Source organism: Aquiflexum gelatinilyticum, from assembly GCF_024741135.1.
Taxonomy (GTDB): domain Bacteria; phylum Bacteroidota; class Bacteroidia; order Cytophagales; family Cyclobacteriaceae; genus Cognataquiflexum; species Cognataquiflexum gelatinilyticum.
On the sequence record NZ_JANSUY010000003.1, the window covers coordinates 173,015 to 230,685 of the forward strand.

Annotated in this window: 52 protein-coding genes and 1 other RNA gene (2 of these 53 running past the window's edge); 21 read left to right on the forward strand and 32 right to left on the reverse strand. The window is 38.6% G+C overall.

Going from position 1 to position 57,671, the window contains the following annotated elements:
- On the reverse strand, nucleotides 1-76 hold the 5' end (the start) of the coding sequence (locus NU887_RS06790; RefSeq protein WP_258422619.1) for an HAEPLYID family protein. It extends 806 nt beyond the left edge of the window; only the first 76 of its 882 coding nucleotides appear in the window; its start codon is at nucleotides 74-76; its stop codon lies off the left edge, out of view.
- Nucleotides 77-158: 82 nt separating this feature from the next.
- Entirely contained in the window at nucleotides 159-542 is a 384-nt protein-coding gene (locus tag NU887_RS06795) for a hypothetical protein (protein WP_258422620.1), read from the reverse strand.
- Nucleotides 543-666: 124 nt separating this feature from the next.
- Between NU887_RS06795 and NU887_RS06800 the strand changes: the two genes are divergently transcribed.
- A complete protein-coding gene (locus NU887_RS06800; RefSeq protein WP_258422621.1) occupies nucleotides 667-1,053 on the forward strand; it encodes a DUF983 domain-containing protein in 387 nt (128 codons plus the stop codon).
- A gap of 65 nt (nucleotides 1,054-1,118) precedes the next feature.
- Here the strand turns inward: NU887_RS06800 and NU887_RS06805 are convergent, their stop codons facing one another.
- Nucleotides 1,119-2,522: an alkaline phosphatase gene (locus tag NU887_RS06805; protein WP_258422622.1), complete on the reverse strand. Its 1,404-nt coding sequence runs from the start codon at nucleotides 2,520-2,522 to the stop codon at nucleotides 1,119-1,121.
- Nucleotides 2,523-2,732: 210 nt separating this feature from the next.
- Between NU887_RS06805 and NU887_RS06810 the strand changes: the two genes are divergently transcribed.
- Both NU887_RS06810 and NU887_RS06815 read left to right on the forward strand, forming a co-directional pair.
- Complete coding sequence (locus tag NU887_RS06810; RefSeq protein ID WP_258422623.1) at nucleotides 2,733-3,119, forward strand: DoxX family protein; 387 nt, start codon at nucleotides 2,733-2,735, stop codon at nucleotides 3,117-3,119.
- The gene (locus NU887_RS06815; RefSeq protein WP_258422624.1) at nucleotides 3,109-3,468 is read left to right on the forward strand and encodes a DUF2237 family protein; all 360 of its coding nucleotides are present in this window, start codon (nucleotides 3,109-3,111) and stop codon (nucleotides 3,466-3,468) included. Before NU887_RS06810 ends, NU887_RS06815 begins: the two co-directional genes overlap by 11 nt.
- Here NU887_RS06815 and NU887_RS06820 read toward each other — a convergent pair.
- The gene (locus NU887_RS06820; protein WP_258422625.1) at nucleotides 3,465-4,028 is read right to left on the reverse strand and encodes a hypothetical protein; all 564 of its coding nucleotides are present in this window, start codon (nucleotides 4,026-4,028) and stop codon (nucleotides 3,465-3,467) included. The two genes, NU887_RS06815 and NU887_RS06820, sit on opposite strands and share 4 nt — an antisense overlap.
- A 416-nt stretch (nucleotides 4,029-4,444) precedes the next feature.
- Here NU887_RS06820 and NU887_RS06825 point away from each other — a divergent pair, with 416 nt between their 5' ends.
- Complete coding sequence (locus tag NU887_RS06825; RefSeq protein ID WP_258422626.1) at nucleotides 4,445-4,954, forward strand: hypothetical protein; 510 nt, start codon at nucleotides 4,445-4,447, stop codon at nucleotides 4,952-4,954.
- Between the two features lie 27 nt (nucleotides 4,955-4,981).
- Here NU887_RS06825 and NU887_RS06830 read toward each other — a convergent pair whose 3' ends face one another.
- The 7 genes from NU887_RS06830 to NU887_RS06860 all read right to left on the reverse strand — a co-directional run bounded on the left by NU887_RS06830 (nucleotide 4,982) and on the right by NU887_RS06860 (nucleotide 16,384).
- Nucleotides 4,982-6,223 (reverse strand): glutamate-5-semialdehyde dehydrogenase, encoded by a 1,242-nt coding sequence (locus NU887_RS06830; RefSeq protein WP_258422627.1) that lies wholly within the window; start codon nucleotides 6,221-6,223, stop codon nucleotides 4,982-4,984.
- On the reverse strand, nucleotides 6,216-7,301 hold the full coding sequence (gene proB / locus NU887_RS06835; protein ID WP_258422628.1) for a glutamate 5-kinase: 1,086 nt from the start codon (nucleotides 7,299-7,301) through the stop codon (nucleotides 6,216-6,218). Before proB ends, NU887_RS06830 begins: the two co-directional genes overlap by 8 nt.
- A 140-nt stretch (nucleotides 7,302-7,441) precedes the next feature.
- On the reverse strand, nucleotides 7,442-12,496 hold the full coding sequence (locus NU887_RS06840) for a T9SS type A sorting domain-containing protein (protein WP_258422629.1): 5,055 nt from the start codon (nucleotides 12,494-12,496) through the stop codon (nucleotides 7,442-7,444).
- A gap of 376 nt (nucleotides 12,497-12,872) precedes the next feature.
- Nucleotides 12,873-13,883 carry a magnesium/cobalt transporter CorA gene (corA, locus tag NU887_RS06845; protein ID WP_258422630.1) on the reverse strand — a complete coding sequence of 337 codons (1,011 nt, stop codon included), beginning with the start codon at nucleotides 13,881-13,883 and terminating at the stop codon, nucleotides 12,873-12,875.
- A complete protein-coding gene (locus NU887_RS06850) occupies nucleotides 13,880-14,254 on the reverse strand; it encodes a response regulator (RefSeq protein ID WP_258422631.1) in 375 nt (124 codons plus the stop codon). The genes corA and NU887_RS06850 overlap by 4 nt, the downstream gene beginning before the upstream one ends.
- Before the next feature lie 179 nt (nucleotides 14,255-14,433).
- Complete coding sequence (gene groL / locus NU887_RS06855; protein WP_258422632.1) at nucleotides 14,434-16,062, reverse strand: chaperonin GroEL; 1,629 nt, start codon at nucleotides 16,060-16,062, stop codon at nucleotides 14,434-14,436.
- A 43-nt stretch (nucleotides 16,063-16,105) separates the two neighbouring features.
- Nucleotides 16,106-16,384, reverse strand: a complete 279-nt coding sequence (locus NU887_RS06860; protein ID WP_241125064.1) for a co-chaperone GroES — start codon at nucleotides 16,382-16,384, stop codon at nucleotides 16,106-16,108.
- A 217-nt stretch (nucleotides 16,385-16,601) separates the two neighbouring features.
- On the opposite strand from NU887_RS06860, the gene NU887_RS06865 reads away from it, so the two are divergent.
- Nucleotides 16,602-17,309, forward strand: a complete 708-nt coding sequence (locus NU887_RS06865) for a hypothetical protein (protein ID WP_258422633.1) — start codon at nucleotides 16,602-16,604, stop codon at nucleotides 17,307-17,309.
- A gap of 31 nt (nucleotides 17,310-17,340) precedes the next feature.
- Here the strand turns inward: NU887_RS06865 and secG are convergent, their stop codons facing one another.
- The 10 genes from secG to ffs form a co-directional block, all read right to left on the reverse strand.
- Nucleotides 17,341-17,706: a preprotein translocase subunit SecG gene (gene secG, locus NU887_RS06870; RefSeq protein ID WP_258422634.1), complete on the reverse strand. Its 366-nt coding sequence runs from the start codon at nucleotides 17,704-17,706 to the stop codon at nucleotides 17,341-17,343.
- Between the two features lie 10 nt (nucleotides 17,707-17,716).
- On the reverse strand, nucleotides 17,717-18,538 hold the full coding sequence (locus NU887_RS06875; RefSeq protein ID WP_258422635.1) for a hypothetical protein: 822 nt from the start codon (nucleotides 18,536-18,538) through the stop codon (nucleotides 17,717-17,719).
- Nucleotides 18,539-18,574: 36 nt separating this feature from the next.
- Complete coding sequence (gene lptE, locus NU887_RS06880; RefSeq protein ID WP_258422636.1) at nucleotides 18,575-19,120, reverse strand: LPS assembly lipoprotein LptE; 546 nt, start codon at nucleotides 19,118-19,120, stop codon at nucleotides 18,575-18,577.
- Nucleotides 19,107-20,396 (reverse strand): sigma-54 interaction domain-containing protein, encoded by a 1,290-nt coding sequence (locus NU887_RS06885; RefSeq protein WP_258422637.1) that lies wholly within the window; start codon nucleotides 20,394-20,396, stop codon nucleotides 19,107-19,109. Before NU887_RS06885 ends, lptE begins: the two co-directional genes overlap by 14 nt.
- 16 nt (nucleotides 20,397-20,412) lie before the next feature.
- Nucleotides 20,413-21,873 (reverse strand): tRNA (N6-isopentenyl adenosine(37)-C2)-methylthiotransferase MiaB, encoded by a 1,461-nt coding sequence (miaB, locus tag NU887_RS06890; RefSeq protein ID WP_258422638.1) that lies wholly within the window; start codon nucleotides 21,871-21,873, stop codon nucleotides 20,413-20,415.
- A 130-nt stretch (nucleotides 21,874-22,003) separates the two neighbouring features.
- On the reverse strand, nucleotides 22,004-23,413 hold the full coding sequence (locus NU887_RS06895) for a S41 family peptidase (protein WP_258422639.1): 1,410 nt from the start codon (nucleotides 23,411-23,413) through the stop codon (nucleotides 22,004-22,006).
- A gap of 106 nt (nucleotides 23,414-23,519) precedes the next feature.
- The gene (locus NU887_RS06900) at nucleotides 23,520-24,230 is read right to left on the reverse strand and encodes a cell division ATP-binding protein FtsE (RefSeq protein WP_258422640.1); all 711 of its coding nucleotides are present in this window, start codon (nucleotides 24,228-24,230) and stop codon (nucleotides 23,520-23,522) included.
- Nucleotides 24,230-24,433 carry a fructose-6-phosphate aldolase gene (locus NU887_RS06905; protein WP_258422641.1) on the reverse strand — a complete coding sequence of 68 codons (204 nt, stop codon included), beginning with the start codon at nucleotides 24,431-24,433 and terminating at the stop codon, nucleotides 24,230-24,232. The genes NU887_RS06900 and NU887_RS06905 overlap by 1 nt, the downstream gene beginning before the upstream one ends.
- A gap of 149 nt (nucleotides 24,434-24,582) precedes the next feature.
- On the reverse strand, nucleotides 24,583-25,242 hold the full coding sequence (gene fsa, locus NU887_RS06910; RefSeq protein ID WP_258422642.1) for a fructose-6-phosphate aldolase: 660 nt from the start codon (nucleotides 25,240-25,242) through the stop codon (nucleotides 24,583-24,585).
- A 138-nt stretch (nucleotides 25,243-25,380) separates the two neighbouring features.
- An RNA gene (gene ffs, locus NU887_RS06915) (signal recognition particle sRNA small type) lies at nucleotides 25,381-25,467 on the reverse strand.
- Between the two features lie 142 nt (nucleotides 25,468-25,609).
- On the opposite strand from ffs, the gene NU887_RS06920 reads away from it, so the two are divergent.
- The 13 genes from NU887_RS06920 to NU887_RS06980 all read left to right on the forward strand — a co-directional run bounded on the left by NU887_RS06920 (nucleotide 25,610) and on the right by NU887_RS06980 (nucleotide 41,231).
- Nucleotides 25,610-25,891: a hypothetical protein gene (locus NU887_RS06920; RefSeq protein ID WP_258422643.1), complete on the forward strand. Its 282-nt coding sequence runs from the start codon at nucleotides 25,610-25,612 to the stop codon at nucleotides 25,889-25,891.
- A 253-nt stretch (nucleotides 25,892-26,144) separates the two neighbouring features.
- Complete coding sequence (locus tag NU887_RS06925; protein ID WP_258422644.1) at nucleotides 26,145-26,963, forward strand: polysaccharide biosynthesis/export family protein; 819 nt, start codon at nucleotides 26,145-26,147, stop codon at nucleotides 26,961-26,963.
- On the forward strand, nucleotides 26,963-29,392 hold the full coding sequence (locus NU887_RS06930; protein ID WP_258422645.1) for a GumC family protein: 2,430 nt from the start codon (nucleotides 26,963-26,965) through the stop codon (nucleotides 29,390-29,392). The genes NU887_RS06925 and NU887_RS06930 overlap by 1 nt, the downstream gene beginning before the upstream one ends.
- A gap of 383 nt (nucleotides 29,393-29,775) precedes the next feature.
- Nucleotides 29,776-30,903, forward strand: coding sequence for a DegT/DnrJ/EryC1/StrS family aminotransferase (locus NU887_RS06935; protein WP_258422646.1), 1,128 nt, complete (start codon nucleotides 29,776-29,778; stop codon nucleotides 30,901-30,903).
- The gene (locus tag NU887_RS06940; RefSeq protein WP_258422647.1) at nucleotides 30,900-31,484 is read left to right on the forward strand and encodes an acyltransferase; all 585 of its coding nucleotides are present in this window, start codon (nucleotides 30,900-30,902) and stop codon (nucleotides 31,482-31,484) included. The genes NU887_RS06935 and NU887_RS06940 overlap by 4 nt, the downstream gene beginning before the upstream one ends.
- Nucleotides 31,481-32,443 (forward strand): Gfo/Idh/MocA family protein, encoded by a 963-nt coding sequence (locus NU887_RS06945; RefSeq protein WP_258422648.1) that lies wholly within the window; start codon nucleotides 31,481-31,483, stop codon nucleotides 32,441-32,443. Before NU887_RS06940 ends, NU887_RS06945 begins: the two co-directional genes overlap by 4 nt.
- Before the next feature lie 103 nt (nucleotides 32,444-32,546).
- Nucleotides 32,547-33,194: an acetyltransferase gene (locus NU887_RS06950; protein WP_258422649.1), complete on the forward strand. Its 648-nt coding sequence runs from the start codon at nucleotides 32,547-32,549 to the stop codon at nucleotides 33,192-33,194.
- Between the two features lie 131 nt (nucleotides 33,195-33,325).
- Nucleotides 33,326-34,579, forward strand: coding sequence for a lipopolysaccharide biosynthesis protein (locus tag NU887_RS06955; RefSeq protein ID WP_258422650.1), 1,254 nt, complete (start codon nucleotides 33,326-33,328; stop codon nucleotides 34,577-34,579).
- On the forward strand, nucleotides 34,576-35,880 hold the full coding sequence (locus NU887_RS06960) for an O-antigen ligase family protein (protein ID WP_258422651.1): 1,305 nt from the start codon (nucleotides 34,576-34,578) through the stop codon (nucleotides 35,878-35,880). The genes NU887_RS06955 and NU887_RS06960 overlap by 4 nt, the downstream gene beginning before the upstream one ends.
- A gap of 13 nt (nucleotides 35,881-35,893) precedes the next feature.
- Nucleotides 35,894-36,949 (forward strand): glycosyltransferase family protein, encoded by a 1,056-nt coding sequence (locus tag NU887_RS06965; protein WP_258422652.1) that lies wholly within the window; start codon nucleotides 35,894-35,896, stop codon nucleotides 36,947-36,949.
- Nucleotides 36,949-38,022, forward strand: coding sequence for a DUF354 domain-containing protein (locus NU887_RS06970; protein WP_258422653.1), 1,074 nt, complete (start codon nucleotides 36,949-36,951; stop codon nucleotides 38,020-38,022). The genes NU887_RS06965 and NU887_RS06970 overlap by 1 nt, the downstream gene beginning before the upstream one ends.
- Nucleotides 38,023-38,027: 5 nt before the next feature.
- Nucleotides 38,028-40,067: a hypothetical protein gene (locus NU887_RS06975; RefSeq protein ID WP_258422654.1), complete on the forward strand. Its 2,040-nt coding sequence runs from the start codon at nucleotides 38,028-38,030 to the stop codon at nucleotides 40,065-40,067.
- An 81-nt stretch (nucleotides 40,068-40,148) separates the two neighbouring features.
- Nucleotides 40,149-41,231: a sugar transferase gene (locus tag NU887_RS06980; protein WP_258422655.1), complete on the forward strand. Its 1,083-nt coding sequence runs from the start codon at nucleotides 40,149-40,151 to the stop codon at nucleotides 41,229-41,231.
- A 191-nt stretch (nucleotides 41,232-41,422) separates the two neighbouring features.
- On the opposite strand, the gene NU887_RS06985 is transcribed toward NU887_RS06980, so the two are convergent.
- The 10 genes from NU887_RS06985 to pdxA all read right to left on the reverse strand — a co-directional run bounded on the left by NU887_RS06985 (nucleotide 41,423) and on the right by pdxA (nucleotide 52,614).
- Nucleotides 41,423-42,478: a hypothetical protein gene (locus NU887_RS06985; protein WP_258422656.1), complete on the reverse strand. Its 1,056-nt coding sequence runs from the start codon at nucleotides 42,476-42,478 to the stop codon at nucleotides 41,423-41,425.
- A 155-nt stretch (nucleotides 42,479-42,633) separates the two neighbouring features.
- Nucleotides 42,634-45,267 carry a valine--tRNA ligase gene (locus tag NU887_RS06990; protein WP_258422657.1) on the reverse strand — a complete coding sequence of 878 codons (2,634 nt, stop codon included), beginning with the start codon at nucleotides 45,265-45,267 and terminating at the stop codon, nucleotides 42,634-42,636.
- 204 nt (nucleotides 45,268-45,471) lie between these two features.
- Nucleotides 45,472-46,512 (reverse strand): hypothetical protein, encoded by a 1,041-nt coding sequence (locus NU887_RS06995; protein ID WP_258422658.1) that lies wholly within the window; start codon nucleotides 46,510-46,512, stop codon nucleotides 45,472-45,474.
- Between the two features lie 303 nt (nucleotides 46,513-46,815).
- A complete protein-coding gene (gene accC / locus NU887_RS07000; RefSeq protein WP_258422659.1) occupies nucleotides 46,816-48,165 on the reverse strand; it encodes an acetyl-CoA carboxylase biotin carboxylase subunit in 1,350 nt (449 codons plus the stop codon).
- 27 nt (nucleotides 48,166-48,192) lie between these two features.
- Nucleotides 48,193-48,669, reverse strand: coding sequence for an acetyl-CoA carboxylase biotin carboxyl carrier protein (accB, locus tag NU887_RS07005; protein ID WP_258422660.1), 477 nt, complete (start codon nucleotides 48,667-48,669; stop codon nucleotides 48,193-48,195).
- A 105-nt stretch (nucleotides 48,670-48,774) separates the two neighbouring features.
- Nucleotides 48,775-49,338 carry an elongation factor P gene (efp, locus tag NU887_RS07010; protein ID WP_258422661.1) on the reverse strand — a complete coding sequence of 188 codons (564 nt, stop codon included), beginning with the start codon at nucleotides 49,336-49,338 and terminating at the stop codon, nucleotides 48,775-48,777.
- Nucleotides 49,339-49,366: 28 nt separating this feature from the next.
- Nucleotides 49,367-50,365 (reverse strand): beta-ketoacyl-ACP synthase III, encoded by a 999-nt coding sequence (locus NU887_RS07015; RefSeq protein ID WP_258422662.1) that lies wholly within the window; start codon nucleotides 50,363-50,365, stop codon nucleotides 49,367-49,369.
- Nucleotides 50,366-50,641: 276 nt separating this feature from the next.
- The gene (gene rpmF / locus NU887_RS07020) at nucleotides 50,642-50,833 is read right to left on the reverse strand and encodes a 50S ribosomal protein L32 (RefSeq protein ID WP_113922858.1); all 192 of its coding nucleotides are present in this window, start codon (nucleotides 50,831-50,833) and stop codon (nucleotides 50,642-50,644) included.
- A 17-nt stretch (nucleotides 50,834-50,850) separates the two neighbouring features.
- Complete coding sequence (locus NU887_RS07025; protein WP_258422663.1) at nucleotides 50,851-51,423, reverse strand: YceD family protein; 573 nt, start codon at nucleotides 51,421-51,423, stop codon at nucleotides 50,851-50,853.
- A gap of 162 nt (nucleotides 51,424-51,585) precedes the next feature.
- A complete protein-coding gene (pdxA, locus tag NU887_RS07030) occupies nucleotides 51,586-52,614 on the reverse strand; it encodes a 4-hydroxythreonine-4-phosphate dehydrogenase PdxA (RefSeq protein ID WP_258422664.1) in 1,029 nt (342 codons plus the stop codon).
- A 197-nt stretch (nucleotides 52,615-52,811) separates the two neighbouring features.
- On the opposite strand from pdxA, the gene rsmA reads away from it, so the two are divergent.
- The 3 genes from rsmA to NU887_RS07045 all read left to right on the forward strand — a co-directional run bounded on the left by rsmA (nucleotide 52,812) and on the right by NU887_RS07045 (nucleotide 56,954).
- Entirely contained in the window at nucleotides 52,812-53,594 is a 783-nt protein-coding gene (gene rsmA / locus NU887_RS07035) for a 16S rRNA (adenine(1518)-N(6)/adenine(1519)-N(6))-dimethyltransferase RsmA (RefSeq protein WP_258422665.1), read from the forward strand.
- Entirely contained in the window at nucleotides 53,582-54,949 is a 1,368-nt protein-coding gene (gene mgtE, locus NU887_RS07040) for a magnesium transporter (RefSeq protein WP_258422666.1), read from the forward strand. The genes rsmA and mgtE overlap by 13 nt, the downstream gene beginning before the upstream one ends.
- Before the next feature lie 97 nt (nucleotides 54,950-55,046).
- Entirely contained in the window at nucleotides 55,047-56,954 is a 1,908-nt protein-coding gene (locus NU887_RS07045) for a sialate O-acetylesterase (RefSeq protein WP_258422667.1), read from the forward strand.
- Between the two features lie 30 nt (nucleotides 56,955-56,984).
- Here the strand turns inward: NU887_RS07045 and NU887_RS07050 are convergent, their stop codons facing one another.
- A protein-coding gene (locus NU887_RS07050) for a DUF5723 family protein (RefSeq protein WP_258422668.1) crosses the window boundary here: on the reverse strand, nucleotides 56,985-57,671 show its 3' portion. The gene runs 675 nt beyond the window's last position; the window shows 687 of its 1,362 coding nt (coding positions 676-1,362); the start codon falls outside the window, past its right edge — the gene reads right to left on this strand; its stop codon occupies nucleotides 56,985-56,987.

A 57,671-nucleotide genomic window follows, 5' to 3' on the forward strand; every position in this document is an offset into this window, starting at 1 on the left:
CTGATTTGATTTCTTGGCTATATGAATATTGGACAGTCCAAAATAGGATTGCCACAATGAAATATTTTTTTTTCATTTTGAATATTTTTTTGATTGAGATCCTAATTTCCTCTTTTAAAAAAAATCAGGATTAGAAATTATTTAAAAACTGAATGTGTTTAAAAAAAAATGGATTTCGGTGGAGGGTTGAGTTTTTCAGCCGCTATGTCTTGGTATAAGTTTTTGAAATAACAAATACAGGATTTTTCATACCGGATTGACATTTTTGGAAAGTGGAATTTCCGGTTGGAAAAAAGGCTTTTTAGATCAAATATTTTCCTTTTGTCATCTGGTAATTCTGTATCCGGAACAGTGTCTTCATCCATTTCCAAAAAATATTCCAGTACTATTTCTGCGACAGAATCATATGGGTCGTCGTATTTAAGTAGGGTTTGGTCCAGGTTGGATAATTGGTAAAAGTTTGCAGTCAGGTTGATGAAATTAATCAACAACAAATAGGTAATTGTATTTGTGATTCCTTTTTTGATTGCACCCCTTGACATTTGGCAAAATTAAAAGAAATAAGTAAGTATTGGAAAATTTGGCCCCATTCGAATTAAGTGGGTGATTTTGATCACAGGTATTCCCTTTAGATTGGCTATATTCGCAGTCTTATAGCTAAGAATTATGAAAGAGAAAAGTCTCGGATCAGCCATCCTTCAGGGAAAATGTCCAAGATGCAGGGAAGGGAATATTTTTCCAACCTCAATATTCAGTTACGATAAATTGACGGAAGTTCGGCATAAATGTCCACATTGTGAGGCAGTGTTGACGCCTGAGCCTGATTTTTTTTATGGAGCCATGTATATCAGCTATGCTTTTTCTGTGGCTTTGGTAATCAATGTGTTGATTATTCTGAATTATTTCTTTGATGATCCCGAAATGTGGGTTTACGGTGTTACGGTGGTGGTTACCAACCTGATTCTGCTTCCTGTGATGCTGCGTTATTCTAAAGTTTTGTACCTATATGGGGTGGGGAAATTGAAATTTGATCCCAAATACACCAAAGCATAAAAGAAAAATACCATCCCGGTTTTTGCAATCAGGATGGTATTTCGTTTGGGTTGATGATTTTGTTTTTAGGCAAAAAGTGATTTTTCAACTCCACAAGCCTGAAGCATGAAGTTGTGAAGTTCGAAATTTTTGACATATCCGGCCAGAGTTTCTGAACCCGGCCCAAACATGGCTAATTCAGCAAAGTCTGCAGAATGGTTACTTCCTGCCCATTGTATAGAAGTATGGGGAGATTGCATAGAGGCTAAAGTCATAAATGGAAGATTTCGCGGGTTATACAATCCGTCTGCCCCCCTTTGGTAGCTTTTCAGGATTGTTTCAGCTTCTTCTGTTTTGAGGGTTATTTTTTGGTGGCTGACGATCAAATCAATCACTTGGGCAGGACTTGTCTCGGGGGTGATTTGGTTCAAAATCCATTCATTTGAGGCCTTGGATTCATAAAGCTTCTCAAAATTCCTGTTTGCTTGATTGCTATAGAATAGCCCCGGATTGCTGTTTCCATGGTCTGTGGTGATGATGACGAGTGTTTCTTTATCTTTAACCGCAAAATCCATGGCTACTGCGACAGCTTGATCAAAATCAACCTGATCATAGAGTAAGGCAGAGGCATCATTGCCATGGGCAGCCCAGTCTACTTTACCACCTTCCACTTGCATGACAAACCCCTTTTGATTTTTGCTCAGAACCTCAATGGCTTTCCTAGTCATTTCAGCCAGGGTAGGAATTTCGCTTTTAAGTTTGTCATTATTTTCTCTGTCAATGGCATATGGTAGGCCGTCATTGCTAAAAACTCCTAGGATTGGCTTACTTCCATCAGCCTTCATCATATCACTTTTGTTTCTTGCTACTTCAAAGCCGCTTTGCTTATAGGCTTCAAAAAGGTCCCTTTTGTCCTGCCTTCCTTCTGCAGAAAAAAATTCCGCCCCACCGCCCATCATCACATCAAATCTCAATTTGAGGTAATCTTCCGCTATTTCAGGCATGGCATTTCTGCTGCTGTTGTTGACACAAAATGAGGCAGGAGTTGCATGGGTGATCTGCACAGTTGTGACACATCCGACTGATTTGCCTAAAGACTTGAATTTTTGTAAAATGGGGATGGGCCTTTCGCCGTTTGGGCCGATGTTCAATGCTCCGTTTTTCACTCTCATACCCCCGCCCCAAGCTGATCCTGCTGCGGCCGAATCTGTGATGAATGAATTGGCGGAAGCAGTATCCATCAAAGCCCGTTTGACGGTGTTTTTTTCATAGAGATTTATCCAGTTGGAAGGGCGTCCTTCTTTATTTCTCAACAATAGGTCTGCCATATTGAGTGTGCCTGCACTCATCCCATCACTGACGAGGAAGATGATGTTTTTCGCCTGTCCCAATTTGGAATTGGAGATTGAGGTAAAAGAGGAGAAGGAAGAAAGCACACCTAATCCGATGGTAGTGAAGGCTCCGTTTTTGAAGAAATCCCGTCTGTTCATGTCTTTAAAATTTAGATGGCTAATTCATTTTTTGTTTAAAATCACGTTGAAAATTACCCATATTCTGGTTTTGAAATGGAAATTAAAAATTACCCTATCATTAACATTCAAATTTCTAATCCAATGGTCAATTAAAGGTTTTAATTTTGAAATTACCCTGTTAGATTTAGTTTGTTCGAATGGTCTTGATAATAAAGCTTAGCCAAATAAATGGTAAAAATATTCTTTAAATATCTGCTGGGGATATTCTTCATCTTTGCGGGGAGAAATCATTTCGCAAATCCTGAGTTCTATTTGCCTTTGATACCGGATTATTTGCCTTTCCTTGACTTGATTAACAGTGTTTCAGGAATTTTTGAAATGCTTCTGGGATTGGGAATCTTGTTTAAAAAATACTCCAAAATGGCAGCTTGGGGAATCATTGTTTTGCTTTTACTATTTATACCTTCCCATATCTATTTTATTCAAATAGGGGCTTGTGTAGAAAATGGGCTTTGTGTACCAAAATGGGTGGCGTGGATAAGACTTTTGCTGATTCATCCGATATTGATTTTTTGGGCTTATATTTTCACCAAAAATAAATCATATGGCAAATAATGTTTTTGGTGAACCTCTTTTGATTTGTAGTAATGATCCCAAAACAGGGTATTACCGTAATGGTTGCTGTGAAACAGGTCCCGATGACCTCGGTACCCATACTGTCTGTGCCCTAATGACCGAAGAATTTTTGATTTTCAGTTACAAAAGGGGAAACGATTTGATCACTCCCAGACCGGAGTATTCCTTTGGCGGACTAAAACCCGGAGATCAATGGTGTCTGTGTCTCAGCCGTTGGATTGAAGCCTACAAGGCAGGTGTAGCCCCTTTTGTGATTTTGGAAGCGACTCACGAAAAAACCCTTGATTTCATTTCATTGCCGGAATTGGTAAAGTATGCCAAAGTTTAATCAGGTTTGATAAAAGGGGAAATGGATTGTTTTTTGATTTGAGAACCATCAACAAAGAAAATTACCATTTCGGTTTTTAGCTGGCTGATTGTGGAAGGCTTATCCCTGAGATTTAAAGTCATATATTGCTTCATTCTCGAAAATTCCCTCAATCTATTGATACTGCTTCCATCGGGAAGTAAAAAGAGGTAAGAAACATCAGAGCCGATCTGAATACCATCATAATTTCCGGTGAGAATGATGGCTATGTTTGAAATGTCTTGAACATCATATTCCGGTTCGCAGACAGGGTTTCTCGGTGTTTCGGTTTGTCCATTGTTCCTTTGGATTTTTTCAAACCCAAATTCAATATGGAATTTAAAATCCTTAAAATCCACTGTATCTGTTTTTGTTGAATATTCCTTGTTAAGGTATGGACTGAAGAAAATCTGATTGATGCTATCGAGCTCAGCCAAATCAGGGTAGGGACATTCACTGTCAATCTGGTTATCATTTATACACGAAAAAATACCTCCCAAGAAGATGAACGACAATGTCACAATGATTAGTCGGGTTTTCATATTGATATTTGTCAATCTTAAACCAAAACAAAAGATCCGAATATGATAAGATTATGTCTCTAATTTAATCAATGAAGCGCATTTTTGTTTCCGATTAAACTAAAAATCAGAAATAGATTTGATGAGATAAAGGATTCAAAACCGTCTTGGGACAGGGATGGATTTTTGATTTTAATGAATACAGAAAAAGATTTATGGGTATAAGATTTTTTGGAAGTATTGAATTCGGGAAATACGTTGGTAGATATGGCAGCCAAACCAAATGGAAATACTTTACATTAATTTTTTATAACACCGGCAAAGGAATTCATTATAAAAGCGAAATTATAAGGGTGTTTTAAAGCGAAAGCGTAACTTTATATCTGTCAGGAAATAAGATGGATTCAAGTTTGATATCTCACTTAAACAAAAATGACATGGATAAATTTTTAACCTTACTGATGTTTTTTCTTATTGGGATTTTGCCACAAAATGCTTTTGGACAAGAGGAAAAAGAAGGAAGTAATCATGGCGTTTTTTTGGAATTGTTGGGTAACGGTATTTTCTATTCGGTAAATTATGATACCCGGTTTTCGAAAAAAGTGGATGGTTTGGGTGGGAAAGTCGGTTTTGGATATATTAGCATAGATGGAGGCCATTATTCCTCCTTTCCCTTTTTAGTCAATTACCTTTTGGGAAAAAATGGTCACTATTTTGAAATGGGAGCGGGGGCAAATTTTTTGGTAACGGATTTTGACAATGGGGCTGGTCTTTTTGACAACCCTGAAATCGCCAAATGGGAGGGTTGGTCAGGGGCCATAAGTTTGGGTTATAGATATCATCCTGTTGGTGGTGGTTTTTTATTTAGGGCAGGATTCACGCCCATGATCAAAAAAGGGGAGTTTAATCCATTTTGGCCACAGGTCTCTTTTGGTTATGCTTTTTGAATTTCATTTCAAAAAATTAAGGACATTTTAATTTCGAATCTGTCCATCACCTTTGATGACCCATTTGTAGCTTGTCAGTTCATTAAGGGCCATGGGACCCCGCGCATGGAGTTTTTGGGTACTGATACCGATTTCCGCCCCGAGTCCAAACTGGTTTCCATCTGTAAATGCTGTGGATGCATTGGCATAAACTGCAGCAGCATCAACGGATTTTAGAAAGTAAGCTATGTTTTTTTGATCCTCCGAAATGATGGCTTCGCTATGTTTGGAGGAATATTGGGAGATATGTTCCAAAGCACCTTCTAGTGTCGAAACAGTTTTGATTGACATTTGAAGAGATAAAAACTCTGTGCCAAAATGTGTGGTATTGGCCTTCACGATCAGTGGATGTGGCTTCAAAAAATGGAAAGATGTCTCATCGGCATATATTTTGACTCCATGTTGCAATAGATTTTCGATCAATTCCTGTAAATCAGGCAATCTTTTTTCATGGATTATCAGACAATCAAGACTGTTGCAGACACTTGGCCGTCTGGTTTTAGCATTGAAAATGATGGCTTTTCCTTTTTCAAGGTCTGCAGATTCATCAAAAAAAGTATGGACTATCCCGGCTCCGGTCTCTATAACAGGTACCTTGGAATTTTGTCTTACAAAATCAATCAGCCCCTGACTACCTCTCGGGATGATGACATCGACATAGCCCACTGCTTCCAACAAAGCTTTGGTAGCTAAGCGGTCAGGCGGCAGTAGTTGAAATGCATCTTCAGGCAATCCATTTTCCTTTAGGGCGCGATGAATCAGAGACATGATTGCCCTGTTTGAATGGTCAGCATCCGATCCACCTTTTAGGATTAAGCCATTTCCAGACTTGAGGGCAAGTGCAAAAACATCGAAAGTTACATTAGGCCTGGCTTCATAAATCACACCCAATATGCCAAGTGGAACCGTGATTTTTTTGATAAACAATCCATTCGATAAATGTTTTTCATCCAAGACTCTGTCTAGGGGAGAAGGAAGGTTTTGGACTTGACTCAATTCCCCACAAATTGATTTTATTCTTTCTTCAGTGAGTTTTAACCTGTCGTACTTTGGGTCGTGGATGTCCATCAGCGATAAGTCCTTGTTATTTTCTGACAAAATGAAAGGAACTTCAGTTAAAGTGATTTTTACCAAAGAGGCCAATGTTTCTTTGATGACAGCGTCATCCGCGGCCATCAATTTTCGGGTAGCCGATTTTACTTTTTTAAAAATATGTATGTAATCAGCCATTTTGAAATAGGTAGAGATAATCGTAATGGATGAAAGGTTTTTGGTTTTTCAATCCGATTTTTTCTTGGACAATTGAAGCCGGGTATTCGGCTTTACCCAAGCCGATTTTTAGGCCATTTTCGTCGGTAATCCGGATAATATCCCCTTTGGAAAAATCTCCTTTGACAGAAATGATACCTACAGGAAGCAGGCTGCTGATTTTGTTAGAAGAAAGTGCTGTTTTTGCACCGTCATTGATGACCACTTCTCCTTTGAAATATTGGTCCCCGTGAGCTAACCATTTTTTTGGGCTTTGCTTCCTTTGGTTAGGCTCGAAATATGTTGAAGAAGCTTTTTGACTGAATACATTTAGGAGGATATCTTCTTTTTTTCCATTGGCTATCCAAACCTGAATCCCCAATTCTGCGGCTTTTTTTGCCATGTTTGTTTTGGTCAGCATGCCTCCCCGACCAAAGGATGATTTTAGCGGGCTGATTATTCCTCCAAGGTCAGGCATTTTGTTTCCTATCAAGCTGATAAGTTTCGAGTCCGGATCAGCAGGGTTGCCATTAAATATTCCATCTACATTGGTCAAAAGAATCAAACTGTCAGCATTGACCATTGCTGCTGTCAAAGATGCCAATTCATCATTATCAGTGAACATCAGTTCAGTGATGGCCACTGTGTCGTTTTCATTGATCACAGGTACTATTCCCTGAGCAATAAGTCCAAGGAGGCAATTTCTCATGTTGAGGTAGTGCTTCCTGTCCCTGAAGTCCTCTTTGGTAACTAGGATTTGTGAAATGTTGATTTCGTGATTTTTGAATAGCCTCTTGTATGTATTGATCAGTTCGATTTGTCCACTTGATGCCCAAATCTGTTTTTTCAATATGGGATCTGTTTTTTCAGGAAGCTTAATTTCCCCTCTTCCAAATGCAACTGCGCCGGAGGAAACCAACAATATTTTTATTCTTTCTGATTTTAGAGAAGCAATCTGGTTTACCAAAGAATCCATCCTTTCGACGTCAGGTTGTCCCCCCTCTTTTGTCAAGACGTTTGAACCTATTTTGATAACCAATATTTTGGGTTTTTGTAACATTCCCTATGTGTTGTTGCAGTTATGTTACAATATTAGCCTTTATGTTGACTTTTTTCAAAAGAAAGGAGCCGAATAAAAGAAAAACAAAAAAGTCCTGCTAAATCTAGCAGGACTTTGATTTGTATGATTTTTAAATCAAATCAATGGATTACGACTTTCTTGGTTTCCCAATAATGATTGTTTTTGATCTTGATGAGGTAAAGCCCTTTTGGAAAATTGCTGAGGTCCATTTCCACAAGCCTGCCTGTAACACCCTTAATGCTTCTAACTATCTGACCTTGATAATCTAAGACTGTAATCTCAGCATCCTCCATATTGGTATTATTTGAAAGGATTTTCACCAAACCGGTGGAAGGATTAGGATATACTTTATAGTCTATTTTTTCATTTTTAGAATTGATAGTAACTCCCACAACTTTAAATGTCTCACTTGTTCCGTCAAAGTCTGTTTGGGTAAGCCGGTAATACTGCCTTCCAAAAACAGGACTTTCATCTATAAAGTCATAATGAAGCACAATTTCAGAATCTCCTGCTCCAGGAATAAGGCCTATAGGAGACCATGTAGAAGCGTCAAAAGATTTTTCCAAAGTAAAGAAAGCATTATTTTTCTCTTGGGCGGTGGACCATGAAACTTTGATTTTATCATCTTCAATGATTTCTGCGGTAAATGATAGCAGCTCTACAGGTAGGATTCTGAACGATTGTGACAAAGTGAATATTCCTGAAGAAAAACCGGGAACTGCTGTTTGGTTTCTGACAGATCCGGAATTGGCATCGCCCGATAATGCTGTTTGACCCAAATCTATCCATTGGCTTCCGTCCCATTGGGTCACCATAAATTCATTAAAATCGTCAATGGGGCATGTTCTGTCTGATGACCAGGTCATCGTCAGGGTAGGGATGGCACTTGAGTTGGTATTCTCAAATTCCCAATATTCGCACTCGTTTACAATTCCGATTGATGGTTCTTTACTTTCTCTATCGTATGGGATTAGGTCTGGATTGACATGGAAATACCTTCCTGTGAAGTGTTGCGTCGCAGCTCCGCCTAATGCAGATGAAGTGAGAGGGGCATAAAATCCATCATTACCAAAAGGATAAGTAAACGCTGTATTTCCGATTTTTCTGATTCTTCCATTGACGTGAGAGGCATTGGAACCTCCTGTCAATGTTGTAAATGTGTTTGGGATGGTAAGTAAATTTTCATCATTATTGATTATTCCATTTTGAAGATCCAGTTCAATAGAAATTGTAATTGGGTCAAGAAGTTCAAGTGTCCCGGTACCGTTCATTCGAAGTCTTCTGAAAATGGGGATATTCGAGCTATCTGTCAATAATGTTTGGGCAGTATTGCCATTTATTTCTACAAATCCCGATGTCCCTAAACCGAATGTCAATACTGAGTTAGATCCCACTGTAGAAATATCACCTCCAAATGTGCTCACATTATTGTAGGCCGGTTCGATAGCTCCTGTTGAATTTTTGATGAAAGTCACATCCCCGACGAAATTGTCACCACTTCCTGAATTTGCGGTACGTACCCTTCCTGTTCCATTGTTGACCAATGTGAAATCACCAAAAGTATTTCCACCTATCCAATCATTGTTTGTGGCCCCTGTTCTTGTCATGACTGTTGAGGTTCCAGGATTGGTGCTAAAGCTGTTTCCGCCTGCAACTGTAAATGCTATACCGGCGCCTGAATTAAAAGTATTGTTGTCAGGAAATGAATTGGCACTGGAAATGGTGATTCCACCTGTAGTGGTTGTGAAAATATTATCTCCCCCAATATTATTATTGGTGGCTATTAAGATAGTAGTACCTGCGTTGAATTCATTACTACCTGAAAAGGTATTGCTATTGGAAATGGCAATAGAAGTAGCGGCATTGAAAATGTCATTTCCTGGGAAGGAACTATTATTCAGAATTGAAATCAAACCTGCAGAATTGAAAGTATCATTTCCTGCAAACAAACTTCCGTTTTGCAAAGTAATGGAGCCTGAAAGTGTGGTGATACCTATGTCACCCCTCAAAGTACTTCCTGATGCAGAAAATGTGTTCATGGAAAAATTCCCATTTGGATCTGAAGAGATCTGCGAAAAATTGTTCAAAGTCAAGGTATTTCCTACCGAATAATCTGTCGTCAACAAGCCCCCGGATATCAAGGTGCTTGTTCCTCCATTGATACCAAAATTCATAGTTCCCCCGGCATCCAGGTTGTTGATTGTAATGTCATCACCAAATAAATTAATACCCGCCCTGGCAATTTCGAATGTATTGGTGCCATTGTTAATGAATGTACTTGTACTCGCAAATGTATCTCCTTGGGTATTGGCCAATCTGACAAGCTTGTTTCCATTGTTGATAATAGTAGCCGGACCAAAAATATTACCGCCCTGCATGGTTAGATTTTGAGCGGAATTATCTGTCAATACCAATGTACCAAAAGTGTTTCCTGGACCCCATACCACCGCGGCTGGGCCTCCGTTTCTGGTCAAAATTGTCGTGTTTCCGGGATTACTGAATAAGTTGCCACCTGTCACCATATTCATTTGCCCGGCAGATATAAATGAGTTGTTTCCGGCAAAAGAACTTCCTCCCAAAAATGAGATAGTCGTTGCATTTACATTGAAATCACCCTGGAAATTACTGCTTTCTGACTCAAAAGTTACTGGATTAAAAGTGCTGTTAGCAACCGGATTGGTTTGGGTAAACCTTCTGATATTCAATACCCCTGAATTAAAGTTGGTAGTGGTCAAGGCCCCACTGCTGAGTGTGGAAGTACCGTTTTGAGTTGTTGTTCCTCCAAATCTCATTGTCCCGCCGGCATTGTTGTCTATTGTAATTTGGCCGGCAAATGATGAATTCCCATTGTAAGCTATATCGAAGATATCTGGGCTGTTGTTGATAAAGGTACTTGTACCGAGGAATGTATCTCCATTTGTATTGGCAAGCCTTAAATACCCACCCGGAGAATTATTTGTGATGTGGACATTTCCAAAAGTATTTCCCCCAAACCAAGCATCATCGGTATTTGAAGCAGCTCCTTTTATGAAAGTAGAATTGTTTCCTGGAACTGTGCTAAAAAAATTGGAACCACCCATGACTATTCGGGCATTGGAATTAAAAGTATTAGTCCCGTCAAACCTATTTGAACCTGTAAATGTCAAAGTACCTGTTCCTGTGGTATTGACCGCAAAATCCCCCAAGAAAGTGCTGTTGGCTGAGGTGAAGGTTACCGTATTGAAAGTGCCATTTGGAGCGTTGGTCAATTGGGTGAAATTGTTGATTTCAAGCACATTTGATGCTGCAAAATCAGCAGTTACCAATCCCCCTGATTGCAGCACAGAAGTTCCCCCCAATTCACCGAATCTGACTTCACCGGTCGGAGCAGAATTATTGATTGTGATTTGCTGCGCAAAAGTATTAGCCCCTCTGTAGGCAATATCCATGAAAGCAGTGCCATTATTTTGGAAAGTAACAGGTCCATTGAAAGTATCTCCCAAAGTGTTTGCAAACCTTAAATTGGTATTGGAATTATTGGTGATCAGTGTATTTCCATTAAAGGTGTTTCCACCTTGCATAGTAAGTGTGCTAGTTGAATTATCAGTTAAAGTAAGATTTCCAAAAGTATTTCCTTGTCCCCAAGTGATACCGCCACCACCATTTCTAATAATGGTAGTCGCATTGGTAGGTGAACTAAAGGTATTACCCCCAGCAGTCATTGTAATTTGCCCCCCTGAAATGAACGAGTTGTTTCCTTCAAATATATTGGCGTTGGTAAAGGTCATGTTACCTGAAGTCGTAACCCCGAAGTCCCCCAAAAAATTATTGTTTGCTGAAGTGAATGTTACCGTATTGAAATTCCCGTTGGGAGCATTTGTTAATTGGGTGAAATTATTGATTTCCAAGATATTGCATGCTGGAAATCCTGTAGTTACCAAACCTCCTGTTTGTAATACTGAAGTACCTCCCACTTCCCCGATTCTTACTTCGCCAGTGGTAGAAGTGTTGTTTATTGTGATTTGCTGTGCAAAAACATTAGTGCCATTGTATGAAATGTCCATGAAGGCAGTTCCGTTGTTTTGGAAAGTAACCAAGCCATTATAAGTATCTCCTGTTACACTTGCCATCCTGAAGTTGGAATTGGTATTGTTGGTAATCACCAAATTTCCATTAAATGTATTACCACCATTCCAATAGAAAAATCCGGGTGCATTATCTGTAAAGTTTAAGTTTCCGAAAGAATTACCCCCTGCCCAAGTAGAGTTTCCACCTGCATTTCTGGTAAAATTGGTTGTTCCTCCGGGGTTGCTAAAGGAATTATTACCAGTTGGCATAGTCATCCCATTTCCGGCAACAAAGGTATTGTTTCCTGCAAAGGTATTGTTTCCATTAAAGTTGATCGCGCCAGTAGTCGTGACTTGGAAATCTCCCAAAAATGTACTGTTTGCAACTGTAAATACTGCCAAGGAAAATGTACTGCTGGCGACACTCATTACTTGGGTCAAGTTATTGATCACCAAAGTTCCTACAAATCCTGAGGTCACCAATCCACCTGTGTTGAGTGTCGATGTGCCACCCCCGGCCCCGAAATTCATCTGCCCGCCGGTACTGGTATTGTTTATGGTCAAGCTTGAGTATGTGGTGGCCCCGTTATAAGCCAATTCAACGTTCCCTGTTCCTCCTTTATTTACTATCAATGTTGAATTGAAAGTATCTCCATTGGTGGATGCAAATCTCAATCTATTATTGTCATTGTTTGTAATCGTTGTCGGTCCATTAAAAATATTTCCTCCGGAGAGGTCATTGTTTCCCCCGGCTGTTTTTGTCAGTACGATGTTTCCGGAAAAAGTAGTATTCTGCATTGAACTGAAATCTACTGCATTTATAGTACCATTGCTTACTGTACCGCCGTTAAAAAACCCATCGTCTCCTAAAGTGAGTGTAAAACCTCCAAGATTGAGGGTCCCTCCGGAGATAGTAAGGTCTCTGATAGCAATATTAGAAGTAAGAACCGGCTGAAATGTACCTGCACCATTGATGACAGCATCTTCGTTGTTGGCATTTGGAATATTTGCCGGAGTCCAGTTTGCAGAATTGTTCCAATCGGAACTTACGCTACCATTCCAAGTTTGGCCTAAGGAGGCAAAAACAACGGAAATAAAAATAAGATTTAACAATAAAATTTTTTTCATTTTTCTTAGAGAAATGAGGGTCACATAGGCCTTGAAAACTGGGTCATTTAGAATCCAAATAATTGTACATTTTTCATATGCAATTATTCGGACTTCAATACTTATCAGATGTTTTTTGTAATTCTAGGGTGATCACTTCAGAAAAATAAATAAAAAATATTAAAATAAAAGGAATATTTATGTAAATAAACGGGAGCAGAATTAATCTTAGGTATTCGACACTGTAATCTTGTTAGCTATGTCCGGATAAAATTTTTCTAAATAGGTAATTCGAATGGAGCTTGCAGAAGGTCAATTCCAAGTTGATTCCTTAGGAATTCATCTTGAATGAATGACTATTGAGAGATTATACTAGAAATCAAAAAAGCGAAATGGATCAGAACCACTTTTTCTTTTTAAAATAATATACCATGGCAAGTGTCGATCCCAAGAAAAGGATCCAAATAAAAAAGTAGCCATATTTCCAGCCTAATTCAGGCATAAACTGGAAGTTCATGCCGTATACACCTGCAATAAAAGTCAAAGGAATAAAAATAGTAGCGATGATGGTAAGGGTTTTCATCACTTCGTTTTGTTTTAGGCTAAGATTAGACATGAACAATTCGACCAAAGCTGAAATAGATTCTCTTTGTATTTCAAGGTTTTCAATTATCTCAATGACATGTTCATAGACGTCATTTATAAAAGGATTGGTTTTTTTCTTAACCAAGGGATTTTCTGATTTTTTCCAAGCCGATAACAATTCCCTTGTCGGCCAAACATTCCGTTTTATCTGTTGGATTACCTTTCGCTGATTAAAAATTTCAGGTAACTTCGTTTTTTTGGATTGGCTAATGATCTGATCCTCCAGAGACTCAATTTTTTCTACAGCAAACTCCAGGCAATCAAAATATTTGTCAACGATGATATCTAGAAGCGTATAGGCAAAATAATCTGTGCCCATTTTCCTCATTTTTCCTGTTGGATTCTCTAACCTTGTCCTTATTGGGTCAAAAATATCATAAGGATTTTCCTGAATTGAAATTATGTAATTCTTTCCAAATAAGATGCTCACTTGTTCGGTGATTGGACTGTGGGATTTATTTTTATGATAAATCATTTTTGTTACCACAAAAATATTATCATCAAATTCCTCAAATTTTGGACGTTGAGAGGTGTTCTTTATATCCTCAAGGGTCAATGGATGAATATTAAAAAGTTCACTTATTTCTTTCAGTACCGCCTCATTTTCCAGACCGCATAGATTGAGCCAAAATTTATGACTGACCTCCAGAAAAGGTCTGATATCTTCGATGTTTTTGATGTGGTGTTTTTTCAAAACATTCTCACCAAATTCATAAACTTCCATGATTACATCCTTTGGAGAAGCTTTTTCCGATTTGATCATAAAATGTTTTTGATTTTTTCAGGAGAAAGTGGCTTTTCTATGAATCCTTCTACACATGAAAACTCCTTTGCTTTTTGTCTGTCCTGAAAATCAATTGAACTCGAAAGAACGATAATTCGGTCCTTTCTGAGCTTAAATTCTTTCAAGTATTGGTTAAGAAAATCCCAACCATTCATTACAGGCATATTGATATCCAAAAAAATCAGTATACTTTCTTCTTTGTCAATTTCCCTAATCCTTTCGATTGCCTGTTCTGCCTCTAAAAATTCTTCTATCTGAGGAGTTAATTTTAATTTAGATATCAACCTTCTGTTAATCAGGTTATTGATAGGATCGTCATCTACTAAAATAATGGAATAAAATCTTTGCATGAACGATTCTCCGAATTATGAAAGTTGTTTAAGTTATTTCAAATATACTTCTCTAATTTATAAAATAACTGATTTAGATGAAATTGATTTTTTATAAAATCATATCAAGTAAAGAATTTTAAAATAAAAAAGAGAGGAACTAATTTAGTTCCTCTCTTCAAATAGGGCAGATTTTGGAATTACATCATTCCGCCCATTCCTCCTCCACCCATTGGTGGCATTGCAGGAGACTCTTCTTTTACATCTGCAACCACACATTCGGTAGTCAATAGCAATGCTGCGATAGAAGCGGCATTTTCAAGGGCCAATCTAGTCACTTTGGTAGGATCAATTACACCTGCTTCAAATAGATCTTCATAAACATCTGTTCTGGCATTGTAACCGAAATTACCTTTATTTTCTTTGATTTTGTTTATAACAACAGATCCTTCACCTCCGGCATTTGCTACGATTGTCCTTAATGGAGATTCGATCGCAAATCTGATGATATTGATACCTGTATCCTGATCTTCGTTTTCACCTTTCAAGTTGTCCAATGCTGATACTGCTCTTACCAAGGCAACACCGCCACCTACAACAACACCTTCTTGAACTGCTGCTCTTGTTGCGTGTAAAGCATCATCAACTCTGTCTTTCTTTTCCTTCATTTCGACTTCAGTAGCAGCTCCGATATAAAGGATGGCAACACCACCTGAAAGTTTTGCTAATCTTTCCTGAAGTTTTTCTTTATCATAGTCAGAAGTTGTTTTTTCTATCTGAGCTTTTATTTCATTGATCCTTGCCTGTATAGCAGACTTATCACCTGCACCGTTGACAATTGTAGTATTGTCTTTATCGATGTTGATTTTTTCTGCGGTTCCAAGGTAATCAACTGTAGCGTTTTCAAGTTTGTAACCTCTTTCTTCTGAAATTACTGTTCCACCTGTCAAGATTGCGATGTCTTCCAACATTGCTTTTCTTCTGTCTCCAAAACCTGGAGCTTTAACAGCGGCCACTTTCAAAGCACCTCTTATTTTGTTTACTACCAATGTTGCCAAAGCTTCACCGTCCACATCTTCAGAAATGATCAACAAAGGTCTGCCGGATTGTGCAACTGGTTCCAATACTGGAAGCAATTCTTTCATTGATGAAATCTTCTTGTCATAGATCAAAATATATGGTCTATCCAATTCGACTTCCATTTTTTCCGTATTGGTTACAAAGTACGGGGAAAGATAACCTCTGTCAAACTGCATACCTTCTACGGTACGTACTTCAGTTTCAGTGCCTTTTGCTTCCTCTACTGTGATGACACCGTCTTTGCCTACTTTGTCCATAGCATCGGCGATCATTTTACCGATTTCTTCGTCATTGTTGGCAGATACAGTAGCTACTTGCTGTATTTCTTTGCTTGTAGAGATTGCTTTTGAATTGGCTTTCAATTGAGCTACAACAGCAGAAACTGCTTTGTCAATACCTCTCTTCAAATCCATTGGATTGGCACCCGCTGCAACATTTTTAATTCCAAGACCAAAAATTGACTGGGTCAAAACAGTGGCAGTAGTAGTTCCGTCACCGGCATTGTCGGCGGTTTTTGAAGCTACTTCTTTTACTAGCTGAGCTCCCATATTTTCGATTGGCTCAGACAATTCGATTTCTTTTGCCACAGTTACACCATCTTTGGTGATTGCAGGTGCACCGAATTTTTTGTCAATGATCACATTTCTACCCTTTGGTCCTAGGGTTACTTTTACTGCATCAGCAAGAGCATCCACTCCTTTTTTCAATCTGTCTCTTGCGTTGGTATTGAAAAATAGTTCTTTAGCCATTTTTTTGTTGTTTTAGGTTCTTTTGATTGTTTGAAATAGATAATTAGAGAATGGCAAAAATGTCTGATTCTCTCATGATAAGGTAATCATGTCCTTCAACTGCAAGTTCTGTACCTGCGTATTTGCCATAAAGCACTTGGTCACCTACTTTTACAGTCAACGGCTCGTCTTTTTTACCGCTTCCCACTGCGATTACTGTGCCCTTCTGAGGTTTTTCCTTGGCAGTATCAGGAATGTAAAGTCCGGATGCGGTTTTTTCTTCTGCTGCAGCAGGCTCCACCAGAACTCTGTCTGCAAGAGGTTTGATGTTTACTTTTGACATAATTATTGAATTTTTAAAGGTTAGTAACAAAATCTTGTAATGCATGATTATCACTTCTTGTGCCAATATAAATTAGAATTCATCAACTGACATATAGTCCGTCAATTTGCCCCATGTCATGTCATAATTCGCTTTTGTCAAAAAAAAATTCTGTCAATTTTTCCAATACGCTTTTTAAACCTGTCAGTTTTTTTTAAATTTTCATAAACGGAATGTTATGAAAAACTTATCTGAAAATTGGATTACAGAAGGTTGGATTGATTTTGAATACAAAAAATACCTTCTTTTGGCCTATTTGCAACATGTAGGCGGACAGTTTAAAGAGGTGAAACTTTACCCTCCCTTGGCCGATTTGATCCAGCATTACAGCCGGCTCAAGAGTTTTGAACAAAATAGAGATCAGATTAAATCTGCTTTTCCAAAAATGCTTCAAGGACCTGATACAAAAGAATTGAGATTTACTTACAAGCCATTGGTCATTGATGATGAAATGATGAAAAAGCTTGAAGAAATTGTAGCATTTTCCCTTCCACAACTCAAAAACCATATAGAAGATGGGAAGAATATTTATGATTTTTTGGAACGTGAAATGAAAATCGAACCAATCGGAATTTCTCCCCTTTATCAAAAAGAAGGGTATGTTTTTCTTTCGTTCGATAAGTCCAAAGAGGTTTTTGTTTATAGGTACAAAGTCAACCTATTTCAAAACAGCATAGATACTTTCAAAGGTATCATGATGCAATTGATTCAAAAAGTGCGAAGGTCTATTTTGAATACCTACGAACAAATCAAGCTTGATCTTATTAAAACAAACAGGGAACTTCCAAATCCTGCAACATACAGTATCTGTTGTACACAGCAGATTCCAATGGAGGAAAGTTTTGTTCCGATCAGTAAAAGGTTGCTTCTAAAAACAGTGGAATAAAAAAGCCCGCTATAAGCGGGCTTTAAACAATTTATTTTTCGTTTTCTGTGGTATCTGCCGGAGCAGTTTCGGTTCCTTCAGTCGGCAACAGGCTTTCCGAATCACCAAAAGAAGGACTGACTATTTGCTTCCTTGCATTTTCAATGTTTGGAGATGAGGATTGTCCTGGCTGAATAGTAGAATAAAAAGCCGATGAAGATAGGGAAAGTACCAATATGGCTATTGCCAAAACCCAAGTTGATTTTTCAAGTATATTTCCGGTTTTTGTGACTCCCATGATTTGCGATGCACCTGCACCAAATGCTGCACCAACTCCTCCTTTTGAATCCTGAGCAAGGATAACAAGAACCAAAAGAACAGCCAAAATGATAATAAGTGTAATAAGAAATGTAAACATATGAGTGATTTTATAAATCCAAGCCTTTTATTAAGTCCGCAAAGTAAATGTTTTTATCTGGAAATTTCACCATTAATTTTTGATAAATTTCTTTTGCTTTTTGTTTTTTACCTTGTTTTACCAGCAATTTGGCGTAGGATTCTGATAATAGGGTAGGGTGAAGATGCGTGCTGTTTTCAGATAGATCTGCCTGTTTTTGGAAATCTTCCATCTCTTTCAGTGTTGCAAGTTTAAACTCTTTTTTACTGAATGCTTTGATCAGGTCAATTTGTTCCCTTTTCTTTTCATCGAGGATTTCCTTTTTTTCTCTTTTACGGATATTTTCAATCAAATCATCGTTAGGCTTTTTCCTTTTGGGTTTCGTTTGTTCTTTTGACTCAGGTTTTTCTAAGTTAGCCACATTTTCTTTTCGGCTGTTGAGGTTTTCCTCAAGTTTTTTAAGGATTTTAGCTCTTATCTCTGGATCTGTTTCTTTGGTTGGTTCAGGAATAAGGGATTTTTCAAATCCCTCTAAAATTATTGATTTTTGATTGATTGATTTTAAGCTGGAGAATGTCTCCATATTTTCTTCAATCTTGTTTTCTAAAAACCGGAAAGGAGTATCTGACTCGATCATTAATTTAAGCCAAGCCCGGTCAGGACTAGTGATTGAGGCCTGATGAAGCAGATCAAGAGATTTTCCTCCTGATTTTTCAAATTCATATTTGGCAAGCAATACTTTTGGAACCTGAAAAAAAGGAAAACTTTCATGTAATTTTATGAGATGGGCAATATCCTCCTTTTGGAGGTTGTTGCTCACTTTCAATATGGAGAGAAGTTGGTGGCTGTTCACGGTTTGGTCATCGAATAAATTCCAATTTACTCATTTTTACCAATTGGCAACTGTGGCTGTAAAGATGTCCTGAATAATATTCTGGAAAATTTCCTCTATCAACTGGCTTTCGACCTGAAGAATGGAAGTAGTTCTCGGGTCATAGTCTTTGAAGAAGGAGAAAGTCCGCTTGAGGTTTTCTTCCTCATTCACTGTATTAAGGTACTCGACTTCAATGGAAATGGTCAACCTCATTTGTCCGGCTCTATCCGGTAGATTAGGATCTGTACTGGTCACAGTCGCCTGAGGAGTTATCGCATAGCGTTTGATTGCACCCAGAAATTGTATGTCTCCGTTGTTCCTAACCAATTCAAGCTGGGTATTGCGCTGATAAAACTCTTTAAGGGATTCAGTAAAAAGCTGTTCCATATTGGCAGGACCACCGCCGGAATCATTGAAGAAGTTTTCTACCGAAAATGTCTTGGTCAATTCATAATTTATATTCGTTCCGGTAAAGCTGTAATTGATTGCACATCCTTGAAGTAAAAACACTGGTATAAGCAAAGTCAAAACAAAGCTTCTTTTTTTCCTACTCAATGTCATATTGTTTGATTTTTCTATATAACGTCCTTTCGGATATCCCTAGGTCACTTGCAGCGTATTTTCTTTTGTTATTGTGTTTGCGGAGTGCTTTGAGGATCATTTCTTTTTCTTTTTTCTCCAAAGAAAGTGAATTATCGTCTTCCTCATGGATAATGTCCTCAATAGTATCGTCATCATAATCTTCTGTTTCCTCGTTTTGGTTTTGGTGGTCAATTACCAAAGGGACATTGGATGGAACACTAGAAGGCTTTTTCTCCTCGAATGAAGGGGAAGAGGGCTCTAAATCATCAAAAAGATTTTGATGTTTGCTCATTATATTGGAGTTGAGGCCTCCGGATTGAAATGCCTCAAGTACCAGTTTTTTGAGTTCATTCATGTCCTTTTTCATGTCAAAAAGAACTTTGTACAGGATTTCTCTTTCCGAAAAATCTGAGAATTCATTTGAGCCTCCTGAACTTCCTGTCAGGGCTGGAAGTCTGCTTTGGTCAGTGGGAAGGTATTTTGATAATGTAGCGGCGTCAACTTCTCTTGTTTCTTCCAATAAGGAAATCTGCTCTGCAATGTTTTTGAGTTGTCGGATATTTCCGGGAAATGGGAATTTTACCAGTAATTTCTTGGCAGCATCATCTAGGGAAATCGGCTTCACTTTGTAGCGCTCTGAAAAGTCAGTCGTAAATTTTCTGAACAGCATGACCACATCTTCTCCTCTTTCTCTCAATGGCGGGACATATATCGGTACCGTATTCAGCCTGTAATAGAGGTCTTCCCTGAATTCCCCTTTTTCGACGGCTTTAATCAGGTTGACATTGGTAGCCGCAATGACGCGTACGTTGGTTTTCAGGACTTTGGATGAACCTACTTTTATGAATTCACCATTTTCCAAAACCCTCAAAAGCCTTGCTTGTGTACCCAAGGGCATTTCTCCGATTTCGTCAAGGAAAATAGACCCCCCGTCTGTAACTTCAAAATATCCTTTTCTTGCTTCATGTGCGCCAGTAAAGGAGCCTTTTTCATGGCCAAAGAGTTCTGAATCTATTGTTCCTTCTGGAATAGCGCCACAGTTGATGGCAATAAATTTACCATGTTTCCGGAGGCTAAGTGAGTGGATGATTTTTGAAAATGATTCCTTTCCACTGCCGCTTTCTCCTGTGATCAAAACAGTCATATCGGTGGGAGAGGCTTGCATTGCCACTTGTATGGCATGGTTCAGCAATGGGCTGTTTCCAATAATCCCAAATCGTTGTTTTATACTTTGAATCTCTGAGGATGTGATCATTATTTCAACTTAAATATCAGGAAACAACTTCTCCAAACAATGTTGCCGGTGAGCAATCGGTAATTTTTACCATGACATAGTCTCCTTTTTGGTATGGGCCATCAGGAATAATCACCACCTTGTTGGCGGAATTTTTTCCTTTAAGCTGCTCATTTGATCTTTTTGATTTTCCTTCTATTAAGATTTCCTGGATTTTTCCTAAGTCAAGTTTATTTCTTTCATAGGATAGCTGACTTTGTTTTTCGATGATCTCGGCCAACCTTCTTTTCTTTACTTCTAATGGGATATCGTCTTCAAATTTCTTTGCAGCCAAAGTTCCCGGACGCTCGGAATAGAAAAACATGTAGGAGAAATCGTATTTCACGATATCCATCAAAGTCAGTGTATCTTGGTGTTCATTTTCAGTCTCGCTGCAAAAACCCGTGATCATATCAGATGATATGCCACATTCCTCCCCAAGGATTTCCCTGATTTTGCTGACCCGCTCCAAATACCAATCCCTGTCATAGGTTCGATTCATGAGTTCAAGAATTCTTGAATTGCCACTTTGCACTGGAAGATGAATGTATTTGCAGATGTTGTCGTATTTTTTGATGGTGTACAATACCTCATCGGTGATGTCTTTTGGATGGGAAGTAGAGAAACGTACTCTCAGCAAGGGACTGATCTCAGCGACCATCTCCAATAAATGATGAAAATGGACTACTTCTGACACTTCATCTTCTTTCTTGCTCAGTCTTGCTTTGTTGTTTTCTTCCGGAGACCATTTGTAGCTGTCTACATTTTGGCCCAAAAGCATTACTTCTCTATAACCTTGCGCAAAAAGGTCTCTTGCTTCACTGACAATGGAATGCGGATCACGGCTTCTTTCCCTTCCTCTTGTGAATGGAACCACACAAAAAGAGCACATGTTGTCACAGCCTCTCATGATTGAAATCATTGCATTCACTCCATTGGAGTTGAGTCTGACAGGTGCTATGTCTGCATAAGTTTCTTCCCTTGAGAGGAAAGTGTTCACACCTTTATTACCGAATTCAGCACCGGTCACAAGATTTGGAAGATCCCTGTAAGCGTCCGGACCAACGACCACATCTACTATTTTTTCTTCGTCAAGTAGTTTTTCTTTCAGCCTTTCAGCCATGCAACCAAGAACGCCTACTGTCAATTCGGGCCTATTTTTCTTAAGTGTATTGAATTGGCTGAGTCTTTTGCGGATTGTCTGTTCTGCTTTGTCCCTGATAGAGCAGGTATTTAAAAATATGACATCTGCCTGCTCAAAATCCGAGGTGGTATCATAACCATTGTCCTTCATGATGGAAGCGACGATTTCGGAGTCAGAAAAATTCATTTGGCAACCGTAAGACTCGATGTAGAGCTTTTTTTGCTTGCCGGTATTGACTTCCTCGGTTGTTTTGTAATCAGTGGCTTGCGCCTCCTCAGGACTGAGGATATCTATATCTTTGATGATATTTTCCATGGATATTTTACTTTGGATTGCGAAATTAAAAAAATACCGACAATTTGACAGGTTTTATTCTATCATTTCTGTTAATTGAATTCTTTTGTCAAAAAAAACTCCTTCCGTAGAGGAAGGAGCTCGATTTATTTTAGTGCTTGACCTTTAGATTGGTTTGATCATCAATTAATCTCCCAAACCTTGTCTGTTTTTCTATAGAACTTCCCATGTCAATCCTCTCTATCATTTGGATTCTGTCAGGTGAAGGCGTTCCTGTTATCTGTTCCAATGTGAGTTTCAACAAAAATTCATTCGTATCCCCCAATGGCAATAAGGTAGGTTGTGACAGCTCGTTGCCTTGAATGTTAGGCTGGAATCCTGAAGCGTAGTCAGACTGATCGTTTTTGTTGAATGATTGAGATACAATCGGCAGAAGACCATATTTGTTGGAAGGGTTTTCTTCATCTTCGATGGCGATGGAACCAACGTTTTTTCCGTAAGTCAATCCTCCAACCATAAATACTTCCATATATGGTCTAAGTCCATTGATAATCAGTTCGCTTGCAGAAGCTGTTCTGGAAGAGGTTATGATATAAACTTTGTTTCCCGACAGTATCGGACCAAGGTTTTGAGGCTTACTTTCAAATTTGATCTGTACATTTTTCAATTGATCAAATCCCATCAGGTAACTGTTGTATTTAATTTTGGTAAAAACATCATCGTTGGTCACATTAGGAGCGATCAAGCTTGCCAAGTTTACAGCACTTGATTGGTATCCTCCTCCATTATATCTAAAATCTAAAATCAGGTGGTTGATGCCTTCTGCTTTGAATTTTGCAAAGACAGCATCCATTTCATCATCATACCTAGTTGCTTGGCCTTCAATGCCCGGAGCAAAGAAATGATAAACCACGTATCCGATTTTTTGATTCCCAATGGTGTAAATGGAGTCAAGGAAGTTAGGGTCTTCAGAAAGCACTGATGTCGTTAAGTCCACGGGAGTCTGTGCGACATAATTAGAAGAGCTTTCATTATATCTCAAATAGGAAATAGAATGAGCCTCTGACCTTTGTCCTAATATTTCTTGGTAGTTGTCCAGTGTCATCCTCACACCATTGATGTGCGTGATCAAATCGCCACGTTTGAGGCCTGCGGTTTCTGCAGGGCTACCTTTTTTTGTGTAGGTAATAAAAGCAATTACATTGTTGTTTGTACTGCTTTCGCGGGCAAGTGTGATTTCATATCCCGCTTCTTTGGATACTCCTGAGAGGCTATTGATCAATTCCTGATAATCCGGATAAATGACGGAGAACCTATCGGTAGGTCTAAAAAGTAAAGATTCAAAATAATCTTCGGGGTCAGATTCAAGAGAAATGGGATTTCTCATATCATCAAGCCACAGGTAAACTTCATCCATTACTTCTTGAATCCAAGTATTTACTTTGGCATTGGCAGACAGTTCTGGTACAGGATCATCGGTTTTGTCTTTGCAGGCGTTTAAGAATATCAACGCCCCAAAAACCAGGGCAAGACCGGCTTTATTATAGGATAGGTATTTCATAAGCATTTACTTTAATGGATTGATCTCTAGGTTCTAACAAAGAACTAAACGCAGATATCAGTCAAATTGATTTGAAATATAATTGGTATTTTCAAATTATTGGGACTCAATAAGAGGTATTGATCGTAATGTCGGAGGTCTTACTGTCAAGGAGTTTCCCTTTTTCGCATTTCAATACACGATAGGGATATTTTCTCAATAAATCATGGTTGTGGGTCGCCATCAGGATAGCAGTGCCTTCGTTATTGATTTCCTGAAAAAGTTTAAAAATCCCATCTGCGACATCTGGATCTAGGTTTCCTGTTGGTTCATCCGCCAAAACTATGGAAGGTTGATTGATAAGAGCCCTTGCAATGACAACCCGCTGCTGTTCACCTCCCGAAAGTTGATGGGGCATTTTGGTGGCTGCATCTGCAAGACCAACTTTGAGGAGAACTTCAATCATCCTGTTTTTCATTTTTTCTTTATCCTTCCATCCAGTAGCCTTCATGACAAAGAAAAGGTTTTCGGCTATGGACCTGTCTGGGAAAAGCTGAAAATCCTGAAATACTATCCCAAGCTTTCGTCTGAGGTAGGGGACTTCGCTTTTCTTGATTTTTGAAAGTTGAAAACCAACTATTTCAGCTTGTCCCATTTTAAGGGAAAGATCGGCATAAAGGGTTTTCAAAAGAGAGCTTTTTCCACTTCCTGTCCTTCCGATTAAAAAAACGAATTCATCTTTTTCTATTGAAAAATTAACATTCTGCAGTACTGCATCCAATCCCTGAAAAATACAGGCGTCTTTGACCTCAATTACCGCATCCTTTCCAAATTCCATTAAATCTCAATTTTTTGTGTTTTGCCAAATGGCAGTTCCCTTATTAAGGTCTCGAGTTCTGTTTCCTTTCCTTCCAAACCGAATTTCTCAATATTCTTCAAGGGTCTGTCTGCCCTGAAGTAAGCCACCAAGACAAAATTATCATCTCTGATCTGTATATAATCCGGGATTTTGGCTTTTCCTTTTACTTTTAAGATATACATAAGTTTGTTTATTTTCTCTAATAGGTATGGAAAACAACTTTTTCCCGGATTCTGTTTTTTTTTGATTCTAATCAAACTGGGGGACTATGTTATTGAAACGAAGGAACCGGATTATGTTGCCAATGGTCCGGTTCATTATTTTAAGTCAATTACTTTCCTGCTGCTTTAGCATGGTCTGCAAGGAAAGTCGCCAACCCTGAATCCGTGAGCGGATGATTCAACAATCCCAAAATAACTTTCAAAGGACATGTCACTACATCTGCACCGAGTTCGGCACATTTGATCAAGTGCATGGTATGCCTTACTGATGCCGCCAAAACTTGGGTGGCATAGCCATAATTTTCATAAATATTGACAATCTGATCGATCAGCTCTAAGCCATCGTAAGAGATGTCATCCAGTCTTCCGATAAATGGTGAAACGTAGGTTGCTCCGGCTTTTGCGGCAAGAAGTGCCTGGCCTGCTGAAAAAATCAAAGTACAGTTGGTTCGGATACCTTCATTGGAAAAGTATTTGATGGCTTTTATACCGTCCTTGATCATCGGGATTTTTACCACGATCTTGTCATCGATTTTTGCAAGTTCTTTACCCTCTTTGATCATACCTTCAAAATCTGTGGCAATGACTTCAGCACTGACATTGTCATCCACGATATCGCAGATGGCTTTGTAATGTGCTCTAACTTTATCTTCTCCGCTGATGCCTTCTTTGGCCATCAAGGATGGATTGGTGGTGACGCCGTCCAATACGCCAAGATCGTAGGCTTCCTTGATATCATTCAGGTTGGCGGTATCAATAAAGAATTTCATATGTTGTTTGTTTATGTTGATTGTACAAAGTTAATTGATAAATCAGGAAATGGAAGGGGAAAAAGAATGTAAAATGATAAATGGATAATTGAAATGTTGTGTAATCCAAAATTCAAAAAATGGGAAAAAATTAAAAAAAAAGAAGCGGCATCGCACCGCTACGACTGCTTACCCTTGCTCCCTTCCGGACCTGGGGGATTCAGCAGGAGCTGGTCGTGCCGCTAGGACGCAAATGTAGGGTAAAATTCTCCGGTTTCAAACAGTTGAAATAAAAACAAAACCATTTATTCTTAAGTCGCTCAAAATCAGCGATAAATTTCGTGGCAAAGTTTTTGCAATATTTTAACTTGAAAAAACAATAAAAAAAATGAAGCAATTACTCGTATTATTCCTTTCAGTATTTCTTTTAAGTTCGTGTGGAGCATTTGGCCCCAATCCGGAGTATTACCAGGGTATGAAGGAAAAAAAATTTTTGAGAAGGAATGATGCTGCCGTAATCAGTCACCTCGATGGAAATCAGAGAACATACAGAGTAGTCAGGGATGAGAAATTTTATGTGCTAGCCACATTCGAAGATGGATACCTTGTCAAGCTTGAGGAAAAGGAATTTGGACCTGAATTGATGGAAGAATTGATCAAAGACCAATAATTTTATTAGTTGGCATTTTTCTCCAAATTCTATATTTAAGGAATTGCTTTTGGGTTTTTGAATTAAAATTCAGGGTGATTCCTTTATTTTTTCCTAAAAAAGCAACAAACAATGCTGAATCTTTGCTTTTTTTTGTAATTAGCCCCTATGCTGTAAGTCAGGTTTCGGGTAGTTAACAGACCTGTTCAATAATTAAATTATTTGGTTAAGTTTACGCATTAAGTTGCCTATGAATATTTCCTTTTATCTAGCCATGAGAAAGGTCGTTTGGAGCCTTCTGGTATTGGTTTTTATCCTTGCTTACTCTTCATGTGTACCTAATGAAAAAATTATGTACTATCAAAATCTTGAAGGAAACAAAGCTATTCAGGATGAGGAATTGATCAGCTATGAGTTGCCTGAGTATAGATTGCAGTTCAATGATATCATTGATATTCAGATCCAAACTGTGGAGCAGATTCTTGAAAATGGTATTACTTCCAAAATTCAAAATGAAGCCAACAATGCTGTTTTTGGTCAGATTGCCCAAAGTGGAGGAGATATCTATTACATGACAGGCTATACCATCGACAAACACGGCTATATCAGAATGCCACTTCTTGGAGAGATCCAAGTCAATGACAAGACCCTAGATGAAGTCAGGGTGATTGTAGAAGAAGCATTAAAAAAGTATGTGACCTCTGAGATTTTTGTACGGGTCAAACTTGGCGGGATCAGATTTTCAACTTTGGGGGAATTCCGCAGACCCGGAAAGTATGTTGTTCTACAGGATAGATTGACTATTTTTGAAGCTATCGCTCAGGCAGGCGACATGACTACCGTAGCCAAAAGAGATGAAATTCTATTGATCAGACAATATCCTGATGGCACCAAATTGCATAGAATCAATCTTAACGACAGACAGATTATTCAGACTCCTTTTTACTTCATTCAGCCAAATGATCAGATTTACGCCGAACCTTTGAAGGCAAGAGAAATAGGTACGGGAGAAAACACCGCCCAAACTGTTGCTCTGATCCTTTCATCTGTTACGGCTGTCGCTTTGATTTTGAATCTTATTCTACAAAATTGATGAGTAAAAGCAATCCTTATCCATTTATTCCAGATCCTTTTATGCCACCCCATGAGGATGACATTGAATTAAAGGTTGTTCTTTTTAATTACCTGAAATATTGGCCATTTATTGTGACGAGCACCTTGGTCTGTGTTTTGGCAGCATTCCTTTTCAACAAATACGCAACCCCGGTATACCTTGTCCAATCTTCGGTTATCATAACAGAAGAACCCCAAGCTTTGGGATCAGAAATTTTTGATGCAGTAGGAATGATGCCGATCAAAAACAACGTCGAAAACGAAATAGGGATTCTCAAATCCTACACCTTGGCGGAAGAAGCCATTTTGGAACTTGGCCTTGATGTTTTTTATTTTACCGATGATTTATTGAGCAGCATACAGGTCCATTCTGGGATTCCGCTGAATGTAGAAGTGGATTGGACCCATCCTCAATTGGTCAAAGGCAAATTTGTCATTGAGGTTTTGGATAATCAGACCTTCAGCATTGAACCGGACGGAGATGATTTTGAAATTTTCAACCCATCTGATCCTTTTTACAAAAAAGAAATCAATAGCATTCCCGAATTAAAACCGGTTTATGCTTTTGGAGAAAATATTGAATCAGAATTCCTTAAAATTAAGATTGAAAGCATTGATGCTAAAGAAGGCGATAGAATCTTCTTCCAATTGGTGGATACCCCGTCGTTGGCACTTTTTTTAAAAGATAAAATCAGCGTCTCACCCATCAACAAACAGGCTTCTATTTTGAATATTTCATTTGAAACGCCCGTCAGAAGGATGGGTGAGGAATATCTTAACAAGCTGATGGAAGTTTACCTTCAAAGAGAGTTGGATGAAAAAAACAAAGCATCAGAAAATACCATTCGTTTTATCGAAGATCAACTAAGCGGTATCACTGATTCATTGAGTTTTTTTGAAGGAAGCCTTGAAAAATACAGGTCTGAAAACAAAATTTTTAATCTGAGCGAAGAAGGTTCCCAGATTTTCCAAAGACTGCAGGAGTTTGAAAAAGACAAATCCCAAGCCGAAATCAACCTTAAATATTATCAGACACTTCAAAATTACATCAACAGGGATGATATTGAAGAAATAGTCGCTCCTTCCATAATAGGAAATACAGATCCTCTGTTACAGTCTTTGGTGGTAAGCATCAGTGAACTACAAGCCGAGAAAATGAGACTTTCTAATAATTTTTCGGAAGAAGCTCCACCTATCAGGGAAATCAATTCCCAAATAAGGATGACCAAAAAGGCCCTGCAAGAAAACATTGCCTCTTCTATCCGCAATACCAATACCTATCTTCAAGAAGTCAATTCTCAAATAAAAAGAGTGGAGAGAGAAATCAATTCACTTCCTGAAACAGAAAGAAGGCTATTGGGAATACAAAGGAAATTCACTGTCAATGAAAACATTTATGTTTACCTGCTCCAAAAAAGGGCGGAATCTGAAATCACAAGGGCATCCAATATGCCTAAAAATGCAATCTTAGATCTTGCCAGAGCCGGACAGATGCCTGTTTTTCCAAAGAAAATTGTCAATCTGGTGATTGGTCTGGCCATAGGTCTGTTTTTTTCCATCGGTTATATCTCTATCCGTGATTTCCTGAACACCAAGATCGAAGATCCGAAGGAACTTGAAAAACAAATCAATACACCACTAATCGGAATGATTGGAAGAAATCAAGGCAATGACCCCAAACCGGTCTTGAATAATCCAAGGTCATCGGTGACAGAATCATTCCGAAATATCCGGGCCGATATGTCCTATCTCAGCCCAAACAAAGAGCACTTGACAATCCTTTTTACATCGAGCATTTCGGGCGAAGGAAAGACTTTTGCTTCAGTCAATATGGCATCGGTATATTCCCTATTGGGCAAAAAGACCTTGTTGGTAGGCTTGGATCTTAGAAAACCAAAAATTGCAGAAGAGTTTGGACTGATCAATGACAAAGGTATGAGTACTTGCTTGAGCATGAATATGCCATGGAGAGAGGTTGTAAAACAGACAAAATACGAAAACCTTGACATCATCCTTTCTGGGCCGATTCCACCAAATCCTGCAGAACTTTTGCTTCAAAACAAATTTTCCAAAATCATGGCTGAAATCAAGCAGGAATATGAAGTGATTATTTTGGATTGTCCTCCGGCCGGATTGGTTTCTGAGACCAAGGAACTTTTTAAACATTCAGATGTGAATTTTTTCATTTTCAGACAGGGATTTTCCAATAAAAGCAACATCCAGATATTGAATAATCTGATCGAAAAAGGAGGGGTTTCCAAAATTTATGCTATTCTCAACGACGTCCACATAGACAAAGGATACGGATTCGGCTATGGTTATGGCTACGGCTACGGTTATTCCAGCCATTATGGCTACCATGACGAAGTACAGTTGCCTTGGTGGAAGCGTGCGATGAGACGGGGGTAAAGGAATTAGGAATGAAAAATTTAAAATGGCGGATGGAGAAAAGGTGTGAAAAGTATCCCTTTTCATTTACATTTTAATTTTGGTCACAAAGGGAATGATGAATGGTACAGCGTCATCCTGAAGGAGGCAAGACCCATGTAGCTCATTTCTATAGGTGAGATTCTTCGCTTCTTTCAGAGTGACGTCGCAGGTCTAGCCAATCGGCTTCAAACTAAACAATAAAACTGTTTTTATTAAAACGGAAATGGTTTGGTAAAGCTGGTTTAGACCTTGGTAGTTTTCCATCCACTTCGACTATAGTAAGAAGAAATTTACCTTTTCACTTATTTTACTGTGACCCAGGTGGCGGAGCTGTGCACAGTCCGAAGCTAATGATTGAATAAATGAAAAAAATTCAAATGGTGGACTTGAGGTCCCAATATGAAAAAATAAAGGAAGAAGTCGACGCTGCCATGCAGGAAGTCATTGATCAGACTGCATTTATCAATGGCCCACAGGTTAGGCTTTTTGCTGATGAATTGAAGCAATATCTGAATTGTAAATATGTAATTCCCTGCGGCAATGGAACGGATGCATTGCAGATTGCGATGATGGCTTTGGATTTTAAGCCTGGAGATGAAGTCATCGTTCCTGCATTCACCTATATCGCAGCAGTAGAGGTTATTGCACTCTTGGGTTTGAAACCGGTTTTTGTAGATGTGGATCCGGATACTTTTCAGATTGATGCCTCCCAAATAGAACCAGTGATATCTGATAAGACCGTAGCGATTGTCCCTGTCCATTTGTTTGGACAATGCTCCGACATGGAATCCATTTTAAAAATTGAAAAAAAACATACCTTGAAAGTCATAGAAGATGCCGCCCAATCCATTGGGTCAGTTTATACTTTCTCTGATGGCAACCAAGCCTTTTCAGGCACGATGGGTGAAATAGGCACAACATCTTTTTTCCCATCCAAAAACCTGGGTTGTTTTGGCGACGGCGGTGCAATGTTTACCAATGACCATGATCTTGCAGAGAAGATGCGGATGATTTCCACCCACGGTCAAAAAAAGAAGTATCACCATCATTCTTTGGGAGTAAATTCACGTTTGGATACCATACAGGCCGCAATGCTTCGGGTCAAGCTCCGTTATTTGGAACAATACCAAAAAGCCCGAAATGAAGTCGCATCGGCCTATGATTTGGCTTTTGAAAACCATCCCCATATTTCCATTCCAAAGCGTGATTCTAATTCCACCCATGTGTTTCACCAATATACAGTCAAGCTGAATGGTGTAAACAGGGAGAATTTTTCAAAACATCTTGCTTCCTTCGGAATTCCGACCATGGTGTATTATCCGGTTCCGGTTCATCTTCAGGTTGCTTACCAAAATCATGGGTTTCAAGAAGGAGATTTCCCTGTTGCTGAAAAACTCAGCCATGAAGTAATTTCCCTTCCCATCCATACGGAAATGGATCCCGGGCAATTAGAATTGATTATAAATACCATCAACAGCTTTTTCCAATGAAACTTTATTTTGCCCACGAATCTGCCTATATCGATCAGGGCTGTGAAATAGGAGAGGGGACCAAAATCTGGCATTTCAGCCATATCATGGCCAATTGCAAAATAGGAAAGTATTGCAACATCGGTCAGAATGTGGTGGTTTCCCCCGATGTGATCCTTGGTAACAATGTCAAAGTCCAAAACAATGTCTCTATCTACACCGGGGTAACCTGCGAAGATGATGTGTTTTTGGGCCCTTCGATGGTATTTACCAATGTCATCAATCCCCGATCTGCCATCAGCAGAAAATCCGAATACCTCTCCACCAAAGTCGGCAAAGGTGCGACCATCGGTGCGAATGCGACCATAGTCTGTGGCAATACGATAGGTTCTTACGCTTTCATAGGCGCCGGGGCAGTAGTGACCAAGGACGTAGCCGATTATGCTTTGGTGATGGGCAATCCTTCTCGTCAGATGGGTTGGGTAAGCGAATATGGACACAAGCTTGCCTTTGATTCTGAAGGAAAAGCATATTGCAGGGAAAGCGGAGAGGAGTATTTTTTGCAAAATGGCCAAGTCCGAAAATCAGCGAGCCAATCATGAAAAACTTTGCATTGATAGGGGCAGCGGGGTATATCGCGCCAAAGCATATGAAAGCCATCAAAGAAACCGGAAATCAAATGGTGGCAGCATTTGATAAGTTTGATTCTGTTGGGGTAATGGACAGCTATTTTCCAAAAGCTTCATTTTTTACCGAATTTGAGAGATTTGACAGGCATATGGAAAAACTCAAAAGGGAAGGGGATCCTGTCGATTATGTCAGCGTATGTTCTCCAAATTACCTGCATGATTCGCATATCAGGTTTGGGTTAAGACTTGGAGCGGACGTAATCTGCGAAAAACCGCTGGTTCTCAATCCTTGGAATATGGATGGGCTAGAGTCGGTTGAAAAGGAAACAGGCTCTAAAGTATTCAACATCCTCCAACTGAGACTTCACCCTGCGATTTTGGAACTCAGACGCAAAGTGATGGCAGAACCTTCCGATAAAATCCATGATATCGACCTCACTTATATTTCCTCCCGAGGCAATTGGTACTATACCTCATGGAAAGGTGACGAAAGTAAATCCGGAGGCATCGCAACCAATATCGGGATTCATTTTTTTGACATGCTGGTCTGGATTTTTGGGAAAGTCAAAACCAATATTGTACATATTCAGAACCATGACAGGGCCTCGGGTTTTCTAGATTTGGAAAGGGCAAGAGTCAGGTGGTTTTTGAGCATTAACCAAGAAACATTGCCCGAATCTGTATTGTCTAAAGGAAAAACCATTTACCGGTCTCTCACAATAGAAGGAAATGAAATAGAATTCAGTGAAGGTTTTGTTGACTTACACACACAGAGTTATTCAGAGATTTTAGAGGGAAAAGGATTTGGGTTGGAAGCTGCAAGAAGTTCTGTGGAGTTGGTCCATGATATCAGATTACAGAAAGGAGTAGGATTGGTGGGGGATTATCACCCGTTTTCCAAAAAACCATTGGCAGACCATCCCTTTTTGTGATTCCTTGTTCCTTTTTTTCATGATTCTGACACAGAATACTACCCAACAATATCCATCCTAGTAGACATAAGGATCAATACTAATATTTTAAACAAACCAAGATATGGACAATCCTCAGTATCTAAAGAAGATCTTCCTAATCGGCTATTCCGGACATGCCTATGTGGTGTTGGATAGTATATCGGAGCAAGGCTTGACTGTAGGGGGTTATTTTGCGAAGGATTATAACGTAGACAATCCATATGAACTTGACTTTTTTGGAGATGAAATGGCAGAAGATGTCGGTCAGATTTTGACAAATCATTACATTTTTCCCTGTATTGGAGACAATAAGGTCAGGGAAAGAGTTATTGGCTTTATTGCTAGCAAAGGTTTTTCACAATTGGCAATTATCGATAAAACTGCCTTGGTTTCCGAAAAAGTAACTATCGGACTTTCCACTTTTGTTGGAAAGAATGCATGCATAAATTCGCTGGTAAAGATTGGTAAAGGAGTCATCATCAACACAGGCGCCATCATCGAACATGAATGTTTGATCGGAGATTTTTCGCATGTCGCTCCCAATGCTACCTTGGCTGGAAACGTAACTTTGGGCAAGAGAGTCTTTTTTGGTGTTGGGGCAGTCGCAAAGCAGGGAATTACTATAGGCGACAACAGTGTCATCGGTGCAGGTTCAGTGGTGATTTCGGACATTCCTGCCAACGAGGTATGGGCAGGGAATCCGGCGAGGAAGATGAAGGAATTAGGCTAATGAAGTTGGGAACAGGATTCTCGGGCTTTTTGAAGAATAAAAAGTTTGAGTTTGATAATTTAATATTATTAGTTTTTAATTTTATTGCTTGACAGGTTCATTTTTTATTCCTAGTTATATAGAATTAAAAGTTGGAAAAAGATTACATTAAGAATATTTTTACTGTTGCTGGGGGCGTGTTTATGTCCCAAATACTTACGATATTAATTTCGCCAATACTTACAAGGATATTTTCATCTGAGAGTTTTGGAATAATTGCTGTTTTTTTGGCTATTGTGAATGTTTTAACTGTCATTGCAACATTTAGAATTGAAAATATTTTATTCTTGCCTGATACCAAAGAAGAGGCTTTTTCTTTGTTAAACCTTCTTATTAAAACAGTAATAATTTTTTCGATCATTTTTTGCTTAGCTAGTTTCTTTTTGCCTCTTCAATTTTCGATTTTATTGTTTGGTAAAGACCAAAGTCATTGGTTTTATTGGATACCCCTTCTAGTAGTTTTAAATGGATTATTTTACGGTTTTAGAAACTGGTTACAAAGCATAAAAAAATATAGAACAACCACTTTTTGGGGAATAGTTAAGTCAATTATTTTAAATGGAATATTACTCATTGGAGGTTATTTTTCTTCATCTCCTGAAATATTTTTAATTGCGAATATCATAGCTCAAACAATTGAAACTGGTTTTTTATTTATCCAAGTTATAAAAAACGAAGGTTCAAATTTCTCAATTCGTCCAAGGCATGAATTCAATCAATTATTTTTTAAGTACAAAAATTTCCCCAAGTATGCGTTACCAGCTGATTTATTGAATGTTTATGCGAATCAAAACCCCATAGTATTATTGGCTTATTTTTTTAATTCTGGTACAGTTGGTTTTTTTTCATTGACCCAAAGGGTTATTGGTATTCCTATCAAATTAGTCACTTCTTCTACTTCTGAGGTTTTTAAACAAAAAGCATCAGAGGAGTATAATTTGAAAGGGAATTGCAAAAAATCTTTTTTTGATACTTTTTCATTCCTTTTAACGGTATCAATACTTCCAACAATAATAATTGTTGCATTTTCACCTTTTTTGTTTGAATTGGTTTTCGGACCGGAGTGGATTGAAGCAGGGGTCTATGCTAGGTATTTATCAATTATGTTTTTTTTTAGATTTTGTATTAGCCCTCTGGGTTTTACTTTGATGATTTCCCAAAAACAGAAGTGGAATTTAATTTGGCAATCTTTTTTATTAATTGTCACTAGTTTGGGGATTTATACCGGGGTAATTTTTGATTCTCCAAGAGTAAGTATACTATCTTTTTCGATAGTATATAGTTTTATGTATTTGATTTATTTTTTTATTTCCTTGAGGGCGGCTAAAGGGTTCAAAGAAAAATGAAAAGCAATTTTTGGAATAATAAAGTATACATAGAAAATTTCATATTAGTATGTCTAATTGTATTTAAAAGCACCCAAGCTTCCGTTCTTGCCATTGCACCTGAGACAACAATAATTGTTTTAATCTACTCAGGATGGATTTTTTATAAAAGAAGAATCAAGATTGACCAGTTTATTCTTGTACTTGTAGGATTATATTTCGCATTGAATTTATTTTATTATATAAGTTTTGGGAGTAATAATTTTTTCCTCAGCTTTTATATTTTACTTAAAATGCTGTATGCTTACATCACAATAAAAATTGTAAGAGAAAGTTTCTTTGCTATTTATGAAAAATTAATCTATTTCCTTGTTCTTGTTAGCCTTCCACTATTTCTATTTCAACTTATTAATTATGAACTTCTATTCAAAATTGTAGGTGTTTTACAGAATAATATTTCAATTCTTGAATATCGAAATGATAGATTAGCGAATATTTTCATTTTTACTCTTGAAAGTAATGGCTCTCTAACAAGGAATTCAGGATTTGCTTGGGAACCTAAAGGATTTTCAAATTTTTTATTGATTGCTATCTTGATAAATTTGGTGTCGAATAGATTTTCAATAAACAAAAGGCTAATTGTTTTTTATTTGGCTATTGTTACCACTTTATCAACTACAGGGTTCTTAGTCGCATTTGTTATTTTTCCTATATTTTTTGTTTTGAATACAAAGAGTAAAAAAATAGTGTTCTATTTTCTGTTTTTTTCTGCTTTGGCCATTTATGTTTTAAGTCTTGAAATTGGTTATGAAAAAATAAAGAGAGAAATTGATGGAAGGGATAGGTATATAGAGTTATTGGAAGACACAAGAGAGTTTGAGACTCGATCTCTCGGTCGTTTTCCTTCTTTTATTCTAGATTTCAATGACTTTTTAAAAAGGCCTGTCTTTGGTTATGGATTTAACAGAGAAGAAAGGACTCAAAGTGAATATACCAAACTTGTAAGGGTAAATGGGGTGTCTGATATTTTAGCTGTTTATGGGATAGTGGGATTTTCAATCATTTTTTATTTTACATATAAGAGTTTTAGTTCCTATTTGAAAATTTATAATTCAAGGGGCAGTTATTTGATTTTATCTATGGTAGGAGTAATTTATTTTGCTTCAGCCTTAACCTCACACCCTTTTTGGATGATCTTTTATTTTTTATTTTCTATTAATTTAAGGTCTTATAATTTAAAATGTCTTTACGAATTAATTATTCATGAAAAGAGTCTTAATAGTATCAAACTCGAATTTAAAGAACGACCCGAGACCGTATAGGCAAATCTCAGAATTGAAAAAAAAATTCTATATAAGTTCCTTAGGATTATCACCATCTGGACTTGAAAATGAATTCTTTCAACTTAAAAAAAGATCAATCCATAGGGAGATTTTCCATTTATTTTTCCTAAAAATGGGGTTGGACAGATTCTATTTTTGGGACAATCAAGTTTTAGAGGTTTTAAAAAAAATAGATGATCTTGAATTTGACTTGATTATTATAAACGAGATCAAATCTGCTCCGCTTCTAAAGAGATTAAAGAAGAGTAGAACCAAGATAATTTTGGATGCTCATGAATACAGTCCTGAAAATTTCGAGGATGATTGGCTTTGGAGATTTTTATATAAAAAATACTACCAGAGGCTTTGCGATAGATATCTTAATCAATTTGACATTATTACTACTGTCTCAGTTGGAATCGCCAATTTATATAAATTAAATTATGATGTAGATCCTATTGTAGTTAAAAGCGCATCAGAATATTACGAAAAACTTGAGCCACAGCCTGTAGGTGAAAAAATAAAAATCATACATCATGGAATAGTTAGTTCTTCAAGGAGCTTGGAATTGTTGATTCAAATAGCTCGTGAATTAGGAGATGGTTATGAATTATATCTAATGTTGGTTTATCGAAGTAGCACCAAGCATATTTTTAGGGATTTAATAAGCAAATCAAAAGATTTGAACAACGTGAAATTTTTAACTCCGGTTAAGCGAGAACAGATAATTGAATTTTGTAATCAATTTGATATAGGGATTATATTTTTCCCTCCCAAAAATTCAAATCTAAAACATGCATTACCAAATAAATTTTTTGAAATGATCCAATCAAGACTTGTTTTATCCGTAGGGCCTGACGAAGAGATGTCCGGAATTGTAAAAGATTATTCTTTGGGCGTTGTTTCTGAATCTTGGGATCCGAAAGTAATGGCAAGAAGTATCTCAGGACTAAATAAGGATCAAATTTTCAAACTAAAGCTAAACGTTCATGATTCATCAAAGTATCTATCTTCGGACGGTGAAATGGAAAAATTCAATAATGCTATTGAAAGTTTAATTTCCAAATAGTGAAATCCATCCACATCGACATCATTCATCCTGCGAATGTGCATTATTTCAAGCATGCGATTTCTAATTGGAAAGCAATGGGTTATGAGCTTATCATTACCTGCAGAAATAAAGAAATTACTTATGAATTATTGGATTTGGAAGGCTTGGATTATGTTCCAATGGGAAAGAATCCAAAGTCCGTTTTGGGGAAATTCCTGTTTCTGTTTAAATGTGAATGGAATATATTTAAGCTTTACCTAAAGAAAAGACCTGAAATTGCTTTAAGTTTTGCAGCTTCCTATGTGGCCCATATGTCATGGATTTTTAGGTTGCCCCACATTTCTTTTGATGATACAGAGCATGCCTGGTTGAACAGAAAACTTTATCTGCCATTTACTGACCTTGTCCTTAATCCTGAAAGTTACCTTCTCGATTTGGGACCCAAGCAATTCAAATTTAAAGGGCATATGGAGCTTTTTTACCTGAACAAGAAATATTTTAAACCTGATGCCGGCATCTTTTCTGAATTGGGGATCAATGAAAATTCACCTTTCATATTCCTGAGGTTTGTGTCTTGGGGAGCCTTGCATGACCAAGGGCAAATGGGTTTTTCCGACGGATATAAAATGGATTTGGTCAAAAAGCTGAGTTTGGATTACAGAGTTTTTATTTCTTCTGAGGGGGTTTTACCTCCTGAACTTCAGCCTTTTCAAATAAGAATTAAACCTGACAGAGTTCATCATGTTTTATATTATGCCTCATTGTTTATAGGTGAGGGTGCCACAATGGCTTCTGAATGTGCTGCTTTGGGTACCCCTGCCATTTATGTGAACTCACTTGACGCGGGTACTTTGCAAAGACAGGAATCAGATGGATTGATAATCAATAAGCGATATCAAGATGGTACACTTGAAAAAGCATATGAAATTTTAAATGATGAACAAGCCAAAATCCGATTGAAAGAAAAAGTAAAAGCATTAGATCAGGAAAGGTATAACCTGACCGATTTTTTAACCTGGTTGGTGACAGAATATCCTGAATCCAAGAAAAAATTGCTTCTTGGAGAAGTTGATCCCAAAACCAAATTTTAGAGCATATGTGCGGCATCTTTGGTCTATTCATCAATCCTGGATCTGATTTTTCTGAGAGCGATATCAGGAAACTGACTTCAAAACTTGCCCTTTTGAGCGAGTCAAGGGGAAAAGATTCCTCAGGAATGGCATTTGTCAACCAAGAAAGCAGGCAAATCGAGGTGACCAAAGGGGATGTCAGAATCAGAAAATTGATTTCGACCAAGCCATTCAAAACTTCCCTTTCAGATTCATTGGAGAGATACAGGAGCCTTCATGGCTCTTTTTCGGTTTTTGGCCATGCGAGATTGGTCACCAACGGGTCACAGTTGAAGGAGGAAAACAACCAACCTGTCATCAAAGATGGTAATCTTCTCATCCACAACGGCATTATTGTCAATGCTGATTCACTTTGGGAAAAGTACAAGGAATTGAAACGGGAGTTTAAAATCGATTCGGAGATTATCCTCGCTCTTTTGCATCAAGCAATTTTGCAAAACCCAAGTGATTTGGGATTGGCCATCAGAAATTCCCTTTCCCAATTGGAAGGCACTTATTCCATTCTGGCTTTTATACCGCGGATTGGGAAATACATTTTAGCCACCAATACCGGTTCCCTGTATTGCCTTACTGACAGCAAAAAATTCCTGATTTTTGGTTCAGAAGCATATTATCTGGAGAGTTTGATAAAATACCTGCCTTCAAAAATATCAGAATCAGCCAAGCTAGCAATTACGAAAATCAATCCCGGTGAAGTATTGCTTTTTAGCATACCTGATTTGGAATTAGAAAAGCTTGATTTTGGTAAAGAACCAAAAAAGAAGATCAAATCTGAAGAAAATCTTCCTTACATGGTCACCGTATCAACGGTCAAAAACCCTGATTTTGGAAAGGAAATCGTCATCGAGCCGGAGCTAAATTTCAATAGAAATAGGGAAAGGCACCTGTTTGGATTATTGGAAAATCAGTCTGAAAAGATCGAAAAGATAAAAAGGTGTAGCAGGTGTGTCTTGCCCGAAACGTTTCCTTTCATAGATTTTGATCAGGCGGGAGTTTGCAATTACTGCAGAAACCACAAACCCAAGCCCAAAGCAAATAATCAGGAATACTTGCGACAGCTTCTTGAGCCCTATAAAAGCAATTCTTCTAAACCTGATTGCATTGTTCCTTTTAGTGGAGGGAGAGACAGTACTTTTGCCTTGCATATGGTCAAAAAAGAGCTTGGAATGAATCCCATTGCATTTACTTATGATTGGGGGATGGTCACCGATCTGGCAAGGAGAAACATATCAAGGGTTTGTGGGAAGCTCGGGGTGGAAAATATTGTGGTGGCGGCTGACATACATTGGAAGCGGAAAAACATCAGAAAAAACATAGAGGCTTGGCTGCGCAAACCTGCCTTGGGAATGATTCCTCTTTTTATGGCCGGTGACAAATACTTCTTTTATTATACAGACAGGCTCAAAAAGCAAACAGGTATCAACCTGAATATCTGGGGAGTCAATCATCTTGAAAATACTGATTTCAAGGTGGGTTTTGCAGGATTGAAACCGGAGTTTGAAAAACAGCGGATATTTTCCCTTTCTGCTTTCAACCAATTGAAGCTTTTTGGGTTTGTTGGAAAGGAAGTTCTTTCAAATCCAACATATCTCAACCAATCCGTTTTGGATAGTCTTGGCTCTTTTGCGGTAAGGTATTTGGCCCCCAAAAAGGACTATATTCAATTATTTGATTACTATCCTTGGGATGAAAATGAGATAAACAAACTGATTTTGTCAGAATATGATTGGGAAAAATCCCCCGATACCAATTCCACTTGGAGGATAGGGGATGGTACGGCGGGTTTTTATAATTATATCTACCATACTGTTGCGGGTTTTTCGGAGGTCGACACTTTCAGGTCAAACCAAATACGGGAAGGAATGATCACAAGAGAAGATGCATTGAAACTTGTCTATGAAGAGAACAAGCCTAGATTCGAAACTATCCGTTGGTATCTTGAGATAGTAGGCATTGATTTTCAGGAAGCAATCCAAAAAATCAATGGCATTCCAAAGCTATTTTGAGTGAATTATCAATAAATTGCGAATTGATTGACCTATTAATTTGTCAATTCTTTTCTGGTCAAAAAGAGTATTTTAAGTCAAATGAGTTTCAACGCATATCCGGATTCAGAAATTTTACCACAATCGGAGCTCCTTCCGGAAAGAAAGGAACTTTTTGAGCTTCCAATTAAGGCCAGGTTTTTTATCCAAAAACATGTTGAGAAATCGGATTCCAAGATACTGTATCTCAATGATCAAAAGGCCCTTTTTTCGCCCAATTCATCCACATTCTCATGTCTTGTGAGTCAATTAAGGCTGAATGATTATCCATATTGTGACCAATTTTTGTCAGCAGCCAATCAATCACTTTCAATTGGAGGTTTGTTGATAGGATCTGTGGAGACATATACCAACAGGAAAATTCAGATAAAGTCAAAGTACCCTGCTTTTCTTGGCAATTTAGCGTACAATTGGGATTCCGTTCTCCATCGGTTTATCCCGAAAATGCCAATTACTGGTAGAATTTACCGAATGGCGTACAAGGGAAAAAGTAATTTGATGTCTGAGGTGGAGGCATTGGGTCGGATATATGCATCCGGTTTTGAAATGATCGATCAGCAAGAAATAGGAGATAGGTTATATTTTGTAGCAAAAAAAATAATCAATCCATCCAAAAATGCCCATCCTACATTTTGGCCTATCGTCAGACTTAAAAGGATTGGAATAGGAGGGAAGGAGTTTGCTGTGTACAAATTGAGGACAATGTATCCTTATTCTGAATACCTTCAGGATATGGTTTACCAAAAGAACAACCTTTCGGAAGGAGGAAAGTTTAAAGATGATTTCAGGATTTCAAGCTTGGGGAGGTTTTTACGGAAATTCTGGTTAGACGAAATTCCAATGATTTGGAACCTAATTAAGGGAGAAATAAAAATCGTTGGAGTCAGACCATTGAGCAAGCAATACTTTAACCTTTATCACAGCGAGTTAAAGGAAAAAAGGATCCATTTTAAACCCGGGTTGATTCCTCCTTATTATGCTGATATGCCAAATACTTTGGAGGAAATCATGGAGTCCGAAATGCGGTATCTGGAGGCATATTCCAAATCGCCGGTATATACCGACCTCAGCTATTTTTTCAAGATTTTGAAAAACATTCTTTTCAAAGGAGCTAGGAGTAGGTAGGCAGTATTCAGTAGGCAGTCGCGGTGGTCAGTATCCAGTGAAATCAGTCGCAGTAAGAAAGTTGGCAGAAGAGGTTTTTAGGGGAAGTAATCCGTGTTAGTAGCCAAGTTGGTACTAATCTTTCAATCTTTTCTTAATCTTAAAACTTTTGAACTTCCCCAACTTTCTAATTTTTCAACTTTACAATCTTTTTAGACCGGTTCCACCAGAATCTCAAAATCATCAAAAAATGCCTCCCCTTTTGTCCCCGGCATCATTACTGCAAAGGGTAAAATAAATATTGTCTTTCGGGTAAAATTGGGGAGTCTCAATTCCAAAACATGGTTCTCTAATTTCCCATTTACCGGATTAGGTTCTGTGGTTAAGGTGTGAGATTCATTTGTAGTAGCTCCAGTTGTACCGATCTTGGTATCGTAAACTCTCATGGCGATAGCTACTCCGGGCCCTTCAAGGTTTTCAGCGTTGACTTTTGTTCGCAAAATTACCGTGGCACCTTCAGGAATATTGGGTACTTCTAACTCTTTATAAATGTAACCATTATTTTGGCCTGTACCTGAAGATGAAATCCCCAAATACGTGGTGCTGAATGAATTTGGATGAATTCCTCTTGAAACTTGGTATCTACCATTGTCATTAGAAAATCTCCACATAGGGTCAGATAAATCGTTTTTGAAAAAAACAGGATTTTCTGCAAAATTTTGCCCGAAATCAATGCACTGTTCATTGGCTGCTAACCTGTCAAAAAGTTCGTCTAAATAATATTCTCTGAGTTCAGGTTCATTTTCCTTATAGATAAAGAATTGATTGAAGTCATCAGTCATCATTGACAATGGTTTGCCATTACACATCAGGGCATTATCATGTAATAAACCTAGAAATGCATGCCCCATCTCATGGAAAAAAAGATTTTCTCTTTCAATATCTGTTTTTTTGGCCCAATCACAATGGCCGGGAGATTTTGAAATTTGTATGGTTCTTTTACCGGAAACAGGGTGTTTAATTATTCCAAGTCCACAATATTCAGATCCATCCGCCATCGTAAGTTTATCCACATAGACAAGGTCTAAATTGGAAAAATCAAAATTATAGCCTCTAAGTTTGGCTTCTGCTTCAAATTTGTCTAGAAAAATTTTTAGATCGGGAAACTCCTCCTTAGTTATTTCAGGGACATTATCCTCAGACTGATTACAGGCCTGAAAGCCTAATAGTACTACCAAAATTAAAACGAGTTTGAAAGAATATCTCATGGCTAACGGGTTTTATGGTAAATAATACTATGTCGTACGGTCAAGTTTGAATTAGAGTTTTAAAAATAGCTTTTATGGAATTAAAAAAAATCCCGTAACCCAAATTTTATTTGGATGACGGGATTTTTTTTGACTTTGAAGCTTTAAAACAAATGTTAGGACAATTTCGCCAGAGATTCTTCTAAAGCTTTGATTTTTGATTCGGCATCTGCGAGTTTTTTCCTTTCCACCTCGATTACTTGAGGAGGAGCACCTGCCACAAAACGTTCATTGCTGAGTTTTTTTAGTACAGTATTCAAAAACCCTTTGGTATATTCCAATTCCTTTTGAAGCGTTTCTTTTTCTTTCTCCACATCCAATTTATCCCCCATCGGAATAAAACACTCATCGGCCTTCACCACAAAACTCATGGCATTGTCCACTTTTTCGCCAAAAGAAAGCTCGGATAAGTTTGCCAATTTTTTCAATACGGCTTCGAAATTCCTATAAATCTCTCCTTGCTTGGTATTGACGGTAAGGGAAAAAGCTTCTTTTGGAGAAATTCCCTTTGAAGCCCTGGTATTTCGGATTTGGGAAACTACCTCAAAAATTTGAGATGCTTCGGCAATGATTTTGAAATCAAAGCTTTTCGGTTTTGGCCAAGCGGTGATGATAAGGGCCTCTTCTTTTTTCCGATCCTTGATTTGATGCCAAAGTTCCTCGGTTAGGAATGGCATGAAAGGATGGAGAATTTTGAGAATATCTTCAAAGAAAACGATCGTCTTGTCGAAGGTTTTTTGGTCTATCGGCTGCTGGTAAGCAGGTTTGATCATCTCGAGGTACCAAGAACAGAAGTCATCCCATACAAGCTTATAAGTTGCCATCAGTGCATCTGAGATCCTGAACTTCTGGAAGTGTTCCTCGATTTCGGTCAAAGCTTCATTGAACCTGTTTTCAAACCAAATTATAGCTGCCTCATTTTCATTTCCATCAAGTTTGGGATCAATTTCCCATCCCTGTACCAATCTGTAAGCATTCCATATTTTATTGGAAAAATTCCTACCCTGTTCCACCAGTTTTTCATCAAAAGGCAGGTCATTTCCTGCAGGAGAGCTAAACAGCATTCCTGACCGTACTCCATCAGCGCCAAAGGTTTTGATCAATTCGAGTGGATCCGGGGAATTCCCTAGAGACTTTGACATTTTCCTACCGAGTTTGTCCCGCACGATTCCGGTCAGGTAGACATTACTGAAAGGTTTTTCTCCCGTGTATTCATATCCCGCAATGATCATACGTGCTACCCAAAAGAATAAAATTTCTGGGGCAGTTACCAAGTCATTGGTAGGGTAGTAGTATTTCAGGTCTTCATTTTTCTCGCCTGTGGAAAATATATCAGTATCGAAAACCGAAATCGGCCAAAGCCATGAAGAAAACCATGTGTCCAAAACGTCCTCATCTTGCTTCAGGTCTTCCAAAGAATAATAGCTCTTGAATTTTTCATTTGCCAATTTTAGTGCTTCCTCTTTTGTTTTGGCAACCACATATTCGCCATTTGGAAGGTAAAATGCAGGTATTTGATGTCCCCACCACAATTGACGGGAGATACACCAATCCCGGACATTTTCCATCCAGGACCGGTACATATTTTTGAATTTGGGAGGATGGAGTTGGATAATGTCATCCATCACCGAACTGAGGGCAGGTTTGGTGATATCTTCCATTCTCAAAAACCATTGTAGGGAGAGCTTTGGCTCCACCACAGCATTGGTTCTTTCTGAGTGACCTACATTAGACTTATAGTCCTCGATTTTATCCAATTGAGCCGCTTCATCGAGAAGTTTGGCCATTTTTTTTCTTGCGATAAACCTATCTTCTCCGATGAGAATCTGCGCTTTTTCATTCAAAGTCCCATCGTCATTCAGGATATCTATGACAGGTAGTTTGTGTTTGATCCCTAATTCATAATCATTGATATCATGGGCCGGAGTGACTTTCAGGCAGCCTGTACCAAATTCCATATCAACATAATCATCCTCGATAATTGGGATGGCACGGTTGATCAAAGGGATGATGGCTTTTTTTCCTTTTAGATGAGAAAATCTTGGATCATTGGGATTGATGCAGATTGCGACATCGGCCATGATAGTCTCAGGTCTTGTAGTAGCGATGGTCAGGAATTGATCTTGAGCGCCTTCGATGCGGTAATTGATATAATAAAGCTTCGAGGCAATTTCTTTCATGATTACCTCATCATCAGAAAGGGCTGTTTTTCCCTGCGGATCCCAATTGACCATGCGGATGCCCCGATAGATTTTTCCTTTTTTGTGCAAATCCACAAAAACCGAAATCACAGCATCACTAAGGTCGGCATCCATGGTGAATTTGGTTCGGTCCCAATCGCAGGAAGCTCCCAATTTCTTCAGTTGTTCCAGGATGATACCGCCATATTTTTCTTTCCACTCCATGGCATACCTGAGGAATTCCTCCCTGGAGATGTTTTTTTTGTCAATGCCTCTTTCTTTAAGCATGGCTACGACTTTGGCTTCCGTAGCGATGGAAGCATGGTCAGTCCCGGGAACCCAACAGGCGTTTTTGCCTTCCATGCGGGCTTTTCGGATCAATACATCCTGAATCGTATTGTTGAGCATGTGTCCCATGTGCAGCACTCCGGTGACGTTTGGCGGAGGGATGACAATGGTATATGGCTCTTTGCTGTGGTCTACTTTGGAGGAGAAAAATTTGTTTTCCATCCAATAGGCATACCATTTTGACTCGGTTGCTTCAGGACTGTATTTGGTAGCTAATGACATAATTGATTTTGAGCTTAAAACTTCAAGGCGCAAAATTAAGAGAATTTCTCTATGTCAGTCATGAAATCCGGATAAAGACACTTTGTAGGAATCAAAAAAAATAGGGCAATTTTCGAAAAAAGAATCCAAAACAGCCGGATTGAATCTTTGGCTGTTTTGGATTGAATTTAAATTGAATGGTTATTTATGCCTAAATGGCAATAATTACCATTCAACTGTAACATTTTTAGTTTGCCCATCTGAGTCAATTGAGGAACTTCCTTTTTTCCAACAGGAATTAGGGAAAGTAAACGAAACGTTTGGATAAAATTCCCATTCTATTTTATAAAGCCTAGATCCATCCGCGGAGGCTGGAGTGTTGTTATAAAGGGATTCCCAATATGTGCCTTTTGAGTCGGATTTTCCGGAACCTGAAGGAATACCAATCGATGTTGTTTTAAACTGTTTAGTTTGCGGGCTATACCAATATCCCTTTAGAGTTCCACGGAATCCTGTGATGCCTGTTGAATTGGCACATGCGCCTTTTGGAGCGTATACCCTGAGTCTAAAGTTCCCTGTTGGAGGAGGGGTAGAAGGGTTCGCATTCGAGGAACCTCCGCAGGAATAGGTGCTTACTTTGGTGTAAAGGACATCTTCATGGGAATTTGAAGCCTGAGAGGGTACCCGGACAATGAGTTCAGTGCTGCTTTTAAATATCAGCGGAAAAACAATTGTATTGTTGCTGACAACAAAAGTCATCGAAGGTGTGGATGAATTGAATGTCCCAACTGTTTCTGTTCCGTTTGTACATACTTTAGCTGTCGAGCCTCCGAGGGAAACGAGAGTATTTGTTCCATCAGACCTTTTCCAATAGCTAGTACCGGCCGGGGCGGCAGTTCCACTTCCACTACCTCCAGAATTTCCTGAGTTGAACACGCCATATTTGTCCCCAAAATAGCTTGTAGATCCTGGTGATTCTTTCCCATTAGGGCTATAGTAAATCCCTAATTCGTCAATAGTATAGCCAAGGTCTTTGCAGCGTTGGCCTTCACTAGAATGAGTTTCATAAGATCCCCAATTTTTATAACCGAAGGTTTGACCTGGGAAAGTATTTCCTTCAGTACAATAACAATACGGTTTCCCATCACCATTGAAATCCTGGTGATATACCTCTGTAGTTTCCCACAATAATTCGTCTGATTCTTCTTGGCAACCAAAAGCAAAAAATGCTGCAACCAAAAAGATTAAAATAGGTTGAATTTTCATTATAAATTAAATAGTTAAGGGTGATTAATAAGGTCAAATATATTACTGGAATTCGAAAAAGTAAACCTTAAGACCCAGTACTTTATATTTTAATTATTTTGTAATGTATTATAAATCAGTTGTATATAAATAAAAATGTTAGTTTTATCATAAAAAATGCGATTGGTTCATTAAAATCATCATTTGGAGAAAAAATAAAAAAAAGGGCAAAATCTTGTAATAATTTTTTCCTAAATTCTTTTCAAAACAAAAAAACCGGAGAATTATCCCCGGTTTTATGATCACTTTTAAAGCTATGAAATTTTATTTTTTGATGACTGAAAAGTCAAAAGTCTCCAAAAATTTGGTGGTATAATTACCATTTCGGAATTCAAAATCATCCAACAAGGCGATATGGAAAGGTATAGTGGTCTTGATGCCATCAATGACAAATTCTTCCAATGCCCTTTTCATTCTGACGATTACCTCTTCTCTTGATTGGCCGCTTACGATAAGCTTTGCAATCATGGAGTCATAATTTGGCGGAATAACATACCCTGCATAGACGTGGCTATCCACCCTGACACCTCTTCCTCCTGGCATGTGAAGGTTCAATATTTTACCGGGACTAGGTCTAAAACCATTGGCTGGATCTTCAGCGTTGATCCGGCACTCCATGGCATAAAGCTTAGGAAAGTAATTTTTACCGGAAATTTTCTCACCTGCTGCAACTTTGATTTGTTCTTTGATCAAGTCAAAATCAGTTACTTCTTCAGTTATAGGATGCTCTACCTGAATTCGGGTATTCATTTCCATGAAATAGAAGTTGCGGTGCTTGTCCACCAAAAACTCCACAGTACCGGCACCTTCATAGGCTATGGCTTCGGCACCTTTGACAGCAGCTTTTCCCATGGCTTCCCTGAGTTCGTCTGTCATGAAAGGAGAGGGAGTTTCCTCTACTAATTTTTGGTGTCTTCTCTGGATTGAACAATCCCTCTCGGACAAATGGCACGCTTTTCCTGTGCTGTCGCCTACAATTTGGATTTCAATATGTCTTGGTTCCTCTACGTATTTTTCGAGGTATAGCGCATCATTTCCAAAAGCAGCACCTGATTCCTGACGTGCATCATCCCATGATTTTTTGAATTCTCCTTCATTTCGAACTATCCTCATTCCACGTCCACCGCCGCCGGCGGTTGCTTTAAGGATAACGGGATAACCCATTTCTTTGGCAATTTTAATTCCTTGCTCTATCGAATCCAATAATCCTTCAGAACCAGGTATTGTTGGTACGCCAGCTTCTTTCATGGTAGCTTTGGCTGTAGCCTTGTCTCCCATTTTATTGATCATTTCAGGGCTTGCTCCGATAAATTTGATTCCATACTCTTCACAGATTCTGGAAAATTCAGCATTTTCAGATAGGAAACCATATCCCGGGTGAATGGCGTCAGCATTTGTGATTTCCGCAGCGGCGATGATTCTGGGAATATTGAGGTAAGATTCCCTACTTGGAGGAGGACCTATGCAAACAGCTTCGTCTGCAAAGCGAACATGAAGGCTGTCTTTATCAGCTGTAGAATATACAGCGACGGTTTTGATGCCCATCTCCTTGCAGGTTCTGATTACCCTAAGGGCAATTTCTCCTCGGTTGGCTATTAATATTTTTTTAAACACAATTAATTCAGGTTAGTGAAACAAAAATCATCCCGCAGGATCAACTAGGAAAAGTGGCTGGTCGTATTCAACCGGGGTGGCGTTATCCACCAAGATTTTTACAATCTTTCCCGAAACTTCAGATTCGATTTCATTGAAAAGTTTCATGGCTTCGATAATGCATACAGTCTGACCCGAAGACACTGAATCACCCACGGATACAAATGGATCTGCATCAGGATTGGATGTACGGTAGAAAGTTCCGATCATCGGTGATTTTATCTCAATCAAACGGGAAGTGTCTTCCTTGACAGGAGCAGCTATAGGTGCCGCGGCTTGTGCTGAAGACATAGGGGCAGGGTGTGCTACCTGAGCGGGAGCAGCAGGAGCAGCCTCAAACTTTACAGCAGGAGCTTCAGAATATTTTTTGATAGAAAGTTTAAACTCTTCTGTTTCAATTTTCACCTCGGCTAAGCCGGAATTTGAAATAAAATCTATTAAATCCTGGATTTCTTTTGCTTTCATGATATGTCTTTTTGTTAAAACCCGCTTCTTTTTCGGGTTAATGGTTGATGTTGTATAAAAACAAAGAAGCTATGTAATTTAGGTAAATCACATAGCTTATTAAAATTATTTTACTCTTTCGGAATAAGAGCCGTCTCTAGTATCTACTTTGATCATGATGTCTTGTTCAACAAACAAGGGAACCATCACCACAGCGCCTGTTTCCAAAGTTGCAGGCTTGGAAGCATTTGTCGCAGTATCTCCTTTGATGCCCGGTTCTGTATAGGTAATCATCAACTCTACAAAAGGAGGGAGTTCCACCGAAATAGGTGTCTCTGTTTCTGCATGTACCAAAATGTCTACAGTCTGGCCTTCTTTGAGAAGCTTTGGTCTTTCGATGAGTTTTTCTTGAATGGAGATTTGCTCGAAAGTTTCGGTATCCATGAAATTATAACCCAAGTCATCTTGGTAGATAAACTGATGTGGTCTTTTTTCAACCCTTGCAGTGGTTACTTTTTCACCTGCTGTATAGGTTTTGTCCAAAACTTTTCCTGAAGTAAGGCTTTTCAGTTTGGTTCTGACGAAAGCTCCTCCTTTTCCTGGTTTGACATGTTGAAAATCCACAATTGTGTAGATGTCATTATTCATCTCCAGACACAATCCGGTTTTGAAATCTGCGGTACTTGCCATTATTATATTTTGGTTTTTTTGTTATTCGTTATTTTGGGTCATATCCCCATTTCAGGTAAATAGAACCCCACGTAAATCCGCCTCCAAACGCGGCCAAGATGATGTTATCACCTTTTTTTAGTCTGGATTCATAATCCCATAAACACAATGGAAGTGTTCCTGCGGTTGTATTTCCGTATTTTTCAATATTGAGCATTACTTTATCGGGACCGATACCCATTCTGTTGGCTGTGGCATCGATGATTCGCTTATTTGCCTGATGTGGTACTAGCCATGAGACATCCTCTGCAGTGAGGTTATTTCTTTCCATGATTTCGGCACTGACTTCTGCCATATTGGTAACGGCAAATTTGAATACTGAAGCACCTTCTTGGAATGCATAATGCTCTCGGGCTGCGACAGTCTCCATGGTAGCAGGTTTACGGCTACCTCCGGCTTTCATATGAAGATATGGTGCCCCGGAACCATCGGAGTGTAGGAGTGAATCCATGACACCGACGTCTTCCGTTGTTGGTTCTAATAGGACAGCACCTCCACCGTCACCGAATATGATGCAGGTTGCACGGTCTTGATAATCTATGATGGAAGACATTTTATCTGCACCAATGATGATTACCTTCTTATGCATACCTGTTTCGATAAACTGGCTTCCTATTGTCAATGCATATAGAAATCCAGAACAGGCTGCCGATATATCAAAACTATAACTGTTTACAGCACCCACTCCATCCGCTATGATATTGGCAGTAGCAGGGAAAGGCATGTCAGGAGTGACCGTGGCACAAATAATCAAGTCTATGTCCTCTGGATTTGTGTTGGTTTTTTTCAAAAGTCCTTTGACAGCGTTGATTCCGATGACAGAAGTCCCCTTGTCCTCACCTTTGAGTATCCTTCTTTCTTTGATCCCTGTCCTTGTGACTATCCATTCATCATTGGTATCCACCATGGTTTCCAATTCACGGTTGGTCAAGATATAATCAGGTACCCAACCTTGGACCCCCGTAATGACTGCTCTGGTTTTTTTCATTCAAATTTTGTTTGAGGCCCTAATGTAGGAGGAATAATCCTAATATATCAGGCTTTGATGTGGTAATGGAATTTGACCTTGAGGAGATTTTCAGATTTCCATTCAAGGCGACAAAATTATCTAAAATGTGCTTTTCCACCAAAGGTTTTTGGTTTTAGAATAGCAGCATTGACAAATAGACCCTTTGGGGCTTTTCAAAATGGATTTTCTTGAAAATAAAAATCCATCCCGAACAGCTCCGGGATGGATTTTATCAAATGGAAATTTCTATGATAGTTATGCAAGAACTTCTTTCTCCATGATAACCTGTCCTTTGTAGTACAGTTTGCCATCAAGCCAAAACGCTCTATGAGGTAAATGAAATTCGCCTGTGGTAGGGCATTGTGCAAGACCTGGAGCTGTCAACTTATAGTGAGTTCTTCTTTTGTCTCTTCTGGTTTTCGAAATTTTTCGTTTAGGATGTGCCATCTCTATACTATTTTAGATTATTCTTTTTTCTTTAATTTATTTAATATTTCCCATCTGGGATCTGCCGGTTTTTCTTCTTGAATTTCTTCATCTGAATTACCGGATTCTATTTCATCATCTTCATCAGAAAGATAAATTAAACTTCCTTCCTCATCGAAATCATCCTCATCTGTTTCATCCATGTAATCAGGATGGATTTTTTTGGCAGGAATAGCCAAAAGGATGAATTCATAAATCAGTTGGGCGACGTTGATACTCGGAGTATCTTTGGTAATCATGAAGACGTCTTCACTGATTTCCTGTACCATCGGACCATATTTGTAAATGACTTTTTCGGTCAATTCCAAAGGATGGTCAAATTCCTCCAAGCTCCTGTCACAAGTCAATCCCACTGTGCCATTGATGACAAAATCCACTTCCATGACGGAAACAGTTTTATTCACATTGATCGAAACAGTGATGTTGGCTCCGTTGACCCAATCTTCAGCTTCATTATACTTGAAGAACTCATCATTGACTTCAAAAGTAAAAGAATGCTTTCCATCCTTTAATTTGATGATATCAATATCGTAGTTTCTTAAGAATTTCACGAACCTCCTGCTATTTCAAGACCGCAAATTTAGGGAAATGCTTTAGAAAAATAAAATTTGGTGTAAAATTATTTTGGCAAGCATGAAAGATAAAGGATGAAGGATGGTTTTTCTATGCTTTTGTTTCAAGTTTTATCTTACAAATCATTCTTTTTCAAACTGTTACAATTCTCCTTCTTCCTCCCAGTTTCCATTGTGTCTGATGATATCATAGGCCTGTAAAATTGCTGCCCTCATGGAACCCTCATCAGCAACATTTTTTCCTGCAATATTGTAAGCTGTGCCGTGGTCTGGTGATGTTCGGATTACAGGAAGACCAGCCGTAAAATTCACCCCTGTTTCAAATGCCTGTGATTTGAACGGTATAAGGCCTTGATCGTGATACATGGCTAGAATTCCATCAAATTTCTTTTGGTGCATCATTCCAAAAAAACCATCTGCTGAATATGGGCCAAAAACCAAATGACCTTTGTCTTTGTATTCTTTAATCAGGGGCTTGATTATGTTTTCTTCCTCATCACCCAAGAGTCCATCTTCTCCTGCATGTGGATTAAGACCCAATACGGCAATTTTTGGCTTTGCTATTCCGAAGTCATCCTTTAGGGATTTCATCATGATATTAAGCTTGGATTTTATTTTTTCGGGAGTGACGTTCTTGGATACATCCTTTAGGGGAATATGTCCGGTCACCAAACCTACCCGAATCCCTTCGGCTACCAAAAACATAAGGCTGTCTTTACTTCCAAAAGCTTCAGTCAAATATTCAGTATGTCCAACAAACTTCTTTTCGGGACTGTTGATGTTGTTTTTATTCAAAGGTGCAGTGACCAAAGCCTCAATTTTATTGTCCTTTAGGTCTTTAATGGCATGGTCAAGGGCTGCAAGTGCAAGTTTTCCAGCTTCGTTGGTTTCCATTCCGGGTAATACCTCAGGACTTTCCTCTAAGACATTGATGACATTGATTTTTTTGTGGTGGACTTCATCAATGCTTTTTATCTGCATAAAGTTAAAATCCTCTATACCGAGATGTTTTCTGTAAAAAGTAAGCGCTTTGCCATGGGCATAAATCACGGGAGTGACCAGTTTGATCAGTCTGTTGTCTAAAAGTGCTTTGATAGTGACTTCAGCACCTACCCCGTTAATGTCTCCGATACTGATGCCAATGACCGGTTTGTTTTTTCTTTGGTTCATTAAAATTTATCGACTACTGATGGTTATTGATTTAGATTTATTGTGTTCAAAACTCCGGGATTTCCTTTTTTTGGAGAAAATGAATACTTCCAAAGTGAGAAAAAGCACCGCAATGCCTTTTTAAATAATAGTAGGGCTTTGTGATAATTCTCTTATTTTTGACACGCAATTTAGATAAAATAATTAGAGTATACCGCATGGAAAAGGTCAAACCCAAAAAACACCTTGGACAGCATTTCCTGATAGATTTGGGAATTGCCGAGAATATTGCCAAGGCCATTACGGGTCATGGAGCCATCACCAAAGTCCTTGAGATTGGACCTGGAATGGGGGTGCTGACTGATTTCCTTTTAAAGGAGAAATGGGACCTTTACCTTGTCGACATCGACAGGGAATCGATCAAATACCTAAGAGAGAAGTATCCTGATCTTGGTGAAAAGATCATTGAAGCTGATTTTTTGAGAAAGGATTTTGCGTCACTTATGCGGGACCCTTATGCTATTATCGGGAACTTTCCATATAACATTTCCTCACAGATACTTTTCAATGTATTGGACCAAAGAAATCAAGTGACAGAGGTAGTTTGTATGTTGCAAAAAGAAGTGGCCCAAAGGATAGCTTCTCCAAAAGGAAACAAAGATTATGGGATTTTATCCGTTTTGTTGCAGGCGTTTTATGATATTGAATATTTGTTTTCGGTACCTCCCGGGGTATTCAATCCTCCACCAAGAGTAAATTCAGGGGTGATCAGATTGAAAAGAAATCAGGTGAACAAATTGGAGTGTGATGAAAAACTGTTTTTCAGGGTCGTGAAGCAAGGTTTTGGAACAAGGAGAAAGACATTGAGAAATTGTCTAAAATCTTTAGGCATTTCTGAGGAACTTAGCAAAGATCCCATCATGGACAAAAGGGCAGAGCAGTTGGATGTGCAGGAATTTATCGGTTTAACGCTTAAAATACAGGAATCTTGGAACCAATAAAATCATTTGAACTTTCCAAAGAATATCTGGAAAGCCTTCAGGACAGTATTGAAATCCAAAACAACAGTTTCATCATTGAGTCCTTTGAAGGGGCTAATGTAGCGGATATCGCCTCCTTATTGGATGAACTCAATATGGATGAGGCGATCTATGTTTTGAGGTTACTTCCGGCAACTACTGCAGCTGATATTTTGATAGAGTTGGATGAAGATTCTTTGATTCAGGTAATCCGAGAATTGGAAACTACCGAATTGGCAGGTTTGATCGATCAAATGGAATCTGATGATGCCGCCGATATCCTTATCCTAATGCCTACAAAGGACAGGGAAGATGTCATCAGTCACCTACAAGAAAAAGAGAAATCGGCCAATATTCTGGACCTCCTTCGCTATGATGAAGATTCAGCTGGTGGTCTGATGGCCAAAGAATTTATTAGGGCAAACAAAAACTGGAATGTAGTCCAGACTATAGAAGAAATCAGAAGGCAGGCTGAAAAAGTAGAGAAAATCTATTCCATTTATGTGGTGGACAACAGGCAACATCTTTTGGGTAGGGTTTCACTTAAAAAGATCATCCTTGCTTCTTCAGATACCAAAATTTCTGATATCTATGAGCCGGAATTGATTTCCATCCCTACCCATATGGAGGGGGAGGAAGTTGCTGAAATTATGAGAAAATATGACCTTGAATCAGTTCCTGTGGTAAATGCAAAAAACCGGCTTGTCGGCAGGATTACAGTGGATGATATTTTGGATTTGATAAGAGAGCAATCTGAAGAGGACATACAGGCTATGACAGGTATCTCGGCAGATGTGGAGGAATCGGATTCCATCTTTAGGATTTCTAAAGCACGTTTGCCATGGCTGTTGATCGGGGTTATCGGAGGATTAATGGGAGCAAAGATCATCGGGTTTTTTGAAGTCGGCCTCAGCAAATATATTGCATTGGCTTCCTTTATCCCCTTGGTGGCGGCTACGGGAGGAAATGTCGGTATCCAGTCTTCCTCATTGGTCGTGCAGTCTTTGGCATCCAAATCTGTTTTTGATGATACTCCATGGCAGCGTTTTATCAAAGGATTGTTGATTGCTTTAGTCAATGGCGTTGTTTTGGCTACTTTTGTGTTTTTGGTTGTTGTTTTCATATATGGTTTTGAAAGTATTTTTGGATTTACGATTGGCCTTGCAATGTTTTGTGTTGTTTTGCTTTCGTCTTTTATGGGGACCGTCACTCCTTTGGTTTTGGATAGGTTTGGAATCAATCCGGCCATTGCTTCTGGTCCATTTATCACTACTGCCAATGACCTCTTAGGTCTATCGGTTTATTTTGGTGTGGCGATGCTTTTGTTAAAGTTATAAACGGATTTTGGTCAAGAATTTCAAGGTTTTTACAAATTTTCTTGACACAATTTCGCTGAATAAATAATTTCGTCCGTACCCAAAATAACCTGTATCTATGTTAAATTCGATTTTCAAAACCACGCTCATTTTATTTGCTGTGGCAACTTTTTCCTGTCAATCTAACGAACCTTTGACAGAAGTATATATGCCTAAGTTTTTTGCTGACCACATGGTTTTACAAAGAAATCAACCCATAAGAGTTTGGGGGGACGGCACTCCCGGCAAAAGAGTGCTTGCCAAATTCAATAATCAGGAAAAGGAAACGGAGATTGACGATGCGGGTTTTTGGATGGTAGAATTCGATCCCATGCCTGCCTCAGGACCATTCGAACTAGATGTTAACGGAAAAAAAATCCGGGATGTGCAGGTCGGTGATGTGTGGGTAGCCGGTGGCCAGTCCAATATGGAGTGGGTGATGAGTGCACAGGTGGAAGGGCTTCAGGAAGAAATTGCAGACAGTGATTATTCCCTGATCCGATTTTTCAAAATCCCCCATGATTATGATGCCGTCAAAAAAAATGATGTCAGAGGAGGGGAATGGAGAATGGCTAATGCGGACAATATCCTCAATTTTTCCGCTGTAGCTTGGTTTTTTGCAAAGAGAAATCATCTTGAAAAAGGAGTTCCGATCGGGATCATTGAAAGCAATTGGGGCGGAACACCCGCAGAAGGTTGGACGGCCTCGAGCAAATTGATTGATTTCCCGCCGTATTCTGAAAAAGCAAAAGATGTCGAAGAAAGAAAAGAATATTGGATCCAAGAAGTAATCGATAACAAGCTTAGGGAATTAAAAAGAAATGAACTTGTCGCTGCCCCACAAAACGGTGAAATCAAAGGAGTCGTCAATACCAATTTCGATGACAGCGATTGGCAGACTGTTAACCTTCCCAGAGACAATCCTTTCTCTGACATAGCTTGGTTTCGAAAGAAGTTCACTTTGACAGAAACCGAAAATATCACTTTAAACCTTGGTGATATCCAACAAATGGCCTATATCTACCTCAATGGTGGCAGACTCTTAGTAAAAGATTATGGAGATGCGGTAAAGGAATTTACTCTCCCAGCCGGAATGCTAGTCAAAGGAGAAAATTTATTGGTTGTGAGGATCGTCAATACTTGGAACAATTCACCTGTTTTGGGCAAAAGCGGTGAGTTTTTTATCAAATCACGAGGGAAGAAAATATCCCTTGAGGGAGAGTGGAAATATAACAATAAAGTGGAGGAGGAAATACCAAAGGTAGAATGGTACAATTGGCTTCCTGGGATGATGTATAACGCCATGATTGCTCCTATTGTGAAATATCCAATAAAGGGTGTGATTTGGTATCAGGGAGAAAGTAATGCCGGAGAACATCAATACTACAAACAGTTATTTGGCACAATGATTCAAAACTGGAGAGAAGCCTGGGGAATCGGTGATTTTCCTTTTCTATTTGTTCAATTAGCCAATTTTATGGAAAGGAAGGATGTTCAGCCGGATTCTGATTGGGCATTTTTGAGAGAGGCTCAAACCCAAATTTTAGAACTGCCAAACACTGGAATGGCTGTTACCATCGATGTGGGGAATGCTGGAGATATCCATCCCAGAAACAAAAAAGATGTGGGTCATAGACTGTGGCAGGCTGCCAAAAAAGTGGCTTATGAAGAAGAAGTAGTTCATGCAGGTCCTACTGTTTCCAAAGCCGAAAAGAAAGGTGACAAAGTAATCATCACTTTTGATTTTGTTGGGGATAGTTTGAAATTGACTTCAGGAACTGAAGTATTGGGCTTTATTCTTAAAGGGGAAGATGGGGATTTTGAATCGGCAAAAGGAAATATCATTGGTCCAAACCAGGTAGAGGTGTATAATGCCGCAATCAAAAACCCGACCGAAATCAGGTATGCTTGGGCCGACAATCCCGAAGTCAATTTATACAATAGTCTCGACTTGCCTGCAGTGCCTTTTAGACAAAAGATTCAGTAAATTCCTGAAGACTTCGAAAGGATTGATAACTTAAAAATTTCCTGAAGTTTTCTTTCCAAAGCCCCAACTTAAGCCGATCTGTATGTCGGCTTTTTTTGACTGATTTATTAAAGCCGTCATCACGGATTGCGAACCTATAAAGAATCCGCCATACCGGAATCCAAGTCCGCCTGTAAATCCAGTAATGTCGTAATATCCCCAAGAAGAATAAACTTCAAATTTTCCAAAAATTGCACTGGGAGTCAGGGCTATAAGGTTGATGGCCGGAATCTGAAGGTTATTGTTTTTGTTTTGAATGAATGTCTGTCCATAAAGGCTTACAAAAAACTTATCCGTTAATTTCAAATCTGCATTTGCAGCCCATACCGTAGGTAGTCCTACTACAAAACCATCCTGATTGGATTCTCTGGAAAAATAGCCACTTTCCAAAAAATCCCTTTCTATTGCTTTTAAATCCGGTTCTAAAAGGTCTATCCGGAATGATTCTCCTTCAGGGATGGACATTCTGAAGGTCTGATTGTTTTGACCACCTCCGAAAGTTAACTTACCGATATTTCTAAATGCCATACCGGTATTCAACCATACTCCTTTGTTATTTTTCAATTGATAATTGAACCCAATGTCAAATCCAAACCCATTCAAATTTCCAAATGACAGGTTATTGTAATCTATATTAAAATTTCTTGTATCCACGACAGATTCATTATAAGAAAAATT

What these genes read in the sequence shown, in the direction of transcription:
- NU887_RS06795 (WP_258422620.1), bottom strand. Translation starts at nt 542, where the DNA reads ATGTCAAGGGGTGCAATCAAAAAAGGAATCACAAATACAATTACCTAT.
- NU887_RS06800 (WP_258422621.1), top strand. Translation starts at nt 667, where the DNA reads ATGAAAGAGAAAAGTCTCGGATCAGCCATCCTTCAGGGAAAATGTCCA.
- NU887_RS06805 (WP_258422622.1), bottom strand. Translation starts at nt 2,522, where the DNA reads ATGAACAGACGGGATTTCTTCAAAAACGGAGCCTTCACTACCATCGGA.
- NU887_RS06810 (WP_258422623.1), top strand. Translation starts at nt 2,733, where the DNA reads ATGGTAAAAATATTCTTTAAATATCTGCTGGGGATATTCTTCATCTTT.
- NU887_RS06815 (WP_258422624.1), top strand. Translation starts at nt 3,109, where the DNA reads ATGGCAAATAATGTTTTTGGTGAACCTCTTTTGATTTGTAGTAATGAT.
- NU887_RS06820 (WP_258422625.1), bottom strand. Translation starts at nt 4,028, where the DNA reads ATGAAAACCCGACTAATCATTGTGACATTGTCGTTCATCTTCTTGGGA.
- NU887_RS06825 (WP_258422626.1), top strand. Translation starts at nt 4,445, where the DNA reads ATGGATAAATTTTTAACCTTACTGATGTTTTTTCTTATTGGGATTTTG.
- NU887_RS06830 (WP_258422627.1), bottom strand. Translation starts at nt 6,223, where the DNA reads ATGGCTGATTACATACATATTTTTAAAAAAGTAAAATCGGCTACCCGA.
- proB (WP_258422628.1), bottom strand. Translation starts at nt 7,301, where the DNA reads ATGTTACAAAAACCCAAAATATTGGTTATCAAAATAGGTTCAAACGTC.
- NU887_RS06840 (WP_258422629.1), bottom strand. Translation starts at nt 12,496, where the DNA reads ATGAAAAAAATTTTATTGTTAAATCTTATTTTTATTTCCGTTGTTTTT.
- corA (WP_258422630.1), bottom strand. Translation starts at nt 13,883, where the DNA reads ATGATCAAATCGGAAAAAGCTTCTCCAAAGGATGTAATCATGGAAGTT.
- NU887_RS06850 (WP_258422631.1), bottom strand. Translation starts at nt 14,254, where the DNA reads ATGCAAAGATTTTATTCCATTATTTTAGTAGATGACGATCCTATCAAT.
- groL (WP_258422632.1), bottom strand. Translation starts at nt 16,062, where the DNA reads ATGGCTAAAGAACTATTTTTCAATACCAACGCAAGAGACAGATTGAAA.
- NU887_RS06860 (WP_241125064.1), bottom strand. Translation starts at nt 16,384, where the DNA reads ATGTCAAAAGTAAACATCAAACCTCTTGCAGACAGAGTTCTGGTGGAG.
- NU887_RS06865 (WP_258422633.1), top strand. Translation starts at nt 16,602, where the DNA reads ATGAAAAACTTATCTGAAAATTGGATTACAGAAGGTTGGATTGATTTT.
- secG (WP_258422634.1), bottom strand. Translation starts at nt 17,706, where the DNA reads ATGTTTACATTTCTTATTACACTTATTATCATTTTGGCTGTTCTTTTG.
- lptE (WP_258422636.1), bottom strand. Translation starts at nt 19,120, where the DNA reads ATGACATTGAGTAGGAAAAAAAGAAGCTTTGTTTTGACTTTGCTTATA.
- NU887_RS06885 (WP_258422637.1), bottom strand. Translation starts at nt 20,396, where the DNA reads ATGATCACATCCTCAGAGATTCAAAGTATAAAACAACGATTTGGGATT.
- miaB (WP_258422638.1), bottom strand. Translation starts at nt 21,873, where the DNA reads ATGGAAAATATCATCAAAGATATAGATATCCTCAGTCCTGAGGAGGCG.
- NU887_RS06895 (WP_258422639.1), bottom strand. Translation starts at nt 23,413, where the DNA reads ATGAAATACCTATCCTATAATAAAGCCGGTCTTGCCCTGGTTTTTGGG.
- NU887_RS06900 (WP_258422640.1), bottom strand. Translation starts at nt 24,230, where the DNA reads ATGGAATTTGGAAAGGATGCGGTAATTGAGGTCAAAGACGCCTGTATT.
- NU887_RS06905 (WP_258422641.1), bottom strand. Translation starts at nt 24,433, where the DNA reads ATGTATATCTTAAAAGTAAAAGGAAAAGCCAAAATCCCGGATTATATA.
- fsa (WP_258422642.1), bottom strand. Translation starts at nt 25,242, where the DNA reads ATGAAATTCTTTATTGATACCGCCAACCTGAATGATATCAAGGAAGCC.
- NU887_RS06920 (WP_258422643.1), top strand. Translation starts at nt 25,610, where the DNA reads ATGAAGCAATTACTCGTATTATTCCTTTCAGTATTTCTTTTAAGTTCG.
- NU887_RS06925 (WP_258422644.1), top strand. Translation starts at nt 26,145, where the DNA reads ATGAGAAAGGTCGTTTGGAGCCTTCTGGTATTGGTTTTTATCCTTGCT.
- NU887_RS06930 (WP_258422645.1), top strand. Translation starts at nt 26,963, where the DNA reads ATGAGTAAAAGCAATCCTTATCCATTTATTCCAGATCCTTTTATGCCA.
- NU887_RS06935 (WP_258422646.1), top strand. Translation starts at nt 29,776, where the DNA reads ATGAAAAAAATTCAAATGGTGGACTTGAGGTCCCAATATGAAAAAATA.
- NU887_RS06940 (WP_258422647.1), top strand. Translation starts at nt 30,900, where the DNA reads ATGAAACTTTATTTTGCCCACGAATCTGCCTATATCGATCAGGGCTGT.
- NU887_RS06945 (WP_258422648.1), top strand. Translation starts at nt 31,481, where the DNA reads ATGAAAAACTTTGCATTGATAGGGGCAGCGGGGTATATCGCGCCAAAG.
- NU887_RS06950 (WP_258422649.1), top strand. Translation starts at nt 32,547, where the DNA reads ATGGACAATCCTCAGTATCTAAAGAAGATCTTCCTAATCGGCTATTCC.
- NU887_RS06960 (WP_258422651.1), top strand. Translation starts at nt 34,576, where the DNA reads ATGAAAAGCAATTTTTGGAATAATAAAGTATACATAGAAAATTTCATA.
- NU887_RS06975 (WP_258422654.1), top strand. Translation starts at nt 38,028, where the DNA reads ATGTGCGGCATCTTTGGTCTATTCATCAATCCTGGATCTGATTTTTCT.
- NU887_RS06980 (WP_258422655.1), top strand. Translation starts at nt 40,149, where the DNA reads ATGAGTTTCAACGCATATCCGGATTCAGAAATTTTACCACAATCGGAG.
- NU887_RS06985 (WP_258422656.1), bottom strand. Translation starts at nt 42,478, where the DNA reads ATGAGATATTCTTTCAAACTCGTTTTAATTTTGGTAGTACTATTAGGC.
- NU887_RS06990 (WP_258422657.1), bottom strand. Translation starts at nt 45,267, where the DNA reads ATGTCATTAGCTACCAAATACAGTCCTGAAGCAACCGAGTCAAAATGG.
- NU887_RS06995 (WP_258422658.1), bottom strand. Translation starts at nt 46,512, where the DNA reads ATGAAAATTCAACCTATTTTAATCTTTTTGGTTGCAGCATTTTTTGCT.
- accB (WP_258422660.1), bottom strand. Translation starts at nt 48,669, where the DNA reads ATGAAAGCAAAAGAAATCCAGGATTTAATAGATTTTATTTCAAATTCC.
- efp (WP_258422661.1), bottom strand. Translation starts at nt 49,338, where the DNA reads ATGGCAAGTACCGCAGATTTCAAAACCGGATTGTGTCTGGAGATGAAT.
- NU887_RS07015 (WP_258422662.1), bottom strand. Translation starts at nt 50,365, where the DNA reads ATGAAAAAAACCAGAGCAGTCATTACGGGGGTCCAAGGTTGGGTACCT.
- rpmF (WP_113922858.1), bottom strand. Translation starts at nt 50,833, where the DNA reads ATGGCACATCCTAAACGAAAAATTTCGAAAACCAGAAGAGACAAAAGA.
- pdxA (WP_258422664.1), bottom strand. Translation starts at nt 52,614, where the DNA reads ATGAACCAAAGAAAAAACAAACCGGTCATTGGCATCAGTATCGGAGAC.
- rsmA (WP_258422665.1), top strand. Translation starts at nt 52,812, where the DNA reads ATGGAAAAGGTCAAACCCAAAAAACACCTTGGACAGCATTTCCTGATA.
- NU887_RS07045 (WP_258422667.1), top strand. Translation starts at nt 55,047, where the DNA reads ATGTTAAATTCGATTTTCAAAACCACGCTCATTTTATTTGCTGTGGCA.